Raw genomic sequence first — 42,415 nt, 5'->3', positions numbered from 1 at the left:
TCCTCAGACCGGAGCTTTGCCGCCGACTTCCTTCAGATTCGCCCTCACAGGCGACACCCTTGTCTTAGGCTAACGGTTGGCACTATCAACCCCCGTATTGGACTTTCACCAACAAGTAAGCGCCCATGCTGGGCGCACATGGAAACCCCTATAACGACAGAGTGTTATAGGGGTTTCCTGTTGGATACTTATTCTATAATCTGGGTTATTGCTGATTATTTTATTGTCTGCTCTACTCTACAGTCACGCTCTTAGCCAAATTCCTGGGCTTATCAACATCGCAGCCACGCGTAACCGCGGCATAGTAGGCCAACAGTTGCAGTGGGATGACTGATAGAATCGGGGTGAGGAATTTATTAGTGGCGGGAATAAAGATGGTATGGTCAACGTATTTTTCGAGTTGTTTATCACCTTTGAGACCAATGCCAATGACGACAGCGTCGCGGGCTTTGACTTCTTTGATATTGCTGAGCGTTTTTTCATAAACGTCAGGCTGGGTTGCCAGTGCGATAACCGGTACGCCCTCAATGATGAGCGCTAATGTGCCGTGTTTGAGCTCACCGGCGGCATAGGCTTCAGCATGGATATAGGATATCTCTTTAAGTTTTAATGAGCCTTCAAGCGCTACGGCGTAGTCTAACGAACGACCGATGAAGAAAACGTCTTCGTTGAAACCGTATTGCTGGGCAAAGGTTTTGATTGGCTCAACATCCTCTAACAGCTCATGGGCTTGGCTAGGCAAGTCGCGAAGGGCGTGGCACAGTTCACGTACTTTTTCCTGGCCAAGTGTACCTTTAATCGACCCCATATAAATGGCCAGCATGGCCATGACAACAAGCTGGGTAGTGTAGGCCTTGGTTGACGCTACTGCAATCTCCGGGCCAGCCCAGGTATAGATGACTTGATCAGCTTCGCGAGCAATCGATGAACCAACAACGTTGGTAACAGCTAAGGTGCGGGCGCCTAAATTTTTTGCTTCTTTCAGAGCGGCTAGTGTATCAAGGGTTTCGCCTGATTGGCTGACAACGATGGTCAAAGTCTGGTCATCAATCAGCGGTGACCGGTACCGGAATTCTGAAGCCACATCGACTTCTACCGGGATGCGGGCCAGGTTTTCGATCAGGTATTTGCCGACAATACCGGCGTGATACGCCGTGCCGCAGGCAACAATGGCAATCTTTTTAATAGGGGCAACATCGTCTTTGGTCCATTTGAGTTCTTCAAAGGTTACACCGCTATCATCTTTGGCCACACGGCTGGTCATCGTTTCGCGGACAGCTTTAGGCTGTTCGTAAATTTCTTTAATCATGAAATGCTCATAGCCGCCTTTCTCGGCTGCTTCGGCATCCCAGTTGACTTCAAATACTTTTTTGGTTACAGGCACACCCTGACGGTTCATGACCCATACCGACTCAGGGGTAACAATGGCCATTTCGCCATCGCTTAAAATATAGGTTTTGCGAGTGCGGCTGATGATCGCCGGAATATCGGAGGCGATAAAGTTTTCCCCTTCGCCAAGACCGATAACGAGCGGGTTGTCCTGTTTGGTGCAGATCAGTTTTCCCGGCTCATCCTGGCACATAAACACAAGAGCATAAGAACCCTCAATCTGTTCAAGCACTTTCTTAACAGCAGCTTCAAAGTCGCCTTCATAGCACTCTTCAATCAAGTGGGCCACTACCTCAGTGTCAGTCTCTGAGGTGAATTTGTGTCCTTTAGCAATAAGCTGTTCTTTGAGGTGCATATAGTTCTCAATGATGCCGTTATGCACGACAACAAACTTGCCGGTGCAATCGGTATGCGGATGGGAGTTGGCGTCAGACGGACGACCATGGGTAGCCCAACGGGTGTGGCCAATGCCAAGACTGCCTTTAAGTGGGCTGATTTCTACTTTTTTGGCTAACACACTCAGGCGGCCAACGCTTTTATCAACATGTATTTTACTTCCGTCAAACACGGCAATACCTGCCGAGTCATAGCCACGGTACTCAAGTTTGCTCAGACCTTCCAATAGAAACGGTGCTGCCTGGTCAGGGCCAATATAGCCTACAATTCCACACATATATATAATCCTCCTAATTATCGATAGTTAAAACACAAAAGAGATTGCCATGCTATCGCCAGCGATGACAATAGATATAAGTCTGCACGCTGCCGTTTTGTCCCACAGGTCACCCTGTGGTTTTGTCGGCTTAGCTTACGGCTGCAGCAGCCGAGAGGTATCCGCTGACTGCTCGATAAACCTCTTCCTCGTCTGCTTGGATTTTATCCAAGCACCAGCGCTTTTTTTGATTAGTTTTTGTCACAATAGTGGTTATTATCCTGCATTGTTCTCATTTCTCACCCCCTTTTAATAACCATACATATGCAAAGGAGCACTATATAGTGCTCCTTTGCCATATTCTATCTTATTTTAATACAGTTTACCGGATTGGTCAATAACACTAGCCTTGTTCCTGTCTTACAATATCAGCAATACTGCCAACAATGCGCTCAAGGTCAGGTAGTGACGGGCCTTCGGCCATTACCCGGATAAGTGGTTCGGTGCCAGAAGGCCGCACCAGAATCCGGCCATTATCGCCTAATTCATCTTCACCGGCTTTAATGGCGGCGGCTATATTAGCGTTGTTTTCCCAACCCTCTTTGCTCTTAACTCTGATATTAACTAAAAGTTGCGGGAATCTTGTCATTACTTTAGCCAGGGCTGACATCTTTTTGCCGCTTTGCTTTAGTGCGGCAGCAAGTTTTAGCGCAGTGATAACGCCGTCGCCTGTTGTGCTATATTGGCTAAAAATGATATGGCCTGACTGTTCGCCGCCCAGTACCAGGTTATGCTTCAACATAGCTTCCAGCACATAGCGGTCGCCCACCGGGGTAACGAGGACTTTGGCACCGGCATTTTTTATGGCCTGGTGCAGACCTAGGTTACTCATCACAGTGGCTACCAGCGTCTTGTCAGGCAGCGTGTTTTGCTTCAGCATTTCCAGTGCGCAAATAAGCATGATTTGATCGCCGTCAACGGCTTCGCCTGTTTCATCTACAGCTAGGCAGCGATCTGCATCGCCATCATGAGCCAGTCCCAAATCGGCATTATGCTGAGCTACAGCAGCCTGCAACTGATCAAGATGGGTTGAGCCACAGCCGGCGTTGATATTGACGCCATCCGGACGATCATTAAGGACAATGACCTCAGCACCGAGCTTTCTAAAGGCAGCAGGGGCAGCCTCATAGGCAGCGCCATTGGCGCAGTCCAGGACAATCTTAAGCCCGCTCAAAGAGTGTTCTACTGTGCCAACGGCATAGTCCACATATTCTTCGAGTAAATCATGCTTTAAGGTAATAAAACCAACGCCGTCAGCCGTAGGCCGGGGCATGGCGTCAGGCTCTGCTTCAATTAGCTCTTCCAGTTCGTTTTCTACAGCATCAGGCAGTTTATAGCCTGTACCAGCAAAAAATTTGATACCGTTATCTGGGTAAGGGTTATGTGAGGCTGAGATGACAACACCGGCCTGAGCGCCGTGCTGCTTAGTCAAATAGGCAACCGCCGGGGTAGGCACAACCCCCAAAAGTACGGCTTCGCCGCCTGCCGAGCAGATCCCTGCCGCTAATGCTGCTTCCAGCATCTGCCCGGAAACGCGGGTATCGCGTCCAATATAGAATACCGGTCGTTTATATTCTTTGCCGAAGTAATAGGTAGCCGCTCTACCCATCTTAAAAGCCAGTTCAGGGGTGAGTTCGACATTGGCCAAACCGCGCACGCCGTCGGTTCCAAATAGTCTTGCCATATATATAAATGCTCCTTCCGGTTGTGAGTTTAAAATATAGTATGAAAGATCATGCGATTACGCTTTATACTCCTGAATAAAACTAACGGCAGCATTCATCCCATCAAGGGCAGCGCTCATAATGCCGCCGGCATAACCGGCGCCCTCACCAATAGGATATAAGCCGTCTGTGTTAATTGACACAAAATCCTGCCCCCGAACCAGCCGGACAGGCGCTGAGGTTCTGGTCTCAACACCAGTAAGCACTGCACTTACATGGTCAAAGCCTCTAATCTTCCGGCCAAAATCAGGCAACGCCCTGGCCAGTGTAGTTGTAACAAACTCGGGTAAACACTGCCTGAGATCGGCAGGTGTTACGCCTGGACGATAACTGGGTGTGGCAAGATATTTCGCACTGCCGTTTTTGCCTGTCAGGAAATCGCCTACTGTTTGAGCAGGAGCAGCATAATTATGCCCGCCTAGTGCAAAAGCCAAGCGTTCATAGCGGCGCTGAAATTCAATACCGTCAAGCACATTTGGGCCATAATCGGCTGGGTTTACGGTAACGGCTAACGCGCTGTTGGCAAGTCCGGAGTCCCGCTTGTACAGGCTCATGCCGTTGGTCACTACACCACCGGTTTCAGAAGCTGCCGCAACAACCAGGCCACCCGGGCACATGCAAAACGAATAGGCCGCCCGCCCTGCAGCCTTATCCTGATACACCAGAGCGTAATCAGCCGCCCCTAGCCGGGGATGGCCGGCCGCCGCACCGTACTGCGCTGTGTCGATGAGCTCCTGGGGATGCTCAATACGGACACCGATCGCAAAGGGCTTGGCTTCCATGGCGACATGTTGATCATACAGCATCTGGTAGGTATCCCGGGCACTGTGGCCAATGGCGAGGAACAGCGCCTCACACGCTATATAGCGGTTATCATTAACCGTAATACCGGTAAGCCGCCCATCCTTGCTTTCTATGGCTGTCAGACGGGATTCGAATTCGACATCGCCGCCTAATTTCATAATCTTGGTCCTGATATTCTTGACAACTTCCCGCAGTTTATCTGTACCGATATGCGGTTTATGGAGATACTTTATCTCTGGCGGCGCACCAGCCATTGTCATAATATCAAGCACTGCAGCCATACGCGGGTCGGTTACCCGGGTAGTGAGTTTACCGTCCGAAAAGGTGCCGGCTCCCCCTTCGCCAAACTGTACATTACTGGCTTCATCTAGCTTTCCTGTACGCCAAAAATCAGCGATATCCCGGGCACGCTGGTCAACATCCCGCCCCCGTTCAAGAAGAAGCGGCTTATAGCCATGTTGAGCCAGCATATAGGCAGCAAACAAACCAGCCGGTCCGGCTCCTACCACTACCGGCCGGCTATTGAGTGGTGTACCACCAGGCACAATGTCCTCTTTCACCGTCGGAGCGATGAGGGCTACATCTTTGTCACCGCCTAAACGGGCTAACGCCTGCCCGGACGGGATTTTTACATCAACGGCAAGGGTATATACGAAATTAATATTATGTTTCCGGCGGGCATCGATCGCCCGGCGAATAATGACCACTTGATTTACAGTATCAGGCGCCAGATTCAAGCGTCTGGCTGCAAGCTGTTCAAGTGGCGTATCATCGGTTAACGGTATGCGAAAATTACTGATTCTAAGCAATAGCTCCTGTCTCCTTTAACGGGGTCCGACTCGAATGTTGACAATGACTGTTCCCTGCGTACCGGATAAACCGTCCTGCAGTTCAAGCTTCACTTCTTTAGTAGTATCTTTACTGATATCGGTTAGATTAAGTGGTTCGGTATAGATGGCTTCAACCCGGTCAACACCCTTGCCTGGCGTGGTCTCACGTACTTCGATTTTCTCGGGCTTAGTAACAATACTCTTAATGACGAGGCCTGCAGGCAATTCGCCCTGGGTAACAGGTTTTACGTCAACTACTTTCTTGTTTATCCCGGCAGTCACGCTAACAGCAACCCCGGTTTTCTCCGGATAAATGGTAAGCCCTTCGACTTCCTTACCCTCACGGGTTACTGGCACTAGCGGGGCACCTACCGTAAATTCCGTATTTTTTCCTCCCAGGTCAACAGATGCAATGACTTTTTCCACTGTAGCTACAGTATTTTTTGGCCCTTCAATCGTCACCTGCTCATAAGAAGCGGCCACTTTGCCCACGACTGCCCCTTTGGCGGCGGCACCGGTCAGTTTGACCTCAACAGGTACCTGGCGACTGACGGTTGTATCGAGTTTAAACTGTACTGTGTCAGGATTGACTTCAACCACTTCCAAGCTCGAAGGAAGGGCTGCACTGACTTTGAGGTTGTGCCGTCCTTCAGTTAAGCCTTTTACATCTATATAGGCTTTGAGGTCTTTGTTGAGAACCCCGGCCACAATGCTGCGCGGGCCGCGAATTTTTACCCTGACTGTATCTGGCGCGTCAACAACCACATAGCTTGTGGCTGCATTGCGGACTTCCAGCGGAATGGTAAAAGATGATTCAATCGGCGGATTTTGCTCATTCATGACATACAACCACAACACAATTGCCAGTATAATGGCTAAAATTTTTGGTGTAAAGTTTTTAGTTTCTCCTGGCGGTTTAAAAAACTTATCAAACATTATGACGGCCTCCAGCTGAATAGATCGCTAAGCGAAGAGGATTTAGCTATAAATAGCGGCGCAAGCTGTTCTTTAAGTTTTTCAGCATCCATATACCGGTGCAGTCTACCGCCCCTGGCCAGCGAAATGATACCGGTCTCTTCGCTAACAACAATGACAACAGCATCAGTTTGCTCGCTGATGCCAATCGCCGCCCGGTGTCTTGTGCCAAGTTCCTTGTTAAGGCTCCGGTCGTCAGACAGCGGCAACAGGCAGCCTGCAGCCTGTACCCGATTGCCACGGATAATGACAGCACCATCATGGAGTGGCGTATTCGGAATAAAAATATTAATTAAAAATTCGCTTGATACCAGCCCATCCACCTTGATGCCTGTTTCAATATAATCATTTAGTCCTGTTTCACGTTCAAGCACCATGAGTGCCCCAATTTTGTTTTTTGACAGATCTGTGACAGTCCTGCCAAGTTCGTCAAACAGGGTTGCTTTCTCTTCAGCATTTAGCTGAGCGCTATTGTGGAAAAAGCGGCCCCGCCCCAATTGTTCAAGTGCCCGCCTGAGCTCTGGCTGAAAAACTACAGGCAGCGCGACAAGCACAACTGTCATCGTCTTCTGGAGCAGCCAGTTAATGACGTTGAGCCCCAGCCATTTGCTGACAAGCGTAGCCACTAAAAGAACAACAAGGCCTTTCAAAAGCGCTACAGCCCGGGTACCACTGATCATAATGTAGAGTTTGTATAAAAAGTACGCGACAATAACCATGTCGAGAATATCTAGAAAACTAATTGTAGAGATTATTCCCCGTATTTGCAATAACATGCTGAACACCTCAAGAAGGAGTAAAATTCCAGTACAACTATATTTCTATTCTACCCAATATCAGGAAAACCTTTTAGATAATTGGCCATTTTTAAAAAATATAAGTAAAAGTCCGATGTACCAGAGATACCAAATTAGGCTTGTGCCTGGGCACAAGCCTAATTTCTTCACTAGTATGTGTATATAAAGTAACGTTTACAACTTAGTTACTTCACCAATCCAGCCAAATTTGTCGGCTACACGGCCCTGCTGGATGTTGGTAATGTAGTCAAACAATTTTTGGGAGGTTTCACCTGTTTGGTTATTATTAATAACAATATTCTTGCCGTTCCAGGATAGCTCGCCAACTGGAGAAATGACAGCAGCTGTACCTGAGCCGAACACTTCTTTCAGGCGTCCCTCTGCATGGGCGGCAAATACTTCATCAATCGAGATGCGGCGTTCGGTCACTTTCAAACCCCAGTCTTTTGCAACCTGAATCACCGAACGACGGGTAATGCCATTTAAAATACTGCCGTTCAATTCCGGGGTAATAAGTTCGTCATCCATCTTGAAGAAGATGTTCATGGTGCCCACTTCTTCAATATATTTCTGTTCAAGCGCATCAAGCCACAGCACCTGGGTATAGCCTTCTTTTTTGGCTTCTTCCGAAGCCTTGAGGCTGGCAGCATAGTTAGCCGGTGTCTTGGCTTCGCCTAGACCACCCTTAACTGCGCGCACATAATTCTCTTCAACCTTAATTTTGACAGGTTTGAAGCCAGATGCGTAGTAGGCGCCGACTGGTGACAGAATAATGAATAGTGTGTATTGATCGGCTACCTTTACGCCTACAAAGGGATCGACAGAAATAACGAACGGGCGAATGTAGAGTGATGTACCCAGCGATTTCGGCACCCAGTTCTTATCAATTTCGATAAGTTTGTTCAAACCGGCATGCAGCAAATCAACATCCATTTGCGGGATGCTCAAAATATCAGCCGAGTTGTTAAAACGTTTCAGGTGATCAACCGGACGATACACCACGACACGGTTATTTTCCGTACGGAAGGCTTTCATGCCTTCAAAAATAGCTTGTCCGTAATGCAGCACCATAGCTGCCGGGGAGATGTCAAAATCACCATACGGAACGATGCGGGCGTTATGCCAGCCTTTGCCTGATTCATAGTCCATGACAAACATGTGGTCGGTAAAAATCTTGCCGAAACCAAGCTTGTCGTCTGCAGGAAGTGTGCCGCGTTTCTCAGCCAGTGTAACAGCGATATCAGTCATGTTAACAGGCCTCCTTGGGTTGTATATTTATGGATATTATAGTTTGATTTTTGTATACATGTCAAGGCGTTTTTGTTGTTTCTCCATAATGGACTTGGCAACAGTGACAGCTTGTCCAACCTGAGAGGGCGATGTACCACCCAAGGAGTTACGGGCTGCCACACAGGTTTCGATGGTGATGGCATCCAAGATATCGGTATCAAATAGTGATGAAAATTGTTTAAATTCTTCAAGTGTCAAATCAGTAAGGGTTTTCTGCTCACCTAAACAATAGGCTACACATTTGCCGACAACTTCATGCGCCTGCCGGAATGGCAAACCCTTTTTGACAAGATAGTCCGCCATATCTGTCGCATTGGAAAAATCAGTTTTGAGCGCCTGCCGCATCGTACCGGAGTTTACCTTCATGCCTCTTAACATAGCAGCATACACTGTCAAGCTGAATTTTACAGTGTCAATGGTGTCAAACAGACCTTCTTTATCTTCCTGCAAATCTTTGTTGTACGCCAGAGGGAGACCTTTTGCCACTGTCAGCATGGCCATAAGGTGACCGAAAACGCGTCCTGTCTTCCCCCTCACCAATTCGGCGACATCAGGGTTTTTCTTCTGCGGCATAATACTTGAACCGGTACAATGGGCATCGTCAAGCTCAATAAAGGAAAACTCGGTTGACGACCACAGAATGATCTCTTCACTTAACCGGCTCAAATGCATCATCAAAATTGACGCAAACGACAAAAATTCCAGGATATAATCCCGGTCACTTACAGCATCAATACTATTCTCGTAGATTCGGCCAAAATTTAGCTCACTGGCAACAAGCTGCCTGTCGATAGGAAACGTGGTGCCAGCCAAAGCGCCTGCACCGAGTGGCATAATGTCGGCTGACTCCCATACCCCGCCCAAGCGTCTGAAGTCGCGCTCAAACATGAAGAAGTAGGCCATCATGTGATGGGCGAAAAGAATGGGCTGGGCCCGCTGCAGATGGGTATAGCCAGGCATGATTGTCTCAGGATATCTATGGGCAGTATCAAGAACGGCCTGCTCTAAGTCAAAAAGCAGTGCGCCGATCTCGGCCACTTGCTCACGCACATACATATGGGTGTCAAGTGCCACCTGGTCGTTACGGCTGCGAGCCGTGTGCAGCCGACCGCCGGCCGGGCCGATGCGTTCAGTCAGACGTTTTTCAATATTCATATGGATATCTTCAAGCGATACCTCAAAACTGAAGTTACCTGCTTCAATGTCTGCAAGTATGCCGTTTAGACCGTCAATAATAAGCTTGGCATCTTCCGGGCTGATGATACCGCACTTAGCCAGCATGGTAGCATGGGCTATACTGCCGGCAATGTCCTGCCGGTACATGCGACTGTCAAAAGAAATGGAGGAGGTAAACTCCTCCACCATAACATCAGTGTTTTTGGCGAAACGTCCGCCCCACAATTTACTCATCAGTTTTCTTGGCCTCAGCTTTCATCATGGCCCGAACTTTGAGCGGCAATCCGAAGAGGTTGATAAAGCCCTCTGCATCACCGTGGTTATATAATTGTTCGCTATCGCCAAAAGTTACAATCTTCTCGTTATAGAGCGAGTATGGCGATTTAGCGCCAGCGCTCATGATGTTGCCTTTATAGAGCTTCATGCGGACAGTACCGGTAACGGTCTGTTGCGTTGAATCAACAAACGCATCAAGCGCTTCACGAAGCGGCGCGAACCACATGCCGTCATACACCAGTTCAGCATATTTAATCGCAACTTGTTCTTTATAATGCATGGTGGCCCGGTCAAGGGTCAGGTATTCTAGTTCGCGGTGAGCATAGTATAAAATCGCTCCGCCGGGATTTTCGTATACACCACGGGATTTCATACCAACAAGACGGTTTTCGACTATGTCGGCAATACCAATACCGTTGGCTGCACCAATCTCATTGAGCTTGGTGAGGAGTGCTACAGCGTCCAGTTTAACACCATCTACTGATACAGGAATGCCTTTTTCAAAGCCAACCTCAATGTAGAGGGGCTTATCAGGTGCTTTTTCAGGCGGGGTAGTAATCAGGTACACATCATCTTGTGGCTCATTGGCCGGGTTCTCCAGATCAGCGCCTTCGTGGCTTAAATGCCAGATGTTGCGGTCCATGCTGTAAGGGCGTGCTTTGGAAACAGGCACAGGAATGCCGTGTTTTTCCGCATAATCGATGGCGTCTTCGCGGGAACGGATGTCCCACAGGCGCCAGGGAGCAATGATTTTAAGGTGAGGAGCCAGTGCTTTTACGGTAAGTTCGAAACGAACCTGGTCGTTGCCTTTGCCTGTCGCACCATGGCAGATAGCGTCAGCGCCTTCTTTCAGGGCAATGTCAACAAGCGCTTTGGCAATAATCGGACGGGCAAAAGAGGTGCCTAAGAGGTACTTGCCCTCATAAACTGCGCCTGCCTTAAGGGTTGGCCAAACATAGTCTTCGACAAACTCGGCAGTCAAATCTTCAATATATACTTTGCTAGCGCCTGATTTAATGGCCTTTTCACGGACAGGGGCCAGTTCATCTCCCTGACCAACATCAGCGCACATAGCAATAACTTCGCAATGATAGTTTTCTTTCAGCCAAGGGATAATAACCGAGGTATCCAGGCCACCGGAGTAGGCCAGTACAACCTTTTTGATTTCACTCATTATGAATTGCCTCCTATTGTCAATATGGTTTCCTAGGTTTTCCTATTGTAAAGTTTACAGGAACCAGGTGAAATTGTCTATATGTTAAGGTAAATTGGAAAGTGCGTGTGTCAAAATAACCGTCCCCTCGGCATACTCCCGTAACCAAGAAAGTCACGAGCAGCCGGAACTTGCTAGAAATGTCCAGATGCGAGGCGCACCGGAAAAACGTGCAGCGCCGCGTACTGGCGTACGCAAGCAATCGTTTTGAGGAGCAACGAAGCAGGTGGGCGTTTATAACAAGTTCTAAAATTTTTGGCACAGGTTCATAGCTAGTCGGCCATGAGAAGGGCCATTATGGCTTTTTGGACGTGTAGGCGATTCTCGGCTTCATCAAACACTACCGAGTTTGGTCCTTCGATGACATCATCAGTAATTTCTTCACCGCGGTGCGCTGGCAGGCAGTGCATGACGATGGTGTCTTTTTTGGCCGCTTGCAGGATTGCGTTGTTAATCTGGAAGCCGGCAAATGCCTGCTTACGGATGGCCTGCTCGCCCTCTTTACCCATGCTGGCCCACACATCGGTGTACAGCACGTCAGCATCCTTAGCGGCAGCAAAGGGATCGTCCAGAATGGTTATTTTACTGCCGGACAGCTTGGCGTCCACTGCAGCCTGCTCAACAATCGTCGCATCAGGCGCGTAGTTGGCCGGAGTGGCCACACTGATATCCATGCCGACCTTGGCGCAGATATGTAAGAGCGAGTTGACCATGTTGTTGCCATCGCCAATATAACACAGCTTACGGCCTTTTAAATCGCCTTTGTGTTCAAGGGCGGTAAAAATATCAGCCATGGCTTGGCAGGGATGCAAGAGGTCAGTCAGCGCATTAATAACAGGCACTGTTGCATGCTCGGCCATTTCTTCCACCTCCAGGTGGGAAAATGTCCGAATCATGATCCCGTCAAGATAACGGGATAATACGCGGGCGGTATCCTTGACCGGTTCGCCCCGGCCGATTTGCAGGTCATTGGAAGACAGAAACAGCGCCGAACCGCCTAACTGCCACATGCCGACCTCAAAGGATACCCTGGTACGGGTCGACGCCTTTTGGAATATCATACCCAGTGTTTTGCCTTTTAACAGCGGGTGTGGTTCGCCTGCCTTTTGCTTAGCTTTTAAGATCTTGGCAAAATCAAAAATTTGATATATCTCATCAACAGATAAATGATGTACTGATAGAAAGTCTTTCCCTTTAAGGCTCATTCCTCAAACACTCCCCCATGATTAAAGTTGTACAGCCGCCAGTGTTTTATCTAATATGGCGGTCAGTTCGTCCACATGACCTTTTGTTATAATAAGCGGCGGTACAAACCGGAGTACATCGCCGGCGGTGCAGTTTATGATAGCGCCCTGGTTCATGCAGCTATTAACAATATCCCGCCCCGGTTGAGTGAGTTTAGCAGCAACGATCAGACCTTTGCCGCGTACCTCGCTGATCAGTGCCGGATATTTTGCTTTGAGCAGGTTAAGCTGTGCCATCAGGTATTCGCCCATTGCTTGCGCATTAGCGAGCAGCTTTTCTTCCTGAATAGTACTCAGTACTGCGTTGGCAGCAGCGCAGGCCAGCGGATTGCCGCCAAACGTTGAGCCATGGTCGCCAGGGCCAAAAGCAGAGGCAACTTTATCGGTGGCGATAAACGCGCCGATCGGCACGCCGCCAGCTAACCCTTTGGCCAAGGTAACAATATCAGGCGTAATGCCCAAATGCTCATAGGCAAACATTTTACCGGTGCGGCCAACCCCTGTCTGAATTTCGTCAAGGATTAAGAGGGCGCCGTGCTTGTCACACAACTCCCGCACTTTGATAAAATAATCCTGGTCGGGCATGTTGACGCCGCCTTCGCCCTGGATAGGTTCAAGCATTACGGCGCACGTTTTGTCAGATATGAGGGCTTCGAGCGCGGCGATATCATTAAATGGCACATAGGTAAAACCGCCTGGCAGCGGTTCATAGCCATGCTGGTATTTGGGCTGGGCAGTAGCCGTAAGTGTAGCCAGCGTACGCCCGTGGAAAGAATGTTCAGCTGTGATGATTTGAACCTTATCCGGATGAATTGCCTTGCCATATTTACGAGCCAGTTTAATCGCGCCTTCGTTGGCTTCAGCGCCACTGTTGCCGATAAATACTTTGTTAAGGCCACTTGAGCTTACCAGTGTTTTGGCAAGAGTTGCCTGCTCCTCTGTATAGTAAAGATTAGAGCAGTGAATCAGTTTACCGGCCTGCTCCGCCACGGCTGTAACCAGCTTAGGATGAGCATGGCCCAGAACATTAACGGCAATTCCTGCAAGAAAATCTATATATTTGTTACCTTCATTATCATAGACATAGGGTCCTTCTCCATGGGTAAGGACAATGGGATACCGCGCGAATACCGGCATATAATTAGCCCGGTCAATATCAAATACAGTTTGTTTATCCACTGATATACCTCCTATATTTAACCACTTCGGTACCAATGCCCTCGGTGGTGAAGATTTCTAAAAGCAGCGAATGTGGTTTACGTCCATCAATAATATGGGTCTTAGCTACCCCGGCTGCCAGCGCTTTTACGCAAGCCTCCACTTTCGGGATCATCCCGCCTTCAATGCTGCCTGATTTAATCATTTCCTGGGCTTCAGCCAGCGACAGGGTGGAAACGAAGGTACTCTTGTCGCTATAGTCGCGATAGATGCCCTCAACGTCGGTAATCAGTGCCAGCTTCTCGGCACCTAGAGCAGCAGCCAGTTCACCGGCCACATAGTCGGCGTTAATGTTGTAAGTAGCGCCATCTTTGCCAATGCCGATCGGTGAAATAACCGGGATATAGCCTTGGTCTAGCAGATTCTCGACAATGCCGGTATTTAGTTTAAGCACATCGCCGACAAAACCGATATCGACTTCTTTGGTTTGACCGTCTTCGCGTACCTTAGCCAAATGCTTGGCAGCAATAATGAGGTCGGCATCTTTGCCGCTTAAGCCAACAGCTTTAGCCCCGAGGAAGTTTAAGAACTTTACGATTTCACTGTTGATTTTACCGACAAGCACCATCTCCGCAATCTCTACGGTCTCGGCGTCTGTTACCCGAAGACCGCTGACAAAGCTGGATTCTTTACCGAGTTTTTTGAGCATGCCGGTGATCTCCGGTCCGCCACCGTGAACAACTACCGGACGGATACCGGCGTATTTAAGAAAGATAATGTCCTGCATTACGCTTTTCTTGAGTTCGTCATTCAGCATGGCGTTGCCGCCGTATTTTATCACAATAGTATTGCCGGCAAACCGCTGCAGGTATGGCAGGGCTTCAATAAGCACAGCCGCTTTTTCTACCGAATTAATCATATCCATCATCCCTTCCCATTTTAACCTTAATCTAACGATGCTGGTTCACAAGGTCCGCAATCAGCATCAAGTGGTATATTCACCGTTAATCTTGACATATTCATACGAAAAATCGCAGGTCCACACAGTAGCAGACGCATCACCTAACCCTAAATCGATGGTAATCGCAATATCTTTCGCAGCCATGACTTCTTTAAGCTTGGCGGTATCAAAGCCGGCCGCGCCCTGACCATTCACAACAATGGTTAAATCGCCAATAGCCAGTGAGGTTTTATCTGGTTGGCTTTGAGCACCGGAATAGCCGACAGCGCATAAGATGCGCCCCCAGTTGGGGTCCTGACCGAAGAAAGCGGTCTTAACAAGTGGTGATTTTGCGATAGCCATCGCTGCGCACTTAGCTTCAGCAAAGGATACCGCTCCGTTCACGTTAATCTCCAAAAACTTAGTGGCCCCTTCCCCGTCGCGTACAATAAGCTGCGCCAGTTCAGTACATACTGTTTTAAGGGCTGTATAAAATTCCTGGTAGGTTTGGCTATCAGCTGCAGCAATTGGCTCATTGCCGGCTTGGCCGTTGGCGATTACAGCAACCATATCATTGGTACTGGTATCGCCGTCTACGGTTATCATATTAAAGGACAGCTCAACCGCCTGGGTAAGCGCCTGTTTCAGTATTAATGAGTCAACGGCAGCATCGGTGGTAATAAAACTCAGCATCGTTGCCATATTAGGGTGGATCATGCCTGCCCCTTTGGCAATCCCGGCAATTTTACATGGTTTGCCGCCAAGCGTAAATTCATAAGCGCACGACTTAGAAAAAGTGTCTGTAGTCATGATCGCGGCCAGCATCTGTTCGTGACCAGCCTCAGATAAGTTGCCTGCGGCTTGAGTGATCCCGACAAGCACTTTATCCATTGGCAGGTTGACGCCGATTACCCCGGTTGAAGCTACTAATACTTCACAATCGTCTAATTTAAGGGCTTTGGCTGTCTCATGTGCCATTGTCTGGGCATCATTCAACCCTTGATCGCCGGTGCAGGCATTGGCACAGCCGGAGTTGACGATGATGGCGCGGGCTTTGCCCTGTGCAACAGCCTGGCGTGAGACAAGCACAGGCGCTGCCGCCATTTTGTTGGTGGTAAACTGTGCTGCTGCCGCTGCGGGGACAGTACTATATATAATACCTACATCTTCTTTGCCATTCTTTTTAATACCGGCATGAACACCGGCTGCCTTAAATCCTTGCGGCGCAGTAATGCCGCCAGTAATTTTAGTTAACATTGCATTCTACCTCCTACGGAAATAAGGGCGCGTTGTCTAGCCCTGTCCGCTCCTCTATATTAAACATTACGTTCATATTTTGTACTGCCTGACCTGCCGCCCCTTTAACCAGATTGTCGATAGCGGCAACGGCAACTACCCTATTGGTCCGTTTGTCAATATGCCAGCCCAAGTCGCAGAAATTGGTTCCACGTGTATTCTTGGTGGTAGGATACCCGCCCCGCCCTAACAGCCTGACAAAATATTCATCGCCATACAGCGAGGTGTATGCCTCATCAACAGCCTCGGCGGTTACGCCCTGTTTTAATGAGGCATAACAAGTGCTTAAGATGCCTCTGGCCACAGGAATCAGGTGCGGCGTGAAGCTAATAACAAGTTCTTCACCAGCCAGTTCGCCCAGCGCAGCCTCAATCTCAGGTGTATGCCGGTGACCGGCAACATTATAAGCCTTAACGCTTTCGAACACCTCGGTAAAATGCGACCCTAGGCTCAAACTACGTCCGGCGCCAGATACGCCTGATTTGGCGTCAACAATAATCGATGTCAGGTCAATCAGTTTATGCTGCACTAGCGGCGCCAGAGCCAATATGCTGGCTGTTGTGTAGCAGCCGGGGTTACCGACAATAGACGCCTCGCGGACTTGGCTGCGATTTAATTCTGTCAATCCATACACAGCTTGTGCTTCCCTGTGTGTATGGGGTACTTTGTACCATTGTTCATATACATCATGATCCTTAAACCGGTAGTCGGCTCCAAGGTCAATAATCTTTATTTTAGGATTCACTGCTGTTGCCTTACGCCCGACCTCCATGGCATGACCATGGGGCAACCCAATAAATATGACCTCGCTCTGGGCAGCCATCTTATCCAGCTCAGCCAAGCTTGCTAGTGCTTTCCCATAAAATCGTGTAAAATGGGGATATATTTCATTAATGGCTGTACCTGGCTGGCTTTCGGAGGTAATATACAGTACTTCAGCAGCTGGGTGAGATGCCAAAATACGCAAAAGTTCCGCACCGGTATAACCGGTCGCTCCTACAATGCTTATTTTCATGGGCCTCGCTCCTTTTCTTGTTATAATTATACAGTGTATATGAATATTAATGCAAGTATTTTCGTGTTTTGTATACATTAATTTTTTTGAGGTAAGATATGACTATAGACTTTAGTCCCCTTATTGAAATTATTGAGCAATACAGCTATGGAGCCGTATGTTTGGCTATGGTACTTGAAGGCATGTGCCTGCCGGTCCCCAGTGAATTGGTACTGGGCTTTGCCGGATTTATGGTGTATCAGGGTGTTTTTAGTTTTCCTGCGGCAGTGGGGGCCGGCTGGCTTGGCAGTATGCTTGGTTCCTTATTCATCTATTTTGTGGCCAGGCAGGGCGGGCGCAATTTTCTCTATAAGTTTTGCCGGATTTTTCGCCTATCACCGGTTTATATCGATAAAATGGGTGAAGCTTTTATCTGTTATGGCCCCCAGATTATTATCCCTTGGCGCCAGTTACCCATTGTCCGTACTAAAATCAGCATCGCTGCCGGCCTGCTCAATATGCGACTAGCCACCTTCTGTCTGCTTACCGCCTTGGGAATTGCGGTATGGTGTACATTGGCGGTAAGCTTAGGTCTATTCTTCGGCCCTCATTGGCAAAAACTGATTGACATATTCACTGAACTTGGATACCTAGTTATAGCCCTTGGCGGCATTATCGCTGTCGTTATTGGGATATATTGGTATAGTAGACGTAAAAGAAAAAAAGAGGCCACAGATAATTGCAGTTAGCCTCCTGCCCTTACTTAAAACTGGACTTCTCCGGTTATTGATATACTGTTCCCGCACTGGGGGCAGTTTTTTTGGTTTAACCGGCTATAGCCGCCCAGACGATCAATTACTTTATAGCCACAGTCCGGACAATATGTATCTGAGCCCTCACCGCCAGTATTGCCAATATAGACATAATTGAGCGCTTTACTGGCAATTTTGTAGGCCCGCTCAAGAGTGCTGACAGGAGTTGGCGGTGCGTCCATTTTGTAGTTGGGAAAATAACGGGAGAGGTGCAGCGGTATATCCGGGCTGATGCCTGCCAACCATTCAGCAAGGCCCGCAATCTCGCTTTCTGAGTCATTGAGCCCTGGAACGACTAATGTGGTAATCTCCACATGGCAGTGCTGAGCCGCCAGCTTGACTGTCTGTTTGACATGTTCAAGCTCGCCGGCACAAACTTTTTTATAAAAATCATTGTTAAACGCTTTTACGTCAATGTTCATAGCATCAATATGCGGCAGCAGCTCCTGTAAGGGTTGCTGGTTAATAAACCCGTTAGTGACAAGTACGTTTTTGAGGCCGGCTGCTTGTACCAAGCTTGCGGTATCCAGGATATATTCGTACCACACACTGGGTTCTGAATAGGTGTAGGCTATACCGATATTTCCCTGGCCAATGAGGTGGCTGGCTAAAGCGACAGCAGCCTGGGGCTCAAGGTTTGTTACTGACGGGTTGTCTTGGGCAATATGCCAGTTTTGGCAAAACTTACAGGCAAAGTTACAGCCCCAGGTACCGAGTGACAGAATATAGCTGCCAGGATAAAAGTGATACAGCGGTTTCTTTTCAATCGGGTCAAGCGCCTGAGCTGTCGCTTGTGCATAGTTGAGGCTATATAATTTGCCGCCGGTATGCTGACGTACCCGGCAAAAGCCTGTCTGCCCCTCGCTAATGATACAGCTTTTCGGACATAAGCTGCAGGTGATACCCTTGTCATGCTGTGTGTAATGGAGCGCCTCGCGCACTTTGTTCACCTGCTTTAGATTATTTATACCTCGTCACGGTAAAACGATATAAATCAATCTCTTCATCTGGGCGGATACCGGCTTTTTCCATAGCGATCTCCACCTGCTCGGTGGCCGTATCTACTCCCTCAAGGTCAGGCAGAAGAAGTCCGGAACGCCGGCCGTTGCGCACAATGACACCATATTTTTTGGGGTCAAGCTCATCCAGGCTGTATATCTGTTCAGGCGCTTCCAGTACGTCCACTGAGATTTCGAGTTCAGAGAGCTCTGCCAGTCCAATTGGCGGAAAACGCGGATCTTCCGTCCCAGCACTTACGGCGTTTTGAATAATCTCCTCCGCGATTGTTGGCCGGGTAGGAGCAAAGGTACCGATGCAGCCGCGCAAATGGCCGCCTTTTTTAAAAGAAACAAACGCCCCGGCTTGTCCTAGTAACACGTCCGGCAGTTCAGCAGGTTTGTCCATAAGCCGGCCATGTTGCAGGTAATATGTAAGACTTTCCAGGGCAAGAGCTCGCGCTGTACCTTGTCCACTCATGCTAAAGCCTCCTATTTCTTACCTTTGATTTTATAAAGAGCAACAGCATATCCAACGCCAAATGGCCCTTCATAAGAAACCTTGACTACCTCTACATCAAGTCCGCCCATAGCGCCCATAAGAAAGAAAATTGGCCGGAGGCCACATTCTCCGGCCTCATCAATCAAATTTCTATCCATCTTAAGTAATGCTTTGACATCAGCGTTTTTGAGAGCTTCCACTACCTGGCTGTCAAACTCAGCGCCGCGCGGATTATAACCGGCCGGGGCATCAGGTGTCAGACGATGCGACAAATCGCCTGATGCGATAACAGCCACGCGTTTGTCCATACTGCCAATAGCCGCCTGAACCGCTTTACCAAAGGTATACATCTCCTCATAGGCCAGCATGCCCATCGACAAATTGACAATCTGACCTTTAAACCCGGCTTTAGAAAGATAATAGAGCGGTACAAACGCGCCATGGTCAAGAGTTAGGGAGGTTCGATAATTTTTCGCCACATCGTCAGTTAGTTCTAATAAATTAATACCAAGCCGCTGGCAGTTACGGATTATATTCTTTATTAATAAATTGTCAGTCTCAAAGCCAAGGGTTACATCAGCTGCACCAAAATTGGCCATACTGCCCCGCAGGCGGGGATGAATGCTAACCGTAACCGAATCATCAAATACCGGTCCATGCGGACTAATAATTACAACGGTCTGAGGATTGCTTTCCTTTAACAGCTCGGCGACTTGATTCGCGGTTTCAACTGTAGTTTTAATTGTGTTTAGTTCGTCTTTTCCCACTTCTGGGATCATGAGCGGCGGATGCGGCATGAGCGCACAGCCAATCAAGTTTTCCATATAATCGCTCCCTTGAGTTAGTGGTGCGTTTCCGCGTTTCTATCTTCCCACATTCTGGCTGAAATGATACGCCAATGCTTTGGCGATATACTCGGCCAATTTTTGCTGGTAAGCATCGCTGTTAAGGCGTGCTGCCTCTTCCGGATTGCTGATAAAACCGGCTTCAACGAGTACACCTGGCACACTTACAGATTTCAATATAATAAGTTCAGAATCCTGCTTGACTTGGCGTTTGTTGCCAGGAGGGAAATTTTTTAATGCATGCTGCATACTCTCTGCTAACTGTCTGTTCTCCTGAAGCTTAGGATGGTAAAAGACCTGAGCGCCTGACCAATTACCGCCTTTGATGGCATTGCAATGAATGCTGACAAAAACATTTGCTCCAGAGCTTTCAATAATTTCGGCACGTTTTAACAGGTCATTGCGCTTACCGCCTTTACCCTTGGTGTAATAATCAATATCACCTTCCCGGGTAAGTACAGTTGTCGCCCCGTTTGCCGCCAAAATTCCGGCTAATTTTCCGGCAATAGCGAGATTAATGTCCTTTTCATCGACACCATTCCATTTCGCACCATCGTCAATCCCGCCATGCCCTGCATCAATGGCAACAGTCTTACCGGCAAGTACTGACAGGTTAGCATTTTCAATATCATCCAACACCAGATACCGCAGTGTCAGGAGGTTTAACACTACTACCGCAATGCTGAAAACCACCGCACTTAATAGTCTCCGCCGTGGCACCACCACTATCCGCATGTTATCCCCTGCCCCTCTTTCAACGCCTTTGCTACTTACACTGTATTCTCTATTGCCCAATTAAATGCTAAAATATAGGTAAGCGCTACTCTGTAGGAGGTGAAATGTTGAACATTAAACGTGTACGAACAGGTCGACTTTTAGCACTATTATTAATTGTATTTACTATAGCCTTTTTGTGGGCCGGCGGCGACTTAGTCCTTCGTTCGGCCATACCCAAAACTACGGTACTTCCTGCCGGGGCTGCTGACACAGTGTCTAGCGTTACAGGTGTGTGGGAGCGAGTCCACCGGATCATCTTTCTTAAAAGTGCGATTGGCGCTAAATTAGATAAAAAAAGGTATATTGGCCTGAATGATACCCCACTGGCCCTGCAGCAGGCTATCATCGCTGTCGAAGACAGCCGCTTTTATCAGCATATGGGGTTTGACATTGAGGGGATCCTGCGGGCAACCTTAGTCAATGTGCAAACAGGCTCTTTTGCCGAAGGCGGCAGCACTATTACCCAGCAGCTTATTAAAAACTTATTTTTAACACAGGAACGTACTCTTAGCCGTAAACTGGAAGAGGTTATACTGGCAATCGATATCGAGCTTCGTTATTCCAAAGAAGAAATTCTTGAGATGTATCTAAATACCATTTATTTCGGTTCCGGGGCTTATGGGATCGGAGAGGCCTCAACCATTTATTTTGGTAAACCTCCCTTTCATCTTAATCTGGCCGAATGCGCGCTATTGGCAGGGCTGCCTAATGCCCCCTCACTTACATCTCCCTATGTTGACTTTGCGGCTGCTAAACAGCGCCAGGCTGTTGTGCTCGCTGCTATGGCACGCCACAGTTATATCGGCCCTGCTCAAGCGCAAGAGGCTAAACTAACCCCCATACTTTTAGCTAAATAAGAATGTGTAAAGGGTCCGGCATAGGCCGGACCCTTTTACATTGCGATCTGTTTATCCTTTTCGGTTTTAAAGGTAGGTCCATAGACTAATGTACCAAGCGCCGTCAGCGTAATATTAATTGCACAGAACTCGTCGTGGTCCTGCTGACGGCAGTCGTCACATATTTTACTGACAACGTCATACGCTTCAACCGCTTTGAAGCGGTCAATACGGCCGTCAACAACAGGCAGCCCCCGCAGTAAGTCGAGAATGTCCTGCCATAAACAAGAATAAGCAACGAAAACGAAATTCTCACGCGAGGCGAGGCAATAAAAAAACCGCCAGATATCTCTGGCGGTTCTGTTGCAAAACAATATTAACGTTTGGAGAACTGAGAAGCTTTACGGGCTTTCTTGAGGCCGTATTTACGACGCTCTTTTTCGCGCGGGTCACGAGTTAAGAGACCAGCTTTCTTAAGAGCTGGGCGGAATTCACCGTCAACTTTTAAGAGTGCGCGGGAAATTCCGTGACGGACTGCGCCAGCTTGACCAGATACGCCGCCTCCCTCAACTTTTGCCAGAACATCATATTTGCCGACAGTGTCGGTAATGTTAAGCGGTTGAGTCACAATAAGCTCAAGAGTTTTCAAGCCAAAATATTCGTTAAGCGGACGTTCGTTAACGAGGATCTTGCCTTCTCCCGGAACCAGACGAACTCTGGCAACCGAGGTTTTTCTGCGGCCTGTGCCGTAGTAAGTAACCAATGCCATGTATATGTTCCTCCTTTCCGGTATTACCTAATATTAAGTTCCAGCACTTCCGGCTGTTGAGCGGAATGCGGATGGTTAGGGCCAGCGTAAACATTCAGTTTACGGTACATTTGACGGCCAAGAGTGTTCTTAGGAAGCATGCCTTTAACGGCCATCTCAACAACACGCTGAGGCTTGTCGGCCAGCATTTTGCCAGCCGGGGTGAAGGTAGTGCCACCCGGATAGCCGGAATGACGGAAATAGGTTTTTTGTTCTAGTTTCTTACCAGTTAATACAATTTTATCAGCGTTAACCACAATTACATGGTCGCCGGTATCAACATGGGGAGTAAAGGTCGGTTTATTTTTGCCGCGAAGAACTTTCGCGACTTCAACGGCCAATCTACCAAGGGTTTGTCCCTCGGCATCCACAACATACCATTTACGCTGGATGTCGGCCGGGTTTGCCATAAAAGTTTTCATTGTCTATCCTCCTCGTACAAGCTAAAGGACTAAAATCATGAGAGACAAGTTGTGATTATTAACCTTGAATTCCGGGGCTAATGGAAGCCATGGCAAAAATCTCATAAAGCTATTGTAATAAATTAGATAAAGGATGTCAAGCGTTATGCCTTGCCAGATCGAAAATATTTTGGACAATCCACTGATCAGTACTTAACCTCTACTAGAAATAAGCCTTGTGGAGGTGCAGTCATACCTGCTGCGCGGCGGTCACGTCCTGCCAATATGGCGGCAAAGCCGTCAGGCGTCAGACGGTGCTGACCAACCTTTACAAGCGTTCCCACCAGGTTGCGCACCATATGGTACAAGAAACCTGTTCCCCAAAATTCGAGCTCGACTATGGAATTACCCACCTCACGGCAAGTAGCCGACATAATCGTGCGTACAGGGCTTACCGGCGCACCGCCTGTAGCGCGAAAAGCAGAAAAGTCATGGGTGCCGACAACGGCTTGCGCAGCTTCATGCATCAGTGCTGTATCAAGTTTAGCGGTACAATGCCACGTGTAATTCCGCTCAAACGGATTTGCCAGGCGGGCGTTTAAGAGCCTGTAGCGATAAATTTTACTCTGCGCTGAGCGCCGTGCATGAAATTCCGGCGACTCTTCGCTGGCACCGACAATAACAATATCAGGCGGCAGCAGCCCTTTGGTCGCCAAGGCAATGCGTTCTGCCGGTATCGTGCCTTCTGTAAAGAAGTTAACGACCTGGCCGTAGGCATGTACCCCTGCGTCGGTGCGTGCTGATCCGTTAAGCTTAATCGAGTGGCCAAAAATTTTGCCCAGCCGCTCTTCTACTAGCTGTTGAATGGTCATGGCATTGGCTTGGCGTTGGTAACCATGATAGGCGGACCCATCATAGGCCAGTATCAGTTTAATGTTTCTCATACTGTTATTTTATATGCCCTCACAATTACTAACACCACAATTAATACCGCAAAGGTAACAGCAGCAAGCATATCCTGTACGCCTAGTTTTAGTTCTTTCATCCGGGTACGGTTTTCACCACCCCGGTAGCATCTTGCTTCCATGGCCACGGCAAGCTCGTCAGCCCGGCGGAAAGCGCTGATAAACAGTGGCACCAACAGCGGCACCATGTTTTTAGCTCTGCTTAGAATATTGCCTGAAGCAAAATCTGCCCCCCGGGCCATCTGTGCTTTCATAATCCGGTCGGCTTCTTCTAACAGTGTAGGAATAAATCTGAGAGCAATGGTCATCATCATAGCAAGTTCATGTGCCGGAACCCCGAGCCGTCGAAAGGGATTTAGCAACCGCTCAATACCATCTGTCAAAGCAATGGGTGAGGTGGTAAAGGTTAATAGCGAGGATACCGCAATGAGAAGCGCCAGCCTTAGGGACATGAGTATGCCCATGTGAATCCCTTCTTTAGTAATTGACAGTGGTCCTAAATTATAGAGGACGGTTCCTGGCGTACTAAAGATATGAATGGCAAGTGTCAAGACGATAATTATCCACAAAGGTTTTATTGACCTGACTACCATCTTGGCCGGAATTCCTGATATCCCAACAGCCATAGCAGCAAAGGCGGCCAGTATGCCATAGGCCAGGTAATCTTCGGCTAAAAAAATGGTACTGATATAGACAATAACACCCAGTATCTTGGTGCGGGGGTCAAGGAGATGTATCGGCGAGCGACCTGGAAAGTACTGCCCCAGTGTAATATCAGTTAGCATTCTTTCGCCCCCTAACAGCTTCTATAATTTCCACAGCCGCGGCCTCTGCCGTCATCGCGGTATTGGTAATCGGTAAGCCTTTCGCTTGGAGCGTGTCAATAAGCGCAGTCAGTGGCGGCACATCCACGCCAGCCTCTCTAAGCTCTTGACGACCACTGCCGAAAATGTCTCTGGGCGTACCGTCAAGGCTGATTTGACCGCCATTCATAACCAAAACTCGGCTGGCAAACCGGGCGACATCTTCCATATTATGCGATACTAAAATGACGGTAATCCCGGTTGTCTGATGCAGCTTGACAATCTGGCCAAAGATTTCGTCACGACCCCGGGGGTCAAGTCCGGCAGCAGGCTCATCGAGAGCTAAATAATCGGGTTCAAGGGCAATCACACCGGCGATAGCAACCCGTCGCATCTGGCCGCCGCTTAGGTTAAAGGGGGAGCGGTCTTTAAACATTTCGTAATCAAGACCGACAAAGTCCATGGCCCGGCGTACACGGCTCTCAAGCTCTGTTTCTGGGACTCCTAAATTTTTAGGACCAAAAGCGATATCCTCATAGATGCTTTCTTCAAATAATTGATGTTCAGGGTATTGGAAAACCATCCCTACCCGCCGTCGTGCGTTCCGGGCAGCTTCTGTCTTAGCCTTTAAGTCTGCGCCATCTACGGTTACTTGGCCAGAGGTAGGTGAAATAAGGCCGTTCATATGCTGAACCAGCGTAGATTTCCCTGAACCAGTGTGACCAATGATTCCAATAAATTCGCCTTTATTTATTGTGAGGTTGATATTTTGTATGGCTGTCCGCTGATAGGGAGTATCTGGCATATAGGTGTAGGTAACATTGTCAAATATTATGGACATAGAGCCACCACCAGTTGTTCATCACTTATTATATCGTTTTCCAGTTCCAGGCCCTGGTGGCGCAGGCAAGCGGCCACTTCAGCAGCAGCAGGAACATCAAGGCCCATAGTTTTTAGCTTGTCCACCTGGCTAAAAATCTCAGCAGGCGTTCCCTGCATAACAATGCGCCCTTGTTCCATCACCACTACTCGGTGGGCGGCAACAGCTTCTTCCATGAAATGCGTAATATAGACAACAGTAATCCCTTCCTTGTTTAGTAGGGAAACGGTATCAAGTACTTCTTTACGCCCGCGGGGATCAAGCATGGCAGTCGGTTCGTCAAGAACCAGGCACTTGGGGCGCATAGCCAGTACACCGGCAATGGCCACCCGCTGTTTTTGTCCGCCAGACAAGAGATGCGGGCCGTGGTGCCGGTAATCGGACATATTGACAAGTGCTAACGCTTCGGTTACTCGCCGGGAAATTTCAGCAGGGGCTACCCCCAGGTTTTCCGGCCCAAAGGCTACGTCTTCTTCAACGATAGCAGCCACGATCTGGTTATCCGGGTTTTGAAATACCATGCCAACCTGCTGACGTATGTCCCAAATCTTAGCAGGGTCAGCTGTATCCAGGCCACCTACCAGGCACTTTCCACCTGTCGGCAGAATGAGCGCATTGAGGTGTTTAGCTAATGTTGATTTGCCCGAACCGTTGGTGCCAATAATGGCGACAAATTCCCCCTGACTGACAGTCAGGTTAATATCAGTAAGCGCAATAACCTCCTGGCCTTCATAACCCTGATAGGTATGGCGCAAGTTTTCAAGCTTAATAAGTTCTCCCATAGTGAGGTTTGTACACCCCTTTACCAATAATACAATCGGCTGCTATTGTAAGAATAAAGGCGACCCGCCGGGTCGCCCTTGTCTTTAAACCTGTTACACTAATTCGATAATCGCCATAGGAGCAGCATCGCCCCGGCGCGGTCCCAGTTTAAGCACCCGGGTATAACCGCCTTGACGCTCGGCATATTTCGGAGCAATTACGTCAAACAGCTTTGTCACAACTTCTTCGTCGTAGAGGCTTGATAACACTTGGCGGCGGGCATGCAGGTCGCCCCGCTTGGCCAAAGTAATCATTTTATCGGCAAGGCCGCTGATTTCTTTCGCCTTAGCTTCAGTGGTTTCAATACGCTCATATGCAAAGAAGGAAGTCAACATACTGCGAAACAGTGCTTTGCGAGCACTAGTATCCCGTCCTAACTTTCTGTAGGCCATAACTCTTCCCTCCCTTTACTCTTCGTGTTCCGCAAGTGCAAGACCCATTTCAACGATCTTCTTCTTAACTTCTTCCAGTGACTTGCGGCCTAAGTTGCGAACTTTCATCATATCTTCTTCGCTCTTTTGGACAAGCTCAGCGACTGTGTTGATTCCGGCTCGCTTTAAACAATTGTAAGAACGTACGGAAAGGTCCAGGTCTTCAATGGTCATTTCCATTGTCCTGTTCTTACCTTCTGCAGGTTCTTCAGATACTAAACCCTGACCCTCATCCTCTTCAGGAGGTTCTCCGGCAATATTTTGAAACAATTTCAGGTGCGACACCATAATGCCAGCAGCTTTGCTGACCGCTTCTTCGGGACGCATACTGCCATCTGTCCATACTTCCAATGTCAGCTTATCATAGTTGGTTACGTTACCGACACGCGTATCGGTTACGTTATAGTTGACGCGTACAATGGGCGAGAAGATGGAGTCAATAGGAATAATCCCGATTACATGGTCGGGTTTTTTGTTTTTGTCAGCCGGTACATAACCTTTGCCTTTTTCCACCATGATTTCCATGCGGAGCTTACCACCAGCGCCAACTGTCGCCAGGTGGAGGTCTTCGTTCAAGATGTCAATATCGGCGTCGGCTCTGATATCGCCTGCAGTGACTTCGCCTTCTTCAAACGCTTCAACCAGTAAAACTTTTGGCTCGTCACTATGCATTTTCAGACACAGTTCTTTTAGGTTTAGAATAATGTCGGTGACGTCCTCCCGAACACCGGGAATAGTGGCAAATTCGTGAAGAACACCATCAATTTTCACTGAAGTTACAGCTGCTCCAGGCAATGACGATAAAAGCACCCTTCTTAAACTGTTGCCCAGCGTAATGCCAAAGCCCCGGTCAAGTGGTTCCCATACGAATTTGCCGTAACGGTTGTCTTCACTTACTTCCACTATTTCGATTTTCGGTTTTTCGATTTCAATCATCCGGAAAAAACCCTCCTCATTTGCGCAAACTCTTAAGTTACGCCATCGCCACGGTTGAGGGCAGATTATCTCGAGTACAATTCTACAATTAGATGTTCCTGGATAGGAATATCAATTTCCTCCCGGGTGGGGTAGCGCATAACTTTACCGCTCATATCGGCAGCCGTAAGTTCGATCCAAGCTGGAGCTTGCTTATGACCAAGAGATTCAGCGATTTTCTTCATAATTGGTGATTCTTTGCTTTCTTCCCGTACCGCAACAACGTCGTCAGCTTTTACCAGGAAGGAAGGAATATTTACGCGACGGCCGTTAACATTAACTAAGCCGTGACGTACTAGTTGTCTTGCTTGGTTGCGGCTTTCGGCCAGCCCCATGCGGTAAACAACATTGTCAAGTCTTCTTTCCAGCATAATCAAAAGGTTTACGCCGGTGATGCCTTTTTGGCGTTCAGCTTTTTCAAAGTAGTTCCGGAATTGACGCTCAAGCACGCCGTAGATACGACGGGTTTTTTGTTTTTCCCGGAGCTGAATGCCATATTCAGAAACTTTTTTACGGGTTTGACCGGCGCCATGCTGACCGGGAGCAAAACCGCGCTCTGTAAAGGAGCATTTATCGCTATAGCATCTATCGCCTTTAAGGTACAGTTTTGAACCTTCACGGCGGCATAATCTGCAAACAGGACCTGTATATTTAGCCATTCTTACCAAACACCTCCCAATTCCCTAAACTCTTCTTCTTTTCGGCGGACGGCATCCATTATGCGGAATGGGTGTTACGTCTTTAATCATATTAACTTCAAGGCCTGCGGCCTGAAGTGAACGGATAGCAGCTTCGCGGCCGGCACCAGGGCCTTTAACAAATACTTCGATTTGTTTAAGACCATGTTCCATAGCAGCTTTAGCAGCAGTTTCGGCAGCCATTTGGGCAGCAAACGGGGTGCTTTTGCGCGAGCCTCTGAAGCCGAGGCCACCGGCGCTAGCCCAAGATAAAGCATTGCCTCTAGTATCAGTGATGGTTACGATAGTGTTGTTGAAAGTGGAACGGATGTGAGCAACACCATGCTCTATATTCTTACGCTCTTTACGTTTAGGTCTGGCAACTTTCTTAGCAACCAATGGTTATCCCTCCTTTACTTCTTCTTCTTCGCGCCAACAGTCTTTTTCGGGCCTTTGCGGGTACGAGCATTGGTCTTGGTACGCTGACCGCGTACAGGCAGACCCATGCGGTGCCGCTTGCCCCGGTAAGAGCCGATCTCAATGAGCCGCTTAATGTTTAAAGCTTCTTCACGACGAAGGTCGCCTTCGACGCGATAGTTTTTATCGATGCTTTCGCGTAGTTTGGCAACTTCTTCCTCAGTTAAATCCCGTGTACGGGTATCAGGATTGATCCCGGTCTTAGCGAGGATTTCTTTGGATATTGTAAGACCAATACCAAAAATATATGTTAAAGCAATTTCAATGCGTTTGTCACGCGGTAAGTCTACACCGGCAATACGTGCCATGGTTTAATCCACCCCCTTTATTTTTAGCCTTGTTTTTGTTTATGTTTGGGATTTTCACAAATCACCATTACTCTGCCATGTCGTTTAATGACTTTGCATTTTTCACATATAGGCTTAACCGATGGCCTTACTTTCATAATTAAACCTCCTTATCGTGCGTCCGCCGTCCGCCAGTCCGCGTTCGCTCATCGACTTGACTAACGAACTTACGAACCCACGAACACAAGCTATTTAAACCTATAGGTAATACGGCCGCGTTTTAAATCATACGGTGTAAGTTCAATCGTAACTTTATCACCGGGCAAAATCCGAATAAAATTCATACGGATTTTACCTGATACATGAGCCAGTACTATATGACCGTTTTCCAGTTTTACCTGGAACATGGCATTAGGCAGTGCCTCAATGACCGTACCTTCTACTTCAATTACATCTTGCTTGGACATGAGCTATTCCCTCCTCGTCCGCTTTTAACAGCTTATCTGGGCACCTTCGATGTGGGCGAGGGCCTGACGGATTTCTTCATCGGAGGTTTTAATACCGCCGGCTAAAGCTTCCGCCACATCGTTAGCAATAGAATGCCTTTTTACGTGCTTAACGTTCTTTTTCTTAGGACTCACGACCTTACGTCCGCGTCCGTCAGCTACCAGAAGAGTTTGCGGCTTATACCACCCTACTACCACATAAGCGTGGCCAGCATCACGTCCTGCTGATGATATCACAATGTGCCCTGGGTTAATAGTTCCATCTGGCACAAGCCGTCTCCTCCTATAGTTTTGTTAATATTTCCGGACCATCGGCCGTGATGGCAATTGTGTGTTCAAAATGAGCCGAACGCTTGCCGTCAGCAGTCACTACTGTCCAGTTGTCGCTCAAGGTCTTAACCTCATGAGTCCCTGCGTTAATCATAGGCTCTATTGCTAATGTCATACCAGATTTTAATCGCGGGCCGCGTCCGGGTAGCCCATAGTTAGGTATTTGCGGATCTTCGTGCATGTTTCTGCCAATGCCATGCCCGACGAAATCACGCACTACACCATAACCATGCTCCTCAGCGTAGGCTTGAATGCTATGAGATACGTCGCCTAAACGACTTCCTGCGATAGCTTTCTCAATCCCTTTATATAGCGACTGTTCGGTAACTTCGATAAGTTTCTCAACTTCGGCATCAACTTCGCCAACCGGCACGGTAATCGCGGCATCGCCGCAATAGCCGTTAATGATGGCGCCAATGTCAATACTTACATTATCTCCATTTTTCAACCTTTTTAATCCAGGAATGCCATGTACTACCTCTTCATTAACCGAGGCACAAATGTTGCCAGGGAAGCCGTGATAGCCTTTGAAGGCCGGCACTGCACCTTTGCTTTTAATGTACTGTTCAGCAATCCTGTCAAGTTCCAGTGTAGTGACGTCAGGTTTTACCGCTTTTTTTACTTCATTAAGCGTTTCAGCCACTATCCGCCCGGCATCACGCAGGTAGTTTAATTCCCTTTGTGATTTTAATATTATCATACTTGCCCGCCTCTCAGGCTATTGACAATGTCTTGCAGGACATCATCGATAGGCTGCAGACCGTTGATTTCGGTATACAAACCTTTGTCCTGATAGTACTCAATCAGAGGCTGGGTTTGGGTTTGATAAACCGACAGGCGGTTAATTACTGTTTCTTCCCTGTCATCATCACGCTGATACAGCTCACCGCTGCACTTATCACAGACACCGCTTTTTTTAGGAGCGTTGAAGGATACATGATAAGTAGCGCCGCAGCTTTTGCAAATCCGTCGTCCAGTCATACGGCCGACCAGCTCGGATCCCGGAGCAGTAATATTGACAACCCGATCAAGTTTGATGGTAAGTTCGGCCAGCGTGCGGTCAAGGGCCTCTGCCTGAGCGATGGTGCGGGGAAAGCCGTCAAGGATGAATCCTTGCTTGCAGTCGCCTTTGGCCAAACGCTCTTTTACAATGCCGATGGTTACACTGTCAGGTACCAATTGTCCGGCATCCATGCAGGCTTTAGCCTGTTTGCCAAGCTCGGTGCCTTCTTTAACCGCAGCCCGGAACATATCACCAGTTGAGATATGGGGGATTTTAAAGTTTTCTACCAGTTTGGCCGCCTGAGTACCTTTTCCGGCGCCAGGCGGGCCCATTAACAGAATAAACATGACCATTACCTCCTACTTCATGAAGCCTTGGTAGTGACGCATAAGTACAAGCGCCTCTATTTGCTTCATGGTATCCAGAGCCACGCCCACTACTATGAGTAGAGCTGTACCACCGAAATATACACCCTGGAGGTTGGTCGCTGCTGCGACAAAGTTCGGCAGTATGGCGATTATGGCCAAGAATATTGATCCCGCTAGGGTAATCCTGGTCATAACCCGGTCTAAATAATCGGCGGTAGGCTTACCTGGCCTAATGCCCGGGATAAACCCGCCGTGTTTTTTCATGTTCTCTGCCATATCTGATATGTTCATAGTAACCGCAGTGTAGAAGTACGTGAAGAACACGATCAGAAGCGCATACAACGTTGTTTGTAGCGGCGTGCCCCACGCAAACCACCCTGCCACTGTTTTTACCCAGGGTACATCAATAAACTGAGCAATAGTTACCGGGAACATCAGCACAGATGACGCAAAGATTATCGGAATAACGCCCGCTTGATTTACTTTAAGCGGTATATGAGTGGAATGGCCGCCATACATTTTTCGGCCAACTACCCGTTTGGCATACTGTACCGGAATCCTGCGCTGGCCTTGCTGTATTGCGATAACAAACACAATCATGGCCACTGCAATGATCAGGAACAGGAAGACATTGAAGATGTTAATTGTTCCGGCTTTTACATACTCAAAGATAGTAAATAGGCCGTCCGGCAGCCTGGATACGATACCGGCAAAGATGATAAGCGAAATGCCGTTACCAATGCCTTTTTCGGTAATTTGCTCACCTAGCCACATGAGGAAGGTTGTTCCCGCAGTCAGGGCAAGCGCAATAATAAGAATCGAGCCAAAACCAGGGTTAATAATTGCTGCTTTCAGACCGAATGCCATGCCAATCGCCTGGATAAAACCAAGAACGACAGTGCCATATCGGGTGATTTGGGTAATTTTTTTGCGGCCCTCATCGCCTTCTTTGGCCCACTGTTCGAATTTCGGCACAACTACGGTAAGTAGCTGCATAATAATCGAAGCGTTGATGTAGGGTGTTATACTCATGGCAAATATCGAGAATTTGCTTAGAGCACCGCCGGAAAACAGATCTAGCAACCCAAACAGATTACCGCTGGTAAACAGCTGCTCGATAACGGCGGCGTTTACTCCCGGTACCGGGATGTGTGTGCCCAACCTGAATATCAAGAACATGACCAAGGTAAATACTATCTTCTGCCTCAGTTCAGTAATCCTTAAAATGTTCGAGAGCTGTGACAGCAATTAAATCACCTCGACTGTACCGCCGGCTGCCTGAATTTTTTCAGCGGCCGACTTAGTAAAGCCATTGGCTTTAACGGTTAAAGCCTTGGTAAGCTCGCCATTGCCTAAGATTCTAAGACCATCAAGCACTTTTTTAACTACACCGGCGTCTACCAGAGCTTCAAGATCAACAACCGCACCGTTGTCAAAGCGGTTGAGTTCAGCTACGTTAATTTCGCTATAATGTTTAGCGAATTTATTGGTAAAACCGCGCTTAGGCAGTCTTAAGTACAAGGGCTTTTGGCCGCCTTCAAAACCTGGACGCACACCGCCGCCTGCACGAGCATTTTGACCTTTGTGGCCTTTACCGGCAGTTTTACCAAGACCGGAACCAAGGCCGCGGCCTACACGGGTGCGAACTTTTTTTGAACCAGGCGCTGGAGCTAATTCATGTAATTTCATTAACAGCACCTCCTTGAACTAGTATATTGGCTATTGCCATTAGAATTTTTATTCTGCAACTGTTTCTACGGTAACAAGGTGTTCTACTTTGCGAACCATACCTTTGATTACCGCACTATCTTCTTTGACTACAGAGCTGTTGGTTTTTTTGAGACCCAATGCAGCTACTGTTGCACGTTGGTCTTCAGGTCTACCAATTAAGCTACGAGTTAAAGTAATTTTAAGTTTCGCCATTGTGTTACCTCCTTAACCCAACAGTTCTTGAACGGTTTTGCCACGCAGGCTGGCAACTTCTTCAGCGCGTTTAAGCTGGCTAAGACCGGCGATTGTAGCGCGAACCATGTTGTTGGCGTTAGATGAACCAAGCGATTTAGTCAGGATGTCATGAATGCCAGCAAGTTCAAGCACAGCACGGGCTGGGCCGCCAGCAATTACGCCTGTACCTTCGGAAGCAGGCTTTAACAGCACTTTGCCAGCGCCAAACACACCCATGATTTGGTGAGGAATGGTGGTGCCGACAATAGGTACTTTAATCAGGCTTTTCTTAGCGTCTTCTACACCTTTACGGATGGCTTCCGGTACTTCAGCCGCTTTTCCTAAGCCGAAACCGACATGGCCGTTACCATCGCCGACAACTACCAGGGCGCTGAAGGAAAAGCGTCTACCGCCTTTTACTACTTTGGCAACCCGGTTAATGAATACTACTTTTTCTTTAAGGTCAAGACCGGTGTAATCAATTCTGGCCATTAATTTCCCTCCTTTTCTTAGAATTCAAGTCCAGCTTCGCGTGCAGCAGCAGCCAGGGCGGCAACGCGGCCGTGATATATATAGCCGGCACGATCAAATACCACTTTAGTGATTCCTTTTTCGAGGGCCCGCTTGGCGATTGCCTCGCCTACAGCTTTAGCTGCATCAATGTTTCCACCGTACTCAACTTGTAATTCTTTATCCAAAGTGCTAGCCGCTACAAGAGTAGTACCAGTTTTATCGTTGATAATCTGAGCATAAATATGCTTCAAACTACGAAATACGTTGAGACGAGGGCGTTCGACGCTGCCAATTAGATTTTTCCGGGCTCTTAATTGACGTTTTTGACGCCCGATGTTTTTGCTCGGTTTACGCAGCAAGGTGTTCACTCCTTTCGCTTGAATTGCCTCTTACGAGTTTATTTCTTGCCTTTACCGCCGGCTTTACCGACTTTACGGCGGACTACTTCACCTTCATACTTAACGCCTTTGCCTTTATACGGTTCTGGTTCGCGATAGCCACGGATTTTTGCAGCAAGTGCACCGACAGCTTCTTTATCAATACCAGAAACAACAATGCGGTTAGGCGCTGGAACATCAATTGTAAGACCTGCAGGCGGCTCAACTTCCAGCGGATGCGAGAAGCCTAATGTGAGCGCCAGTTTTTGTCCGGATTTAGCGGCACGGTAACCTACGCCGGCAATCTCCAGAGTTTTGGCGAAACCTTGGGTTACGCCTATTACCATATTGCTGACCAGGGTACGGGTCAACCCATGGAGAGAACGGTGTTGTTTGTTATCTGTAGGCCGTTTGACGTTAATGATATCGCCTTCCATTTCGATAATCATATCTTTATGGAGTTGGCGGGTCAGTTCGCCTTTAGGGCCTTTAACTGTCACTACGTTGCTATCACCGATGGTTACGGTAACACCAGCAGGAACAGTGATGGGACTCCTACCAATTCTAGACATATTGCACCTCCTGTATCACTAGACTACCAAACGTATGCGATTACTTCGCCGCCGAGACCTTCTTTACGTGCGGCTTTGTCAGACATAATGCCTTTAGATGTCGAGATAATCGCAATTCCGAGGCCACCCAGTACGCGCGGCAGCTGCTCTTTCTTAGCGTAAACGCGAAGACCAGGCTTAGAAATGCGCTTAATTCCAGTAATTACTTTTTCGCGGTTCGGGCCGTATTTTAGGCTTACCCGAAGCATTCCCTGTTTGCCATCTTGAAGTGTGTCGTAGTCTCTGATAAAACCTTCGTCTTTCAGGATTTGTGCTACGGCTTTCTTGATGTTGGATGCTGGAATCTCGACTTTATCGTGAAAAACCGAATTGGCGTTGCGAATGCGAGTTAGCATGTCGGCAATCGGATCGGTCATAACCATGGTTTAGAACCCCCTTCCTATATGTTGCTGCTACTACCAGCTTGCCTTTGTTACTCCAGGAATGGCGCCTTTGTAGCTCAGTTCCCGGAAACAAATCCGGCACATTTCAAATTTGCGCATATATCCGTGTGGACGACCACATATTTTGCAGCGATTGTACTTACGCACTTTAAACTTAGGCTCGTTTTTCCATTTCTCAATTAAAGCCTTCTTGGCCACCGAATTCCCTCCTTTTTGTAAACTGTAGACTGTAAACCGGTCACCCGAAAGACGCTGCCGCGCCGCGTACACAGACGGTACGCTGGCATAAGTCTGAGAGCAACGACGCAGATGGGCGTCAATGGACAGTTTTAGTTATGCGCTAAATGGCATACCCATCAATCTTAACAGTTCCCTAGCTTCTTCATCAGTCTTGGCAGTGGTAACAATGATGATATCCATGCCACGAATCTTATCTACTTTATCGTAGTCGATTTCGGGGAAAATCAGTTGTTCTTTAACACCCATTGTGTAGTTGCCGCGTCCGTCAAAGGATTTAGGGTTTACACCGCGGAAGTCACGCACCCGGGGTAAAGAGATGTTGAAGAGTTTGTCAAGGAATTGATACATCCGCTCCCCACGCATAGTGACTTTGGCGCCGATCGGCATACCCTCACGGATTTTGAAAGCTGCGATGGATTTTTTGGCTCTGGTTATAACCGGTTTTTGACCGGCGATTAGAGTCATATCGCCTACAGCTGCGTCGAGAATCTTGGGGTTGCCTACTGCTTCACCGACCCCCATATTGATAACTACTTTCTCGACTTTAGGAATTTCCATGACGTTTTTGTAACCAAACTTTTCCATCATAGCTTGAGTTACTTCATTTATATATTTTTCTTTAAGTCTTGTAGCCATAAGTTAACCTCCTTTCAGGGAAGATGGTTTTTACTTGTCTTTATCGATAACTTCGCCGCAATGTTTGCAGGCACGTGCAAATGTGCCGCTAGCAAGCTGGGCTTTTTTAATGCGGGTAGGTTTGCTGCAAGCTGGGCATACCAGCATAACTTTGGCCGAAGAAAGCGGAGCTTCTTTTACCAAAATGCCACCTTGGGGCGCCTTTTGGCTAGGTTTAGTGTGGCGTTTTACTTTGTTTACGCCTTCAACCACTACTTTGCCTTTTTTGGGTAACGCTTCCACGATTTTGCCTTGTTTGCCTTTATCCTTGCCTGACAGTACAACTACTTTATCGCCTTTTTTTACATGCAATTTTTGGGCTTCGGACACTCCGGACACCTCCTTAATCTAGATAACTTCAGGCGCCAGTGAGATAATTTTCATGAAATCTTTGTCCCTGAGTTCGCGGGCTACAGGTCCAAATATCCGTGTACCTCTCGGGCTTTTATCTTCTTTAATAACAACTGCGGCGTTTTCATCAAACCGGATGTACGAACCGTCCGGACGACGTAATCCCTTACTGGAACGAACAACAACGGCTTTAATTACATCGCCTTTCTTGACAACGCCACCGGGTGTAGCGTCTTTAACAGACGCAACGATAACATCGCCAATGTTGGCATAGCGGCGGTATGAGCCACCCAGTACGCGGATGCACATAATTTGCTTTGCGCCGGTATTATCAGCAACATTCAGTATACTCTGTTGTTGAATCATAGTGCTTATCCTCCTTCCTCATGTGACTCGATGCCTGGTTAAGAGCAGTCGAGCTTTAGAAGCTTACTTCGCCTTTGGGTTATTACTATCTTGCTCTTTCGAGAACTTCTACCACGCGCCAGCGCTTTTCTTTAGACAGTGGGCGGGTTTCCATAATCTTAACGGTATCACCAATATGGCTTTCGTTATTCTCATCATGAGCTTTAAACTTAACAGTTTGTTTAATGGATTTATGATACAACGGGTGACGTACTAAACGCTCAACCGCGATTACTACTGTTTTGTCCATTTTATCGCTTACTACCTTACCGATACGGACCTTGCGCTCGTTTCTTTCAACGGTCACTCTGCATTGCCTCCCTTCATACTCACTAACATAGTGCCCAAATTACTGAGCTTTAAGTTCACGTTGACGCTGAACAGTTTTGATGCGGGCAATTGTTTTCTTGACGGCAGGAATCCGCATAGGGTTATCCAATTGGCCGGTAGCATGTTGGAACCGCAGGTTAAACAGTTCCTCTTTCAGCTTGGTAAAATTTTGCTCAAGTTCGGCTGCACTCATATCGCGGATATCTTTAGCCTTCATTTACTTCACCACCCGCTTTAGCATTGACACCAGGTGCGTCCATGTCCAAATGCGCGGTTTCCTCCCGCGTAACGAACTTAGTTTTAATGGGCAGCTTGTGCGCAGCAAGACGCATAGCTTCACGAGCTGTTTCTTCAGGCACGCCGTCCATTTCAAACATTACACGACCAGGTTTAACAACAGCAACCCAGTACTCCGGTGAACCTTTACCACTACCCATGCGAGTTTCAGCAGGCTTAGCAGTAATCGGCTTATCCGGGAATATTTTAATCCAAACTTTACCGCCCCGTTTAATATAACGGGTCATGGCGATACGGGCTGCTTCGATTTGACGGTTGGTAATCCAAGCCGGCTCAAGAGCAACCAGACCAAACTCACCGTGAGAAACGGTATTGCCTTTAGTGGCTTTACCGGTCATACGGCCGCGGAATTGTTTGCGGTGTTTCACTCTTTTTGGAATCAGCATTATTTCTCGCCCCCTTCAGTGGCGGCAGCGGCAACAACAGTCTTTTTAGCTTCAGGCAGGACTTCACCTTTATAAATCCAGACTTTTACGCCGATCCGGCCGTAGGTGGTGTGAGCTTCAGCAGTGCCATAGTCAATATCAGCACGCAAAGTGTGAAGAGGAATACTGCCTTCGCGATAGCTTTCAGTACGAGCAATCTCAGCGCCGCCTAAACGACCGCCAACCATTACTTTAATACCTTTTGCGCCCATACGCATTGTACGAGTTACTGATTGCTTCATTGCCCGACGGAAAGCAATACGCTTTTCGAGCTGAGCTGCAATGTTTTCAGCAACTAAAGTTGCATCAAGTTCGGCTTGCTTAATTTCGGCAATGTTAACTTCAATGTTCTTGCCGGTAAGCTCTTTCAGCCATTTTTTAATATTTTCAATTCCGCTGCCGCCGCGCCCAATCACCATGCCAGGCTTAGCAGTGTGAATAGTAACTTTCACTCGGTTGGCCGCACGCTCAATAATGATCTGCGACACATTCGAAGTGTAAAGTTTTTCTTTCAGCATATCACGCATTTTGATATCTTCATGCAGGTTTTTAGCATAATCTTTGTCGGCATACCATTTTGCGTCCCAGGTTTTTACAATGCCAAGACGAAGACCATGCGGATTAACTTTTTGACCCACTAAATTTCCCTCCTTCGTCGTTAGCTTATCTTTCTTTAACAACCAGTGTTACGTGGCTGGTACGCTTTAAAATTTTGAACGCCTGGCCGCGTGACCGCGGGTGAATGCGCTTCAAGGTCGGACCCTGATCAACAAATGCCTGTGATACATAGAGAGTATCGACGTTCAGGTCGTAGTTGTGTTCAGCATTAGCAATAGCTGATTTAAGCACTTTTTCCAGAACTTCAGCTCCGACTTTCGGAGTGTATTTCAAAATCGCAAAAGCTTCGCCCACGTTTTTGCCGCGAATTAAGTCAATAACTATGCGGATTTTACGGGGAGCAATGCGAATATGTCTGGCGATTGCTTTAGCTTCCATTATTTAACCCCCTTCCGGCTATAATCCCGGATTTTTGCTAAGCGTATGTTATCTTACCCCAGTAGACCGTTCAGAGCCGCTGTGGCCTTTATAAGTCCGGGTCGGCGCAAATTCGCCAAGTTTGTGACCAACCATATCTTCGGTAACATATACCGGTACATGTTTGCGTCCGTCATGAACAGCCAGTGTGTGTCCTACAAAGGTAGGCAGAATCGTCGAGCTGCGCGACCAGGTTTTGATAACTTTTTTATCATTTTTAGCATTAAGCGCATCAATTTTCTTGAGCAGGCTTTCATGCACATAAGGTCCTTTTTTAATTGATCTTGACACCTAAATAGCCTCCTTTCGTGTGTTCGCGTTATTGCAGTGAGACTACTTCCGTCTCTTAACAATCAGCTTGTCAGAAGCTTTGCTTTTGCGGGTTTTAGCACCCATTGCACATTTGCCCCACGGAGTAACCGGATGCTTACGACCGATAGGCGAACGGCCTTCACCACCGCCATGCGGATGGTCAATCGGGTTCATTGCGACACCGCGGTTAGCAGGACGAATGCCGAGCCAACGCGAACGGCCAGCTTTACCAATAGTGATATTTTCATGTTCAAGGTTTCCTACCTGACCGATAGTAGCCCGGCAGTTAATATGAACTTTTCTAAGTTCACCAGATGGCAATCTAAGGAGTGCGTGGCTGCCTTCTTTAGCCATAAGCTGAGCGGAAGCACCGGCCGAACGGACCAATTGGCCGCCTTTGCCGATTTTCATTTCAATGTTGTGCAGTTGAGTACCTACCGGGATATTCTTAAGTGCTAAAGCGTTACCTGGTTTGATATCGGCTTCAGGGCCGCTCATGATGGTATCGCCCACCTTAAGACCGTTAGGAGCTAGAATATAACGTTTTTCGCCGTCAGCATAATTTAAGAGGGCAATCCGTGCTGAACGGTTAGGATCATATTCAATAGTTGCAATTTTTGCGGGAATACCGTCTTTATTGCGTTTAAAGTCAATAACACGGTACAGACGCTTGTGTCCGCCGCCTTGATGCCGCACGGTTAAACGACCTTGCTGGTTACGACCGGCGTGTTTTTGGAGACGCTCGGTCAGAGAACGCTCGGGACGATCTGCGGTAATATCCGAAAAATCGGCTACCGTCATAAATCTTCTGCCAGGAGCGTATGGTTTAAAACTTTTAACTGGCATTTGTGCCCCTCCTTTTTAGGAAATTGTGGTTATACACCTTCAAAGAATTCAATGCGCTCGCCGGGAGCCAGTTTTACAATGGCTTTTTTAAAGTCCGGGCGTTTGCCGATATGCTTGCCCATGCGCTTAGTCTTGCCCATTACCCGGAGGGTATTGACATCAAGAACTTTGACTTTGAAGATTTGTTCAACAGCTTGACGAATTTCAACTTTATTGGCTGTTAAGGGCACAATAAAAGTATATTTGTTGTCAGCCATCATACTGGTGGTTTTCTCAGTAATGTACGGCTTAATGAGTACATCGCGCAGGTTTGCCATTATGCCAGCACCTCCTCAATCTTGGCGACTGCATCTTTGGTTACCAGCACCTTATCATGGTGAAGCAGGTCGTATACATTAAGTCCCATGGTGTTAATAGCTTTAACGCCAGGAATGTTACGGGATGACTTTACGACATTGTCATTTTGATCGACTGTGATAATAAGTGCCTTATTATCGCTAGCCTCAAAATTACCAAGAAGTTTAACGACATCCTTTGTTTTCGGTTCAGCAAAGTTGATGTCTTCGACAACCAGCAAGCCACCATCATTTACTTTAGCGGTTAATGCTGATTTAATCGCCAGACGACGAACTTTGCGAGGCATACTAAATTTGTAGCTGCGCGGATGCGGTCCAAACGCAACACCGCCACCTACCCATAATGGGGACCGGATGCTGCCAGCCCGTGCCCGGCCGGTACCTTTTTGTTTCCAGGGTTTTCTGCCGCCACCGCGTACCATAGATCTGGTCTTTGTTGCGTGAGTGCCGTGACGCTGGCTTGCCAGCTGCATAACAACTGCCTGATGAACAACGGCTTCGTTTATTTCTACGCCAAATACGCTATCATTAAGTTCAATTTCACCGGTCTTTGCGCCGGTCATATCATATACTGCCACTTTCGGCATATAGCACATCCTCCTTTCGATGCTCGCAACCTGCTCTTTACGTTTAAACGTAAGGCCGCAAGCTGCGATTACTTAGTGGGTTTTACTGTATTTTTTACGATTACAAAACTACCTTTAGGTCCGGGAACAGCACCTTTAACCAGTAGAAGGTTGCGGGGTACATCTACACGGACTACTTGCAGACGTTGAACGGTTACTTTTTGTCCGCCCATACGACCGGGAAGTTTCTTGCCTTTGAATACTTTACCGCCGCCGCCGCTCATCCGGGAACCAATAGTACCGGGTTCGCGATGGGACTTAGAGCCATGGGCCATAGGTCCGCGGGCAAAGTTATGTCGTTTAATGCCGCCGGCAAATCCTTTACCTTTAGCAGTGCCAGTTACATCAATCAGTTCGCCTTCGCTGAATACATCAGCGCTCAGAACTTGACCTACTGTATATTCAGAGGCTCCAGGCAGACGCAGTTCACGGATAAATTTTACCGGTTTGACGTTGGCCTTTGCAAAGTGACCCTTCAACGGCTTGTTGACATGTTTGTCTTTGACAGCGCCAAACCCAAGCTGCACTGCATTGTAGCCATCATTTTCAACGGTTTTGTTTTGTACTACGACGTTGGGGCCGGCTTCAATAACAGTAACCGGAATAACTTTACCCTCAGCCGTAAAGATTTGGGTCATACCCAGTTTTTTTCCTAAAATTCCTTTAGCCATTATCGCACCTCCTCCTACAGCTTGATTTCAATGTCCACACCAGCCGGCAAGTCGAGACGCATTAAGGCATCTACCGTCTTGGGAGTCGGCTCCAGGATGTCAATTAGACGCTTGTGTGTCCGCATTTCGAATTGTTCGCGGGAGTCTTTATTGACATGGGGTGAACGAAGAATAGTGAAAATATTTTTCTCTGTAGGAAGCGGAATAGGACCGGAAACCATGGCGCCAGTACGTTTTGCGGTTTCGACAATCTTGGCCGCACTTTGGTCGAGCGCCTTGTGGTCATACGCCTTAAGGCGGATTCTGATTTTTTGTTGTTTAGCCATTTATTTATTCCTCCTTATCGCCCAGTTTCTCTGAACGGACATTCTCGGTGGAAATTTCCCCGCGCGTGCGGGCCACCTTCCACGTCATCGCCGGTCAATATCCCGGCAAAAGGCGGCATCAGCCGCCCTTGCCAGATATTATTAAAAGCTTTTATTATTTAACAATCGCGGTAACAACACCGGCGCCAACAGTACGGCCGCCTTCGCGAATTGCGAAACGCAGACCTTCTTCAATAGCAATCGGGGTGATAAGCGCAATGTTCATTTGAATGTTGTCGCCAGGCATTACCATTTCTACGCCTTCTGGCAGGGTGACAACTCCGGTTACGTCAGTTGTCCGGAAATAGAACTGC

Annotated in this window: 58 protein-coding genes and 1 pseudogene; 2 read left to right on the top strand and 57 right to left on the bottom strand. The window is 47.9% G+C overall.

Annotated elements, in window-relative coordinates; all coding sequences use genetic code 11:
• Positions 1–232 precede the first annotated feature (232 nt).
• From glmS to argC, 13 genes are all read right to left on the bottom strand, one after another.
• Positions 233–2,062, bottom strand: coding sequence for a glutamine--fructose-6-phosphate transaminase (isomerizing) (gene glmS / locus VN447_RS15250; RefSeq protein ID WP_325526199.1), 1,830 nt, complete (start codon positions 2,060–2,062; stop codon positions 233–235).
• A 382-nt stretch (positions 2,063–2,444) separates the two neighbouring features.
• The gene (gene glmM / locus VN447_RS15245; RefSeq protein ID WP_325526198.1) at positions 2,445–3,785 is read right to left on the bottom strand and encodes a phosphoglucosamine mutase; all 1,341 of its coding nucleotides are present in this window, start codon (positions 3,783–3,785) and stop codon (positions 2,445–2,447) included.
• 57 nt (positions 3,786–3,842) lie between these two features.
• Positions 3,843–5,438, bottom strand: a complete 1,596-nt coding sequence (locus VN447_RS15240; protein WP_325526197.1) for an NAD(P)/FAD-dependent oxidoreductase — start codon at positions 5,436–5,438, stop codon at positions 3,843–3,845.
• 15 nt (positions 5,439–5,453) lie between these two features.
• On the bottom strand, positions 5,454–6,395 hold the full coding sequence (locus tag VN447_RS15235) for a CdaR family protein (protein ID WP_325526196.1): 942 nt from the start codon (positions 6,393–6,395) through the stop codon (positions 5,454–5,456).
• Positions 6,395–7,210, bottom strand: a complete 816-nt coding sequence (gene cdaA / locus VN447_RS15230) for a diadenylate cyclase CdaA (protein WP_325526195.1) — start codon at positions 7,208–7,210, stop codon at positions 6,395–6,397. The genes VN447_RS15235 and cdaA overlap by 1 nt, the downstream gene beginning before the upstream one ends.
• A gap of 195 nt (positions 7,211–7,405) precedes the next feature.
• Positions 7,406–8,479, bottom strand: coding sequence for a branched-chain amino acid aminotransferase (locus VN447_RS15225; RefSeq protein WP_325526194.1), 1,074 nt, complete (start codon positions 8,477–8,479; stop codon positions 7,406–7,408).
• 36 nt (positions 8,480–8,515) lie between these two features.
• Entirely contained in the window at positions 8,516–9,931 is a 1,416-nt protein-coding gene (gene argH / locus VN447_RS15220) for an argininosuccinate lyase (RefSeq protein ID WP_325526193.1), read from the bottom strand.
• Positions 9,924–11,147, bottom strand: coding sequence for an argininosuccinate synthase (locus VN447_RS15215; RefSeq protein WP_325526192.1), 1,224 nt, complete (start codon positions 11,145–11,147; stop codon positions 9,924–9,926). Before VN447_RS15215 ends, argH begins: the two co-directional genes overlap by 8 nt.
• Positions 11,148–11,458: 311 nt before the next feature.
• Positions 11,459–12,391, bottom strand: a complete 933-nt coding sequence (argF, locus tag VN447_RS15210) for an ornithine carbamoyltransferase (protein ID WP_325526191.1) — start codon at positions 12,389–12,391, stop codon at positions 11,459–11,461.
• Positions 12,392–12,412: 21 nt separating this feature from the next.
• Positions 12,413–13,567: an acetylornithine transaminase gene (locus VN447_RS15205; RefSeq protein ID WP_325526200.1), complete on the bottom strand. Its 1,155-nt coding sequence runs from the start codon at positions 13,565–13,567 to the stop codon at positions 12,413–12,415.
• A 34-nt stretch (positions 13,568–13,601) separates the two neighbouring features.
• The gene (gene argB / locus VN447_RS15200; RefSeq protein WP_325526190.1) at positions 13,602–14,507 is read right to left on the bottom strand and encodes an acetylglutamate kinase; all 906 of its coding nucleotides are present in this window, start codon (positions 14,505–14,507) and stop codon (positions 13,602–13,604) included.
• A 66-nt stretch (positions 14,508–14,573) separates the two neighbouring features.
• A complete protein-coding gene (gene argJ, locus VN447_RS15195) occupies positions 14,574–15,785 on the bottom strand; it encodes a bifunctional glutamate N-acetyltransferase/amino-acid acetyltransferase ArgJ (RefSeq protein ID WP_325526189.1) in 1,212 nt (403 codons plus the stop codon).
• Positions 15,786–15,798: 13 nt separating this feature from the next.
• Positions 15,799–16,839 (bottom strand): N-acetyl-gamma-glutamyl-phosphate reductase, encoded by a 1,041-nt coding sequence (gene argC / locus VN447_RS15190; RefSeq protein ID WP_325526188.1) that lies wholly within the window; start codon positions 16,837–16,839, stop codon positions 15,799–15,801.
• A 98-nt stretch (positions 16,840–16,937) separates the two neighbouring features.
• Between argC and VN447_RS15185 the strand changes: the two genes are divergently transcribed.
• Positions 16,938–17,567, top strand: coding sequence for a DedA family protein (locus tag VN447_RS15185; protein ID WP_325526187.1), 630 nt, complete (start codon positions 16,938–16,940; stop codon positions 17,565–17,567).
• A gap of 14 nt (positions 17,568–17,581) precedes the next feature.
• Here VN447_RS15185 and amrS read toward each other — a convergent pair whose 3' ends face one another.
• Genes amrS through VN447_RS15165 form a run of 4 tightly spaced genes read right to left on the bottom strand, consistent with a single transcriptional unit; the run spans position 17,582 to position 20,707 of the window.
• Positions 17,582–18,571, bottom strand: coding sequence for an AmmeMemoRadiSam system radical SAM enzyme (amrS, locus tag VN447_RS15180; RefSeq protein ID WP_325526186.1), 990 nt, complete (start codon positions 18,569–18,571; stop codon positions 17,582–17,584).
• Positions 18,572–18,590: 19 nt separating this feature from the next.
• Positions 18,591–19,106 (bottom strand): AmmeMemoRadiSam system protein A, encoded by a 516-nt coding sequence (gene amrA, locus VN447_RS15175; RefSeq protein ID WP_325526185.1) that lies wholly within the window; start codon positions 19,104–19,106, stop codon positions 18,591–18,593.
• An 11-nt stretch (positions 19,107–19,117) separates the two neighbouring features.
• A complete protein-coding gene (gene amrB, locus VN447_RS15170; RefSeq protein ID WP_325526184.1) occupies positions 19,118–19,951 on the bottom strand; it encodes an AmmeMemoRadiSam system protein B in 834 nt (277 codons plus the stop codon).
• 39 nt (positions 19,952–19,990) lie between these two features.
• Positions 19,991–20,707 carry an N-acetylmuramoyl-L-alanine amidase family protein gene (locus VN447_RS15165; RefSeq protein WP_325526183.1) on the bottom strand — a complete coding sequence of 239 codons (717 nt, stop codon included), beginning with the start codon at positions 20,705–20,707 and terminating at the stop codon, positions 19,991–19,993.
• 104 nt (positions 20,708–20,811) lie between these two features.
• Between VN447_RS15165 and VN447_RS15160 the strand changes: the two genes are divergently transcribed.
• On the top strand, positions 20,812–21,606 hold the full coding sequence (locus tag VN447_RS15160; RefSeq protein WP_325526182.1) for a transglycosylase domain-containing protein: 795 nt from the start codon (positions 20,812–20,814) through the stop codon (positions 21,604–21,606).
• A gap of 35 nt (positions 21,607–21,641) precedes the next feature.
• Here the strand turns inward: VN447_RS15160 and VN447_RS15155 are convergent, their stop codons facing one another.
• The 40 genes and pseudogenes from VN447_RS15155 to tuf form a co-directional block, all read right to left on the bottom strand.
• Positions 21,642–21,959, bottom strand: coding sequence for a hypothetical protein (locus VN447_RS15155; RefSeq protein WP_325526181.1), 318 nt, complete (start codon positions 21,957–21,959; stop codon positions 21,642–21,644).
• A gap of 2 nt (positions 21,960–21,961) precedes the next feature.
• Positions 21,962–22,354, bottom strand: a complete 393-nt coding sequence (gene rpsI, locus VN447_RS15150; RefSeq protein ID WP_325526180.1) for a 30S ribosomal protein S9 — start codon at positions 22,352–22,354, stop codon at positions 21,962–21,964.
• A 23-nt stretch (positions 22,355–22,377) separates the two neighbouring features.
• Positions 22,378–22,815: a 50S ribosomal protein L13 gene (gene rplM, locus VN447_RS15145; protein ID WP_325526179.1), complete on the bottom strand. Its 438-nt coding sequence runs from the start codon at positions 22,813–22,815 to the stop codon at positions 22,378–22,380.
• 185 nt (positions 22,816–23,000) lie between these two features.
• Positions 23,001–23,738 carry a tRNA pseudouridine(38-40) synthase TruA gene (gene truA / locus VN447_RS15140; protein ID WP_325526178.1) on the bottom strand — a complete coding sequence of 246 codons (738 nt, stop codon included), beginning with the start codon at positions 23,736–23,738 and terminating at the stop codon, positions 23,001–23,003.
• Positions 23,735–24,544, bottom strand: a complete 810-nt coding sequence (locus VN447_RS15135; RefSeq protein ID WP_325526177.1) for an energy-coupling factor transporter transmembrane component T — start codon at positions 24,542–24,544, stop codon at positions 23,735–23,737. Before VN447_RS15135 ends, truA begins: the two co-directional genes overlap by 4 nt.
• Positions 24,534–25,403 (bottom strand): energy-coupling factor transporter ATPase, encoded by an 870-nt coding sequence (locus VN447_RS15130; protein ID WP_325526176.1) that lies wholly within the window; start codon positions 25,401–25,403, stop codon positions 24,534–24,536. The genes VN447_RS15135 and VN447_RS15130 overlap by 11 nt, the downstream gene beginning before the upstream one ends.
• Complete coding sequence (locus tag VN447_RS15125) at positions 25,394–26,224, bottom strand: energy-coupling factor transporter ATPase (protein WP_325526175.1); 831 nt, start codon at positions 26,222–26,224, stop codon at positions 25,394–25,396. The genes VN447_RS15130 and VN447_RS15125 overlap by 10 nt, the downstream gene beginning before the upstream one ends.
• 93 nt (positions 26,225–26,317) lie before the next feature.
• Complete coding sequence (gene rplQ / locus VN447_RS15120) at positions 26,318–26,656, bottom strand: 50S ribosomal protein L17 (protein WP_144348557.1); 339 nt, start codon at positions 26,654–26,656, stop codon at positions 26,318–26,320.
• 15 nt (positions 26,657–26,671) lie between these two features.
• Entirely contained in the window at positions 26,672–27,631 is a 960-nt protein-coding gene (locus VN447_RS15115) for a DNA-directed RNA polymerase subunit alpha (RefSeq protein WP_325526174.1), read from the bottom strand.
• Positions 27,632–27,696: 65 nt separating this feature from the next.
• A complete protein-coding gene (rpsD, locus tag VN447_RS15110; RefSeq protein WP_325526173.1) occupies positions 27,697–28,329 on the bottom strand; it encodes a 30S ribosomal protein S4 in 633 nt (210 codons plus the stop codon).
• Between the two features lie 24 nt (positions 28,330–28,353).
• Positions 28,354–28,746, bottom strand: a complete 393-nt coding sequence (gene rpsK / locus VN447_RS15105) for a 30S ribosomal protein S11 (protein WP_325526172.1) — start codon at positions 28,744–28,746, stop codon at positions 28,354–28,356.
• Between the two features lie 14 nt (positions 28,747–28,760).
• Positions 28,761–29,132, bottom strand: a complete 372-nt coding sequence (gene rpsM / locus VN447_RS15100) for a 30S ribosomal protein S13 (protein WP_325526171.1) — start codon at positions 29,130–29,132, stop codon at positions 28,761–28,763.
• A 23-nt stretch (positions 29,133–29,155) separates the two neighbouring features.
• The gene (rpmJ, locus tag VN447_RS15095; RefSeq protein ID WP_094607412.1) at positions 29,156–29,269 is read right to left on the bottom strand and encodes a 50S ribosomal protein L36; all 114 of its coding nucleotides are present in this window, start codon (positions 29,267–29,269) and stop codon (positions 29,156–29,158) included.
• Positions 29,270–29,359: 90 nt separating this feature from the next.
• Positions 29,360–29,578: a translation initiation factor IF-1 gene (gene infA / locus VN447_RS15090; RefSeq protein WP_084577080.1), complete on the bottom strand. Its 219-nt coding sequence runs from the start codon at positions 29,576–29,578 to the stop codon at positions 29,360–29,362.
• Between the two features lie 24 nt (positions 29,579–29,602).
• Positions 29,603–29,887, bottom strand: coding sequence for a KOW domain-containing RNA-binding protein (locus tag VN447_RS15085; RefSeq protein WP_325526170.1), 285 nt, complete (start codon positions 29,885–29,887; stop codon positions 29,603–29,605).
• 13 nt (positions 29,888–29,900) lie between these two features.
• Positions 29,901–30,647 carry a type I methionyl aminopeptidase gene (gene map, locus VN447_RS15080; RefSeq protein ID WP_325526169.1) on the bottom strand — a complete coding sequence of 249 codons (747 nt, stop codon included), beginning with the start codon at positions 30,645–30,647 and terminating at the stop codon, positions 29,901–29,903.
• A complete protein-coding gene (locus VN447_RS15075; RefSeq protein WP_325526168.1) occupies positions 30,644–31,297 on the bottom strand; it encodes an adenylate kinase in 654 nt (217 codons plus the stop codon). The genes map and VN447_RS15075 overlap by 4 nt, the downstream gene beginning before the upstream one ends.
• 12 nt (positions 31,298–31,309) lie before the next feature.
• Complete coding sequence (secY, locus tag VN447_RS15070) at positions 31,310–32,566, bottom strand: preprotein translocase subunit SecY (protein ID WP_325526167.1); 1,257 nt, start codon at positions 32,564–32,566, stop codon at positions 31,310–31,312.
• Positions 32,567–33,007: a 50S ribosomal protein L15 gene (gene rplO, locus VN447_RS15065; RefSeq protein ID WP_325526166.1), complete on the bottom strand. Its 441-nt coding sequence runs from the start codon at positions 33,005–33,007 to the stop codon at positions 32,567–32,569. It abuts the gene before it with no gap.
• 48 nt (positions 33,008–33,055) lie between these two features.
• Positions 33,056–33,241: a 50S ribosomal protein L30 gene (gene rpmD / locus VN447_RS15060; RefSeq protein ID WP_325526165.1), complete on the bottom strand. Its 186-nt coding sequence runs from the start codon at positions 33,239–33,241 to the stop codon at positions 33,056–33,058.
• A gap of 12 nt (positions 33,242–33,253) precedes the next feature.
• On the bottom strand, positions 33,254–33,754 hold the full coding sequence (gene rpsE / locus VN447_RS15055) for a 30S ribosomal protein S5 (protein WP_325526164.1): 501 nt from the start codon (positions 33,752–33,754) through the stop codon (positions 33,254–33,256).
• A gap of 17 nt (positions 33,755–33,771) precedes the next feature.
• On the bottom strand, positions 33,772–34,134 hold the full coding sequence (gene rplR / locus VN447_RS15050) for a 50S ribosomal protein L18 (RefSeq protein WP_325526163.1): 363 nt from the start codon (positions 34,132–34,134) through the stop codon (positions 33,772–33,774).
• Between the two features lie 38 nt (positions 34,135–34,172).
• Complete coding sequence (rplF, locus tag VN447_RS15045; RefSeq protein ID WP_325526162.1) at positions 34,173–34,724, bottom strand: 50S ribosomal protein L6; 552 nt, start codon at positions 34,722–34,724, stop codon at positions 34,173–34,175.
• A gap of 23 nt (positions 34,725–34,747) precedes the next feature.
• Complete coding sequence (gene rpsH / locus VN447_RS15040) at positions 34,748–35,146, bottom strand: 30S ribosomal protein S8 (protein ID WP_325526161.1); 399 nt, start codon at positions 35,144–35,146, stop codon at positions 34,748–34,750.
• Between the two features lie 33 nt (positions 35,147–35,179).
• A complete protein-coding gene (locus VN447_RS15035; RefSeq protein WP_075752846.1) occupies positions 35,180–35,365 on the bottom strand; it encodes a type Z 30S ribosomal protein S14 in 186 nt (61 codons plus the stop codon).
• Positions 35,366–35,500: 135 nt separating this feature from the next.
• Positions 35,501–36,043, bottom strand: coding sequence for a 50S ribosomal protein L5 (gene rplE, locus VN447_RS15030; RefSeq protein WP_325526160.1), 543 nt, complete (start codon positions 36,041–36,043; stop codon positions 35,501–35,503).
• A 30-nt stretch (positions 36,044–36,073) separates the two neighbouring features.
• A complete protein-coding gene (gene rplX / locus VN447_RS15025) occupies positions 36,074–36,412 on the bottom strand; it encodes a 50S ribosomal protein L24 (RefSeq protein ID WP_325526159.1) in 339 nt (112 codons plus the stop codon).
• An 18-nt stretch (positions 36,413–36,430) separates the two neighbouring features.
• A complete protein-coding gene (rplN, locus tag VN447_RS15020) occupies positions 36,431–36,799 on the bottom strand; it encodes a 50S ribosomal protein L14 (RefSeq protein ID WP_325526158.1) in 369 nt (122 codons plus the stop codon).
• Positions 36,800–36,884: 85 nt separating this feature from the next.
• A complete protein-coding gene (rpsQ, locus tag VN447_RS15015; protein WP_325526157.1) occupies positions 36,885–37,145 on the bottom strand; it encodes a 30S ribosomal protein S17 in 261 nt (86 codons plus the stop codon).
• A gap of 42 nt (positions 37,146–37,187) precedes the next feature.
• Positions 37,188–37,385: a 50S ribosomal protein L29 gene (gene rpmC / locus VN447_RS15010; RefSeq protein WP_144348538.1), complete on the bottom strand. Its 198-nt coding sequence runs from the start codon at positions 37,383–37,385 to the stop codon at positions 37,188–37,190.
• Positions 37,375–37,851, bottom strand: coding sequence for a 50S ribosomal protein L16 (gene rplP / locus VN447_RS15005; protein WP_325526156.1), 477 nt, complete (start codon positions 37,849–37,851; stop codon positions 37,375–37,377). The genes rpmC and rplP overlap by 11 nt, the downstream gene beginning before the upstream one ends.
• The gene (rpsC, locus tag VN447_RS15000; RefSeq protein ID WP_325526155.1) at positions 37,851–38,528 is read right to left on the bottom strand and encodes a 30S ribosomal protein S3; all 678 of its coding nucleotides are present in this window, start codon (positions 38,526–38,528) and stop codon (positions 37,851–37,853) included. The genes rplP and rpsC overlap by 1 nt, the downstream gene beginning before the upstream one ends.
• A 25-nt stretch (positions 38,529–38,553) precedes the next feature.
• Entirely contained in the window at positions 38,554–38,886 is a 333-nt protein-coding gene (gene rplV / locus VN447_RS14995) for a 50S ribosomal protein L22 (RefSeq protein ID WP_325526154.1), read from the bottom strand.
• Between the two features lie 48 nt (positions 38,887–38,934).
• On the bottom strand, positions 38,935–39,216 hold the full coding sequence (gene rpsS / locus VN447_RS14990; RefSeq protein WP_325526153.1) for a 30S ribosomal protein S19: 282 nt from the start codon (positions 39,214–39,216) through the stop codon (positions 38,935–38,937).
• 42 nt (positions 39,217–39,258) lie between these two features.
• Positions 39,259–40,083 (bottom strand): 50S ribosomal protein L2, encoded by an 825-nt coding sequence (rplB, locus tag VN447_RS14985; protein WP_325526152.1) that lies wholly within the window; start codon positions 40,081–40,083, stop codon positions 39,259–39,261.
• Positions 40,084–40,112: 29 nt separating this feature from the next.
• Positions 40,113–40,400 carry a 50S ribosomal protein L23 gene (rplW, locus tag VN447_RS14980; protein ID WP_325526151.1) on the bottom strand — a complete coding sequence of 96 codons (288 nt, stop codon included), beginning with the start codon at positions 40,398–40,400 and terminating at the stop codon, positions 40,113–40,115.
• Positions 40,400–41,026 (bottom strand): 50S ribosomal protein L4, encoded by a 627-nt coding sequence (gene rplD / locus VN447_RS14975; protein ID WP_325526150.1) that lies wholly within the window; start codon positions 41,024–41,026, stop codon positions 40,400–40,402. The genes rplW and rplD overlap by 1 nt, the downstream gene beginning before the upstream one ends.
• Positions 41,027–41,094: 68 nt before the next feature.
• Positions 41,095–41,736 (bottom strand): 50S ribosomal protein L3, encoded by a 642-nt coding sequence (rplC, locus tag VN447_RS14970; protein WP_325526149.1) that lies wholly within the window; start codon positions 41,734–41,736, stop codon positions 41,095–41,097.
• A 14-nt stretch (positions 41,737–41,750) separates the two neighbouring features.
• Positions 41,751–42,062 carry a 30S ribosomal protein S10 gene (gene rpsJ, locus VN447_RS14965; RefSeq protein ID WP_021168692.1) on the bottom strand — a complete coding sequence of 104 codons (312 nt, stop codon included), beginning with the start codon at positions 42,060–42,062 and terminating at the stop codon, positions 41,751–41,753.
• Between the two features lie 154 nt (positions 42,063–42,216).
• A pseudogene (tuf, locus tag VN447_RS14960) lies at positions 42,217–42,415 on the bottom strand (elongation factor Tu); the annotation flags it as partial.

Source organism: Sporomusa sp. (genome assembly GCF_035561155.1).
Lineage (GTDB): Bacteria > Bacillota > Negativicutes > Sporomusales > Sporomusaceae > Sporomusa.
The sequence above is the reverse complement of the archived record's forward strand: the minus strand, read 5'-3'. Positions and strand labels throughout refer to the sequence as shown.

What these genes read in the sequence shown, in the direction of transcription:
- amrB (WP_325526184.1), bottom strand. Translation starts at nt 19,951, where the DNA reads ATGGAAAACTTGATTGGCTGTGCGCTCATGCCGCATCCGCCGCTCATG.
- VN447_RS15130 (WP_325526176.1), bottom strand. Translation starts at nt 25,403, where the DNA reads ATGTCCATAATATTTGACAATGTTACCTACACCTATATGCCAGATACT.
- rpsM (WP_325526171.1), bottom strand. Translation starts at nt 29,132, where the DNA reads ATGGCACGTATTGCCGGTGTAGACTTACCGCGTGACAAACGCATTGAA.
- map (WP_325526169.1), bottom strand. Translation starts at nt 30,647, where the DNA reads ATGATAATATTAAAATCACAAAGGGAATTAAACTACCTGCGTGATGCC.
- rplP (WP_325526156.1), bottom strand. Translation starts at nt 37,851, where the DNA reads ATGCTGATTCCAAAAAGAGTGAAACACCGCAAACAATTCCGCGGCCGT.
- rplE (WP_325526160.1), bottom strand. Translation starts at nt 36,043, where the DNA reads ATGGCTACAAGACTTAAAGAAAAATATATAAATGAAGTAACTCAAGCT.
- VN447_RS15225 (WP_325526194.1), bottom strand. Translation starts at nt 8,479, where the DNA reads ATGACTGATATCGCTGTTACACTGGCTGAGAAACGCGGCACACTTCCT.
- rpsI (WP_325526180.1), bottom strand. Translation starts at nt 22,354, where the DNA reads ATGGCATTGGTTACTTACTACGGCACAGGCCGCAGAAAAACCTCGGTT.
- rpsJ (WP_021168692.1), bottom strand. Translation starts at nt 42,062, where the DNA reads ATGGCTAAACAACAAAAAATCAGAATCCGCCTTAAGGCGTATGACCAC.
- rpsD (WP_325526173.1), bottom strand. Translation starts at nt 28,329, where the DNA reads ATGGCTAAATATACAGGTCCTGTTTGCAGATTATGCCGCCGTGAAGGT.
- infA (WP_084577080.1), bottom strand. Translation starts at nt 29,578, where the DNA reads ATGTCCAAGCAAGATGTAATTGAAGTAGAAGGTACGGTCATTGAGGCA.
- amrA (WP_325526185.1), bottom strand. Translation starts at nt 19,106, where the DNA reads ATGAGTGGACAAGGTACAGCGCGAGCTCTTGCCCTGGAAAGTCTTACA.
- argH (WP_325526193.1), bottom strand. Translation starts at nt 9,931, where the DNA reads ATGAGTAAATTGTGGGGCGGACGTTTCGCCAAAAACACTGATGTTATG.
- rplQ (WP_144348557.1), bottom strand. Translation starts at nt 26,656, where the DNA reads ATGGCCTACAGAAAGTTAGGACGGGATACTAGTGCTCGCAAAGCACTG.
- VN447_RS15160 (WP_325526182.1), top strand. Translation starts at nt 20,812, where the DNA reads ATGTTGAACATTAAACGTGTACGAACAGGTCGACTTTTAGCACTATTA.
- glmS (WP_325526199.1), bottom strand. Translation starts at nt 2,062, where the DNA reads ATGTGTGGAATTGTAGGCTATATTGGCCCTGACCAGGCAGCACCGTTT.
- VN447_RS15165 (WP_325526183.1), bottom strand. Translation starts at nt 20,707, where the DNA reads ATGCGGATAGTGGTGGTGCCACGGCGGAGACTATTAAGTGCGGTGGTT.
- rplN (WP_325526158.1), bottom strand. Translation starts at nt 36,799, where the DNA reads ATGATTCAACAACAGAGTATACTGAATGTTGCTGATAATACCGGCGCA.
- argF (WP_325526191.1), bottom strand. Translation starts at nt 12,391, where the DNA reads ATGAGCCTTAAAGGGAAAGACTTTCTATCAGTACATCATTTATCTGTT.
- rplM (WP_325526179.1), bottom strand. Translation starts at nt 22,815, where the DNA reads ATGAAAACTTTTATGGCAAACCCGGCCGACATCCAGCGTAAATGGTAT.
- rpsE (WP_325526164.1), bottom strand. Translation starts at nt 33,754, where the DNA reads ATGGCCAGAATTGATTACACCGGTCTTGACCTTAAAGAAAAAGTAGTA.
- rplV (WP_325526154.1), bottom strand. Translation starts at nt 38,886, where the DNA reads ATGGAAGCTAAAGCAATCGCCAGACATATTCGCATTGCTCCCCGTAAA.
- argB (WP_325526190.1), bottom strand. Translation starts at nt 14,507, where the DNA reads ATGATTAATTCGGTAGAAAAAGCGGCTGTGCTTATTGAAGCCCTGCCA.
- VN447_RS15135 (WP_325526177.1), bottom strand. Translation starts at nt 24,544, where the DNA reads ATGCTAACTGATATTACACTGGGGCAGTACTTTCCAGGTCGCTCGCCG.
- VN447_RS15185 (WP_325526187.1), top strand. Translation starts at nt 16,938, where the DNA reads ATGACTATAGACTTTAGTCCCCTTATTGAAATTATTGAGCAATACAGC.
- glmM (WP_325526198.1), bottom strand. Translation starts at nt 3,785, where the DNA reads ATGGCAAGACTATTTGGAACCGACGGCGTGCGCGGTTTGGCCAATGTC.
- rplC (WP_325526149.1), bottom strand. Translation starts at nt 41,736, where the DNA reads ATGGCTAAAGGAATTTTAGGAAAAAAACTGGGTATGACCCAAATCTTT.
- rplF (WP_325526162.1), bottom strand. Translation starts at nt 34,724, where the DNA reads ATGTCTAGAATTGGTAGGAGTCCCATCACTGTTCCTGCTGGTGTTACC.
- VN447_RS15235 (WP_325526196.1), bottom strand. Translation starts at nt 6,395, where the DNA reads ATGTTTGATAAGTTTTTTAAACCGCCAGGAGAAACTAAAAACTTTACA.
- rpmC (WP_144348538.1), bottom strand. Translation starts at nt 37,385, where the DNA reads ATGAAGGCTAAAGATATCCGCGATATGAGTGCAGCCGAACTTGAGCAA.
- rpsH (WP_325526161.1), bottom strand. Translation starts at nt 35,146, where the DNA reads ATGGTTATGACCGATCCGATTGCCGACATGCTAACTCGCATTCGCAAC.
- argJ (WP_325526189.1), bottom strand. Translation starts at nt 15,785, where the DNA reads ATGTTAACTAAAATTACTGGCGGCATTACTGCGCCGCAAGGATTTAAG.
- rplD (WP_325526150.1), bottom strand. Translation starts at nt 41,026, where the DNA reads ATGCCGAAAGTGGCAGTATATGATATGACCGGCGCAAAGACCGGTGAA.
- VN447_RS15075 (WP_325526168.1), bottom strand. Translation starts at nt 31,297, where the DNA reads ATGTTTATTCTGTTAATGGGCCCGCCTGGCGCCGGAAAAGGTACTCAG.
- rpmD (WP_325526165.1), bottom strand. Translation starts at nt 33,241, where the DNA reads ATGGCGAAACTTAAAATTACTTTAACTCGTAGCTTAATTGGTAGACCT.
- rplB (WP_325526152.1), bottom strand. Translation starts at nt 40,083, where the DNA reads ATGCCAGTTAAAAGTTTTAAACCATACGCTCCTGGCAGAAGATTTATG.
- rplW (WP_325526151.1), bottom strand. Translation starts at nt 40,400, where the DNA reads ATGGCAAACCTGCGCGATGTACTCATTAAGCCGTACATTACTGAGAAA.
- cdaA (WP_325526195.1), bottom strand. Translation starts at nt 7,210, where the DNA reads ATGTTATTGCAAATACGGGGAATAATCTCTACAATTAGTTTTCTAGAT.
- VN447_RS15215 (WP_325526192.1), bottom strand. Translation starts at nt 11,147, where the DNA reads ATGAGTGAAATCAAAAAGGTTGTACTGGCCTACTCCGGTGGCCTGGAT.
- VN447_RS15125 (WP_325526175.1), bottom strand. Translation starts at nt 26,224, where the DNA reads ATGGGAGAACTTATTAAGCTTGAAAACTTGCGCCATACCTATCAGGGT.
- VN447_RS15115 (WP_325526174.1), bottom strand. Translation starts at nt 27,631, where the DNA reads ATGATTGAAATCGAAAAACCGAAAATCGAAATAGTGGAAGTAAGTGAA.
- argC (WP_325526188.1), bottom strand. Translation starts at nt 16,839, where the DNA reads ATGAAAATAAGCATTGTAGGAGCGACCGGTTATACCGGTGCGGAACTT.
- VN447_RS15205 (WP_325526200.1), bottom strand. Translation starts at nt 13,567, where the DNA reads ATGCCGGTATTCGCGCGGTATCCCATTGTCCTTACCCATGGAGAAGGA.
- rplO (WP_325526166.1), bottom strand. Translation starts at nt 33,007, where the DNA reads ATGAAATTACATGAATTAGCTCCAGCGCCTGGTTCAAAAAAAGTTCGC.
- truA (WP_325526178.1), bottom strand. Translation starts at nt 23,738, where the DNA reads ATGAGAAACATTAAACTGATACTGGCCTATGATGGGTCCGCCTATCAT.
- rpmJ (WP_094607412.1), bottom strand. Translation starts at nt 29,269, where the DNA reads ATGAAAGTAAGGCCATCGGTTAAGCCTATATGTGAAAAATGCAAAGTC.